Annotated in this window: 57 protein-coding genes and 1 tRNA gene (2 of these 58 only partly in view); 34 read left to right on the top strand and 24 right to left on the bottom strand. The window is 35.8% G+C overall.

The features are described 5' to 3' along the window. Both DRF59_RS09755 and DRF59_RS09750 read right to left on the bottom strand, forming a co-directional pair. A protein-coding gene (locus DRF59_RS09755) for a TonB-dependent receptor plug domain-containing protein (protein WP_115959141.1) crosses the window boundary here: on the bottom strand, positions 1-121 show its beginning. 2,624 nt of this gene lie to the left of the window's left edge; only the first 121 of its 2,745 coding nucleotides appear in the window; it begins with the start codon at positions 119-121; its stop codon lies beyond the left edge, outside the window. 215 nt (positions 122-336) lie between these two features. Next, complete coding sequence (locus DRF59_RS09750; protein ID WP_115959139.1) at positions 337-2,667, bottom strand: ATP-dependent helicase; 2,331 nt, start codon at positions 2,665-2,667, stop codon at positions 337-339. 249 nt (positions 2,668-2,916) lie between these two features. On the opposite strand from DRF59_RS09750, the gene DRF59_RS09745 reads away from it, so the two are divergent. From DRF59_RS09745 to secG, 3 genes are all read left to right on the top strand, one after another. Continuing rightward, complete coding sequence (locus DRF59_RS09745; protein WP_115959137.1) at positions 2,917-4,230, top strand: M16 family metallopeptidase; 1,314 nt, start codon at positions 2,917-2,919, stop codon at positions 4,228-4,230. A 7-nt stretch (positions 4,231-4,237) separates the two neighbouring features. Beyond that, entirely contained in the window at positions 4,238-6,268 is a 2,031-nt protein-coding gene (locus tag DRF59_RS09740; RefSeq protein ID WP_115959297.1) for a M16 family metallopeptidase, read from the top strand. A gap of 267 nt (positions 6,269-6,535) precedes the next feature. After that, positions 6,536-6,889, top strand: coding sequence for a preprotein translocase subunit SecG (secG, locus tag DRF59_RS09735; RefSeq protein WP_115959135.1), 354 nt, complete (start codon positions 6,536-6,538; stop codon positions 6,887-6,889). Positions 6,890-6,940: 51 nt separating this feature from the next. On the opposite strand, the gene DRF59_RS09730 is transcribed toward secG, so the two are convergent. Next, positions 6,941-7,780: a glycosyltransferase family 2 protein gene (locus DRF59_RS09730; protein WP_115959133.1), complete on the bottom strand. Its 840-nt coding sequence runs from the start codon at positions 7,778-7,780 to the stop codon at positions 6,941-6,943. Next, complete coding sequence (recR, locus tag DRF59_RS09725; protein ID WP_115959131.1) at positions 7,776-8,387, bottom strand: recombination mediator RecR; 612 nt, start codon at positions 8,385-8,387, stop codon at positions 7,776-7,778. Before recR ends, DRF59_RS09730 begins: the two co-directional genes overlap by 5 nt. 230 nt (positions 8,388-8,617) lie before the next feature. Here recR and DRF59_RS09720 point away from each other — a divergent pair, with 230 nt between their 5' ends. From DRF59_RS09720 to DRF59_RS09700, 5 genes are all read left to right on the top strand, one after another. Beyond that, complete coding sequence (locus tag DRF59_RS09720) at positions 8,618-9,223, top strand: LURP-one-related/scramblase family protein (RefSeq protein ID WP_115959129.1); 606 nt, start codon at positions 8,618-8,620, stop codon at positions 9,221-9,223. Between the two features lie 22 nt (positions 9,224-9,245). Then, the gene (locus DRF59_RS09715) at positions 9,246-9,737 is read left to right on the top strand and encodes a hypothetical protein (protein ID WP_115959127.1); all 492 of its coding nucleotides are present in this window, start codon (positions 9,246-9,248) and stop codon (positions 9,735-9,737) included. A 121-nt stretch (positions 9,738-9,858) separates the two neighbouring features. Beyond that, positions 9,859-11,301: an aminoacyl-histidine dipeptidase gene (locus DRF59_RS09710; RefSeq protein ID WP_115959125.1), complete on the top strand. Its 1,443-nt coding sequence runs from the start codon at positions 9,859-9,861 to the stop codon at positions 11,299-11,301. A gap of 114 nt (positions 11,302-11,415) precedes the next feature. Beyond that, positions 11,416-11,997, top strand: coding sequence for an LOG family protein (locus DRF59_RS09705; RefSeq protein ID WP_115959123.1), 582 nt, complete (start codon positions 11,416-11,418; stop codon positions 11,995-11,997). A 155-nt stretch (positions 11,998-12,152) separates the two neighbouring features. After that, positions 12,153-13,283 carry a serine hydrolase domain-containing protein gene (locus DRF59_RS09700; RefSeq protein WP_115959121.1) on the top strand — a complete coding sequence of 377 codons (1,131 nt, stop codon included), beginning with the start codon at positions 12,153-12,155 and terminating at the stop codon, positions 13,281-13,283. 59 nt (positions 13,284-13,342) lie between these two features. On the opposite strand, the gene DRF59_RS09695 is transcribed toward DRF59_RS09700, so the two are convergent. Both DRF59_RS09695 and DRF59_RS09690 read right to left on the bottom strand, forming a co-directional pair. Next, positions 13,343-13,672, bottom strand: a complete 330-nt coding sequence (locus DRF59_RS09695; protein ID WP_002984379.1) for a 2Fe-2S iron-sulfur cluster-binding family protein — start codon at positions 13,670-13,672, stop codon at positions 13,343-13,345. Positions 13,673-13,684: 12 nt separating this feature from the next. After that, the gene (locus tag DRF59_RS09690) at positions 13,685-14,740 is read right to left on the bottom strand and encodes an NAD(P)/FAD-dependent oxidoreductase (RefSeq protein WP_115959119.1); all 1,056 of its coding nucleotides are present in this window, start codon (positions 14,738-14,740) and stop codon (positions 13,685-13,687) included. A gap of 152 nt (positions 14,741-14,892) precedes the next feature. Between DRF59_RS09690 and DRF59_RS09685 the strand changes: the two genes are divergently transcribed. Beyond that, entirely contained in the window at positions 14,893-15,663 is a 771-nt protein-coding gene (locus tag DRF59_RS09685; protein ID WP_115959117.1) for a DUF3108 domain-containing protein, read from the top strand. 209 nt (positions 15,664-15,872) lie between these two features. Here the strand turns inward: DRF59_RS09685 and pheS are convergent, their stop codons facing one another. Next, complete coding sequence (gene pheS / locus DRF59_RS09680) at positions 15,873-16,883, bottom strand: phenylalanine--tRNA ligase subunit alpha (RefSeq protein ID WP_115959115.1); 1,011 nt, start codon at positions 16,881-16,883, stop codon at positions 15,873-15,875. Positions 16,884-17,011: 128 nt separating this feature from the next. Next, positions 17,012-17,671 carry a YceI family protein gene (locus DRF59_RS09675; RefSeq protein ID WP_115959113.1) on the bottom strand — a complete coding sequence of 220 codons (660 nt, stop codon included), beginning with the start codon at positions 17,669-17,671 and terminating at the stop codon, positions 17,012-17,014. Between the two features lie 75 nt (positions 17,672-17,746). On the opposite strand from DRF59_RS09675, the gene DRF59_RS09670 reads away from it, so the two are divergent. Continuing rightward, positions 17,747-18,682, top strand: coding sequence for a sulfate/molybdate ABC transporter ATP-binding protein (locus DRF59_RS09670; protein WP_115959111.1), 936 nt, complete (start codon positions 17,747-17,749; stop codon positions 18,680-18,682). Positions 18,683-18,999: 317 nt separating this feature from the next. On the opposite strand, the gene DRF59_RS09665 is transcribed toward DRF59_RS09670, so the two are convergent. Then, the gene (locus tag DRF59_RS09665; RefSeq protein ID WP_115959109.1) at positions 19,000-19,344 is read right to left on the bottom strand and encodes a zinc ribbon domain-containing protein YjdM; all 345 of its coding nucleotides are present in this window, start codon (positions 19,342-19,344) and stop codon (positions 19,000-19,002) included. Positions 19,345-19,614: 270 nt separating this feature from the next. On the opposite strand from DRF59_RS09665, the gene DRF59_RS09660 reads away from it, so the two are divergent. The 17 genes from DRF59_RS09660 to DRF59_RS09580 all read left to right on the top strand — a co-directional run bounded on the left by DRF59_RS09660 (position 19,615) and on the right by DRF59_RS09580 (position 36,305). Next, positions 19,615-20,820 carry an RsmB/NOP family class I SAM-dependent RNA methyltransferase gene (locus tag DRF59_RS09660; RefSeq protein ID WP_115959107.1) on the top strand — a complete coding sequence of 402 codons (1,206 nt, stop codon included), beginning with the start codon at positions 19,615-19,617 and terminating at the stop codon, positions 20,818-20,820. Between the two features lie 162 nt (positions 20,821-20,982). Continuing rightward, positions 20,983-22,650 carry a GLPGLI family protein gene (locus tag DRF59_RS09655; RefSeq protein ID WP_115959105.1) on the top strand — a complete coding sequence of 556 codons (1,668 nt, stop codon included), beginning with the start codon at positions 20,983-20,985 and terminating at the stop codon, positions 22,648-22,650. 329 nt (positions 22,651-22,979) lie between these two features. Further along, entirely contained in the window at positions 22,980-24,653 is a 1,674-nt protein-coding gene (gene asnB / locus DRF59_RS09650) for an asparagine synthase B (RefSeq protein ID WP_115959103.1), read from the top strand. Between the two features lie 214 nt (positions 24,654-24,867). Further along, on the top strand, positions 24,868-25,710 hold the full coding sequence (locus DRF59_RS09645) for a hypothetical protein (RefSeq protein WP_241505517.1): 843 nt from the start codon (positions 24,868-24,870) through the stop codon (positions 25,708-25,710). Between the two features lie 140 nt (positions 25,711-25,850). Then, positions 25,851-27,257: an MFS transporter gene (locus tag DRF59_RS09640; protein ID WP_115959099.1), complete on the top strand. Its 1,407-nt coding sequence runs from the start codon at positions 25,851-25,853 to the stop codon at positions 27,255-27,257. 119 nt (positions 27,258-27,376) lie between these two features. Next, on the top strand, positions 27,377-28,252 hold the full coding sequence (locus DRF59_RS09635; RefSeq protein WP_115959097.1) for a pirin family protein: 876 nt from the start codon (positions 27,377-27,379) through the stop codon (positions 28,250-28,252). A 239-nt stretch (positions 28,253-28,491) separates the two neighbouring features. After that, complete coding sequence (locus DRF59_RS09630; protein WP_115959295.1) at positions 28,492-28,803, top strand: GNAT family N-acetyltransferase; 312 nt, start codon at positions 28,492-28,494, stop codon at positions 28,801-28,803. Between the two features lie 52 nt (positions 28,804-28,855). Beyond that, positions 28,856-29,755 (top strand): pirin family protein, encoded by a 900-nt coding sequence (locus DRF59_RS09625; RefSeq protein WP_115959293.1) that lies wholly within the window; start codon positions 28,856-28,858, stop codon positions 29,753-29,755. Positions 29,756-29,777: 22 nt separating this feature from the next. Beyond that, entirely contained in the window at positions 29,778-30,326 is a 549-nt protein-coding gene (locus DRF59_RS09620; RefSeq protein WP_115959095.1) for an NADPH-dependent FMN reductase, read from the top strand. Positions 30,327-30,460: 134 nt separating this feature from the next. After that, positions 30,461-30,679, top strand: coding sequence for a (4Fe-4S)-binding protein (locus DRF59_RS09615; protein ID WP_185144915.1), 219 nt, complete (start codon positions 30,461-30,463; stop codon positions 30,677-30,679). Next, entirely contained in the window at positions 30,679-31,074 is a 396-nt protein-coding gene (locus DRF59_RS09610) for an OsmC family protein (RefSeq protein ID WP_115959091.1), read from the top strand. Before DRF59_RS09615 ends, DRF59_RS09610 begins: the two co-directional genes overlap by 1 nt. 1 nt (position 31,075) lies before the next feature. Then, positions 31,076-31,363 carry a GNAT family N-acetyltransferase gene (locus DRF59_RS09605; protein WP_185144914.1) on the top strand — a complete coding sequence of 96 codons (288 nt, stop codon included), beginning with the start codon at positions 31,076-31,078 and terminating at the stop codon, positions 31,361-31,363. A gap of 186 nt (positions 31,364-31,549) precedes the next feature. Then, positions 31,550-33,109: a sodium:solute symporter gene (locus DRF59_RS09600; RefSeq protein ID WP_115959289.1), complete on the top strand. Its 1,560-nt coding sequence runs from the start codon at positions 31,550-31,552 to the stop codon at positions 33,107-33,109. A 24-nt stretch (positions 33,110-33,133) separates the two neighbouring features. Continuing rightward, entirely contained in the window at positions 33,134-33,823 is a 690-nt protein-coding gene (locus DRF59_RS09595; RefSeq protein ID WP_115959089.1) for an SGNH/GDSL hydrolase family protein, read from the top strand. 35 nt (positions 33,824-33,858) lie between these two features. Beyond that, a complete protein-coding gene (locus DRF59_RS09590) occupies positions 33,859-34,377 on the top strand; it encodes a hypothetical protein (RefSeq protein ID WP_115959087.1) in 519 nt (172 codons plus the stop codon). Between the two features lie 66 nt (positions 34,378-34,443). After that, positions 34,444-35,328, top strand: a complete 885-nt coding sequence (locus DRF59_RS09585) for a transketolase (RefSeq protein ID WP_262510618.1) — start codon at positions 34,444-34,446, stop codon at positions 35,326-35,328. A 29-nt stretch (positions 35,329-35,357) separates the two neighbouring features. Beyond that, complete coding sequence (locus tag DRF59_RS09580) at positions 35,358-36,305, top strand: transketolase family protein (RefSeq protein WP_065396745.1); 948 nt, start codon at positions 35,358-35,360, stop codon at positions 36,303-36,305. A 197-nt stretch (positions 36,306-36,502) separates the two neighbouring features. On the opposite strand, the gene DRF59_RS09575 is transcribed toward DRF59_RS09580, so the two are convergent. From DRF59_RS09575 to DRF59_RS21185, 6 genes are all read right to left on the bottom strand, one after another. Then, entirely contained in the window at positions 36,503-37,021 is a 519-nt protein-coding gene (locus tag DRF59_RS09575) for a hypothetical protein (RefSeq protein ID WP_241505516.1), read from the bottom strand. After that, complete coding sequence (locus DRF59_RS09570; protein ID WP_115959083.1) at positions 36,999-37,478, bottom strand: hypothetical protein; 480 nt, start codon at positions 37,476-37,478, stop codon at positions 36,999-37,001. Before DRF59_RS09570 ends, DRF59_RS09575 begins: the two co-directional genes overlap by 23 nt. Positions 37,479-37,606: 128 nt before the next feature. Further along, positions 37,607-37,798 carry a DMP19 family protein gene (locus tag DRF59_RS21320; protein WP_456151696.1) on the bottom strand — a complete coding sequence of 64 codons (192 nt, stop codon included), beginning with the start codon at positions 37,796-37,798 and terminating at the stop codon, positions 37,607-37,609. Continuing rightward, the gene (locus tag DRF59_RS09565; RefSeq protein ID WP_115959081.1) at positions 37,764-38,717 is read right to left on the bottom strand and encodes a DUF3829 domain-containing protein; all 954 of its coding nucleotides are present in this window, start codon (positions 38,715-38,717) and stop codon (positions 37,764-37,766) included. Before DRF59_RS09565 ends, DRF59_RS21320 begins: the two co-directional genes overlap by 35 nt. Before the next feature lie 48 nt (positions 38,718-38,765). Continuing rightward, positions 38,766-38,915, bottom strand: a complete 150-nt coding sequence (locus tag DRF59_RS21090) for a hypothetical protein (protein WP_241505515.1) — start codon at positions 38,913-38,915, stop codon at positions 38,766-38,768. Positions 38,916-38,959: 44 nt separating this feature from the next. Next, complete coding sequence (locus DRF59_RS21185) at positions 38,960-39,085, bottom strand: hypothetical protein (protein WP_262510612.1); 126 nt, start codon at positions 39,083-39,085, stop codon at positions 38,960-38,962. 237 nt (positions 39,086-39,322) lie between these two features. Here DRF59_RS21185 and DRF59_RS09555 point away from each other — a divergent pair, with 237 nt between their 5' ends. Further along, complete coding sequence (locus DRF59_RS09555; RefSeq protein ID WP_115959079.1) at positions 39,323-41,173, top strand: tetratricopeptide repeat protein; 1,851 nt, start codon at positions 39,323-39,325, stop codon at positions 41,171-41,173. Between the two features lie 50 nt (positions 41,174-41,223). On the opposite strand, the gene DRF59_RS09550 is transcribed toward DRF59_RS09555, so the two are convergent. From DRF59_RS09550 to DRF59_RS09540, 3 genes are all read right to left on the bottom strand, one after another. After that, positions 41,224-41,601 carry a hypothetical protein gene (locus DRF59_RS09550; RefSeq protein WP_115959077.1) on the bottom strand — a complete coding sequence of 126 codons (378 nt, stop codon included), beginning with the start codon at positions 41,599-41,601 and terminating at the stop codon, positions 41,224-41,226. A 69-nt stretch (positions 41,602-41,670) separates the two neighbouring features. Beyond that, positions 41,671-42,141, bottom strand: coding sequence for an Lrp/AsnC family transcriptional regulator (locus tag DRF59_RS09545; protein WP_034682046.1), 471 nt, complete (start codon positions 42,139-42,141; stop codon positions 41,671-41,673). Positions 42,142-42,275: 134 nt separating this feature from the next. Beyond that, positions 42,276-47,066 carry a translocation/assembly module TamB domain-containing protein gene (locus DRF59_RS09540; protein WP_115959075.1) on the bottom strand — a complete coding sequence of 1,597 codons (4,791 nt, stop codon included), beginning with the start codon at positions 47,064-47,066 and terminating at the stop codon, positions 42,276-42,278. A 4-nt stretch (positions 47,067-47,070) separates the two neighbouring features. Between DRF59_RS09540 and tsaD the strand changes: the two genes are divergently transcribed. Beyond that, the gene (tsaD, locus tag DRF59_RS09535; RefSeq protein ID WP_115959074.1) at positions 47,071-48,087 is read left to right on the top strand and encodes a tRNA (adenosine(37)-N6)-threonylcarbamoyltransferase complex transferase subunit TsaD; all 1,017 of its coding nucleotides are present in this window, start codon (positions 47,071-47,073) and stop codon (positions 48,085-48,087) included. A 119-nt stretch (positions 48,088-48,206) separates the two neighbouring features. Next, positions 48,207-48,902 (top strand): RsmE family RNA methyltransferase, encoded by a 696-nt coding sequence (locus tag DRF59_RS09530; RefSeq protein WP_115959072.1) that lies wholly within the window; start codon positions 48,207-48,209, stop codon positions 48,900-48,902. Here the strand turns inward: DRF59_RS09530 and DRF59_RS09525 are convergent. Genes DRF59_RS09525 through DRF59_RS09515 form a run of 3 tightly spaced genes read right to left on the bottom strand, consistent with a single transcriptional unit; the run spans position 48,899 to position 50,858 of the window. After that, the gene (locus tag DRF59_RS09525) at positions 48,899-49,753 is read right to left on the bottom strand and encodes a hypothetical protein (RefSeq protein ID WP_115959070.1); all 855 of its coding nucleotides are present in this window, start codon (positions 49,751-49,753) and stop codon (positions 48,899-48,901) included. The two genes, DRF59_RS09530 and DRF59_RS09525, sit on opposite strands and share 4 nt — an antisense overlap. After that, complete coding sequence (locus tag DRF59_RS09520; RefSeq protein WP_115959068.1) at positions 49,753-50,142, bottom strand: hypothetical protein; 390 nt, start codon at positions 50,140-50,142, stop codon at positions 49,753-49,755. The genes DRF59_RS09525 and DRF59_RS09520 overlap by 1 nt, the downstream gene beginning before the upstream one ends. A gap of 38 nt (positions 50,143-50,180) precedes the next feature. Further along, positions 50,181-50,858 (bottom strand): TrmH family RNA methyltransferase, encoded by a 678-nt coding sequence (locus DRF59_RS09515; RefSeq protein ID WP_115959286.1) that lies wholly within the window; start codon positions 50,856-50,858, stop codon positions 50,181-50,183. An 80-nt stretch (positions 50,859-50,938) separates the two neighbouring features. On the opposite strand from DRF59_RS09515, the gene DRF59_RS09510 reads away from it, so the two are divergent. The 3 genes from DRF59_RS09510 to DRF59_RS09500 all read left to right on the top strand — a co-directional run bounded on the left by DRF59_RS09510 (position 50,939) and on the right by DRF59_RS09500 (position 53,299). Next, positions 50,939-51,955, top strand: coding sequence for an asparaginase (locus DRF59_RS09510; RefSeq protein ID WP_115959066.1), 1,017 nt, complete (start codon positions 50,939-50,941; stop codon positions 51,953-51,955). A 55-nt stretch (positions 51,956-52,010) separates the two neighbouring features. Then, positions 52,011-52,097: transfer RNA gene (locus DRF59_RS09505), tRNA-Ser, on the top strand. Between the two features lie 398 nt (positions 52,098-52,495). After that, positions 52,496-53,299: a DUF2490 domain-containing protein gene (locus DRF59_RS09500; protein ID WP_115959064.1), complete on the top strand. Its 804-nt coding sequence runs from the start codon at positions 52,496-52,498 to the stop codon at positions 53,297-53,299. A gap of 93 nt (positions 53,300-53,392) precedes the next feature. On the opposite strand, the gene DRF59_RS09495 is transcribed toward DRF59_RS09500, so the two are convergent. The 3 genes from DRF59_RS09495 to DRF59_RS09485 form a co-directional block, all read right to left on the bottom strand. Then, entirely contained in the window at positions 53,393-54,088 is a 696-nt protein-coding gene (locus tag DRF59_RS09495) for a hypothetical protein (protein WP_115959062.1), read from the bottom strand. A gap of 119 nt (positions 54,089-54,207) precedes the next feature. Continuing rightward, positions 54,208-55,743 (bottom strand): M20/M25/M40 family metallo-hydrolase, encoded by a 1,536-nt coding sequence (locus DRF59_RS09490; RefSeq protein WP_115959060.1) that lies wholly within the window; start codon positions 55,741-55,743, stop codon positions 54,208-54,210. A gap of 225 nt (positions 55,744-55,968) precedes the next feature. Further along, positions 55,969-56,229, bottom strand: coding sequence for a hypothetical protein (locus DRF59_RS09485; protein WP_115959058.1), 261 nt, complete (start codon positions 56,227-56,229; stop codon positions 55,969-55,971). Positions 56,230-56,493: 264 nt separating this feature from the next. On the opposite strand from DRF59_RS09485, the gene DRF59_RS09480 reads away from it, so the two are divergent. After that, positions 56,494-57,671 carry the 5' portion of a response regulator transcription factor gene (locus DRF59_RS09480; protein ID WP_157967447.1) on the top strand. It continues 577 nt past the right edge of the window, so only the first 1,178 of its 1,755 coding nucleotides appear in the window; its start codon is at positions 56,494-56,496; its stop codon lies off the right edge, out of view.

Genomic DNA, 57,671 nt, shown 5'->3' with positions numbered 1-57,671 from the left:
CAACGTTGTTGGTTTTTATACTGTCTTTATTTGCTTTTATGCTGTCTTTTTCCTGTCCGTAAGTAAATACACCAAGGAAAAATAAAACAGAGGCCGAAAGGATAGTTTTCTTATTTTTCATAGTTTAGAATTTGATTTACATTTATGTTTTTACAAGGTGCAAATGTAGAATATAATTATTAGTCTACAAAAAAAGTAGACTTTGATTTTCTAAAAAATATTTATAGTTTGTTTCTATCCCTTATTAAAAATACAAATTTTAAAATTGTTTTACAGATATTGTAATAAAAAAACGGGCTCAAAATTTGAGCCCGTTTACAGTATTCTATTATTTATTTAAATCTTGGTCAGCTTAGCATATTTCAGGATCAGGTTCTTCTCACCTTCATGCATAAAAACAACCTTTGCTTTGATGTTCTGAGGATCTGTACCATCCAGGAAAGTCACTTCTCCAATTCCGAAACGGTCATGTCTCACTTTATCACCTACTTCAATATCCTGAGAAGAAGCTCCGCTTGGATTGATAATTTTAGCAGTGCTTACCGGCTTAAGTTTTCTTACTTCCGGTGCTGGTTTTGAAGTATCACCTCTGTCAATCGTCTTTTTCTCAACCTTTTTGAAAGATTTTATTTCGGATGGATGTTCATCAAAAATATTGGATTTTATTCCTGAATGGTTAATGAATCGTTTTTCCATAGCAGGGTTAAGGAACTCAATATATTCATCATCAATTTCACTCAAAAATCTTGAAGGTTCAGCATCTGTTATTTTCCCCCACTGGAACCGTGAAACAGCATATGAAAAGAAAGCTTGTTTCTCCGCTCTTGTTAATGCCACATAGAATAGTCTTCTTTCTTCTTCCAGATCTTCCCGGGTAGCAGAACTCATAAAGCTTGGAAAAAGATTTTCTTCAAGACCTACCAGATGTACCACTGGGAATTCAAGACCCTTGGACAGGTGAATGGTCATTAATGAAACCATATCGTCTTCAAGATCTTTATCCTGTGTGTCGGCAGAAAGGGCTATATTTTCAAGGAAGTTGGAAAGGCTCGGATCACCATCTTCCAGCTGCATCTGCTCTTCAATAAATCCTTGCATAGAATTCATTAATTCCTGAACGTTTTCTACTCTTGAGATCCCTTCAGGTGTCTGGTCATCCTTAAGGAATTTGATCAGTCCGCTTCGTTTTGCCACCTCCATGGCAACACTGTAAGCTGTTTCAGTTTTCAGCAGCACCTGAAATGCTTTGATCATCGACCAGAAATCATTCAATTTATTAAGTACTCCGTTATTTAAGCCCAGCTGAGGGGCATATGCCGGAAGGTTGTCCAATACTTTTGAAACAGAAATATTTTGTGCATCAGCAAAAACAATCAGCTTATTCTGAGTTGTTTCTCCAATTCCCCTGGCAGGATAATTAATAATCCTCATCAGGGCCTCAGAATCATTTTCATTGATCAGGAGACGGAGATAACCAATCAAATCCTTAACTTCCTTTCTCTGATAGAAAGACAAACCTCCATATACCTTATATGGAATATTCTTACGTCTTAAAGCATCTTCAAACGCTCTGGTTTGGGAATTGGTTCTGTAAAGAATGGCAAAATCACTGTACTTTCTCTGATCACGGTTACGAAGCTCCCAGATATTCCCTGCCACAAAATTGGCTTCATCAGCATCGGAAAGGGAACGGTATATTTTTATCTTATCGCCTTCTTCATTATCACTGAAAACATTTTTCTTAAACTGCTGCAGATTCTTTGCAATAACTACATTGGCAGCATTTACAATATTCTGTGTAGACCGATAATTCTGTTCAAGGGAAACGGTTTTCGCATCCGGATAGTCCTTTTTGAAGTTCAGAATGTTATAAATATTGGCTCCCCTGAAAGAATAAATAGATTGTGCATCATCCCCTACCACACAAATATTTTCAAATTTTGAAGCCAGTGCTTTTACAATAAGGTACTGGGAATGGTTGGTATCCTGATACTCATCCACCATAATATACCTGAATCTGTCCTGATATTTTGCCAGTATCTCCGGGAAACGGGTTAACAGTTCGTTTGTTTTTAAAAGCAGATCATCAAAGTCCATTGAACCGTTTCTGAAGCATTGTTCAACATATTTCTGATAAATTTGACCGATGAACTTCATATTGGCCTTCTCATCCGCTTCTATCAGTTCGGGATTATTAAAATAAGCTTTTACAGTAATCAGGTTATTCTTATACGTAGAAATTCTTGCCTGAACTTTCTTCGGTTTATAAAGATCAGCATCGATGTTCATATCTTTTAAAACCTTTTTGATCACATTCAGTGCATCCTGCTGATCATAAATTGTAAAGTTGGAAGGATATCCCAGATAATGTGCTTCAATTCTTAGAATCCTTGCAAAAACCGAGTGAAAAGTTCCCATCCAGAGACTTCTTGCATTGCTTTCCCCTACAACTTTTGCGATACGGTCTTTCATTTCACGTGCTGCTTTATTGGTAAAGGTCAGTGCAAGGATATTGAAAGGGTCTATTCCGTTATGTATTAAGTGGGCAATACGCATCGTAAGTACACGTGTTTTCCCGGAACCAGCTCCGGCCAGCACCATCAAAGGCCCTTGTAAAGAGGTAACCGCTTCATATTGTGATTCATTGAGTCCTTTCAAATAGTCCATACTGCAAAAAATTTTGGGAACACAAAATTAACGTATTCAAAGCAGAATTCAAATTTTGATTGAAGAAGTTAGAAATCAAAAAACAGATATCAATAGATCAGAGGTTACAATTACGATATTTTTTTAATGTTTTAAACAAATAAATTTCTCTTTTCACAAAACTACTTCTGCATTTTCTGTTTTGAACCTTACTTACTCCTGTAACATTTAATTCACTTTTACTACTTATTAGAAAACAATTTCTAACTTATGAAAAAGCGACTTCTTTCTGTTGCCGCAGTAGCTTTCTTCGGAATGATGCTGAGTGCACAGCAAATCAAATTCGAAGAGTATGATCTGCCAAATGGTCTTCATGTAATTCTTCATCAGGATAATTCTGCCCCGGTAGTTACAACGGGGGTAATGTATCACGTAGGTGCAAAGGATGAAGTAAAAGGAAGAACCGGTTTTGCACATTTCTTTGAACATCTTTTATTTGAAGGAACTCCCAATATCAAAAGGGGGGACTGGTTTAAAATCGTATCTTCAAACGGCGGACAGAATAATGCCAATACCACAAACGACAGAACTTATTATTACGAAACTTTTCCATCGAACAACGAACAGCTTGGTTTGTGGATGGAAGCAGAAAGAATGCGCCATGCTGTCATCAATCAAGTTGGTGTAGATACGCAAAGAGAAGTTGTAAAGGAAGAAAAAAGACTGAGAATGGACAACCAGCCTTATGGTAATCTTTTCCCGACTATTCAGAAAAATTTATTTACGAACCATCCGTATAACTGGCCTACAATTGGTTCTATGGAAGATCTTAATGCTGCAAAACTGGAAGAGTTCCAGGCATTTTACAAAAAATTCTATGTTCCGAACAATGCTACTCTGGTAGTTGCAGGAGATATTAAACCAGAACAGACCAAAAAGTGGATTGAAGAATATTACGGAGGTATTCCTAAAGGAACTGTGTATCCGAAGGATTTTCCGAAAGAAACCCCGATTACGCAGGAAAAAGAAGTTACAGCAACAGATCCTAACATTCAGCTTCCGGCCTATGTTTTTGCGTACAGAACACCTGCAAACAAAGAAAAAGACGCATATGTATTAGACATGCTTTCTTCATATTTAAGCAATGGTAAATCTTCCGTCCTTTACAAAAAACTGGTGGATCAGGAGAAAAAAGCTCTTCAGGTAGCGGCATTCAATCAGGGGCTTGAAGATTACAGCATCTTTGCTTTCTTCGCAATTCCAATGGGACAGACGACCAAGCAGACATTACAGACAGACATTGATGCTGAAATCAAAAAACTTCAGACAACCCTGATTTCTGAAGAGGATTATCAAAAACTTCAGAATCAGTTTGAAAATCAGTTTGTCAATCAGAACTCAAGTATTCAGGGAATCGCTGCATCTCTGGCAACCAATCATGTATTGATGGGAAACACCAATCTTATCAATAAGGAAATTGATATTTACAGATCAATCAGCAGACAGGATCTGCAAAATGCAGCAAAAAAATATCTGAATCCCAATCAGAGAGTGATTATTAACTATGTTCCTGAGAAAAAATAAATTACCCATGAAAAAGCAATTCACTTATATAGCGGCCGCATTTTTATTTGCAGGAATGCTGACCGCACAAAAAACAGATCTTAATGCAATGCCAAAACCGGGACCTACTCCTGCGATCAATATTGCCCAACCCAAAACATTCCAGCTCAGCAACGGACTTACCGTAATGGTCGTTGAAAACAATAAACTTCCAAGAGTAAATGCTACTCTTTCTATGGACAGACCTCCCTATTATGAGGGAAATGTAGCAGGAGTCAGCCAGATCATGGCAGAACAGCTTGAAAATGGAACTACAAATCTGAGTAAGGATGATTTTAATAAGAAAGTAGATTTTCTGGGTGCAAATCTAAACTTTACATCCAATGGGGCTTCTGCAAACTCGCTTTCAAAATATTTCCCGGAGGTATTACATCTGATGGCCGATGCTATCGTAAATCCAAAGTTCTCTGCTGAAGAGATTCAAAACTCAAAAGAAAGAACGATTGAAGGACTGAAAGCTGATGAAAAGAATGCGTCTTCTATTGCGGCAAGGGTTTCTAATGCCTTGATGTACGGAAAAAATACTTCCAGAGGAGAATTCGAAACTGTAGAATCCATCACAAAAATCCAACTAGCAGATGTTCAGAATATTTACAACAAATACTATACTCCGGATAACGCCTATCTGGTCATTGTAGGAGATGTTAAATCTGATCAGATAAAACCTTTAATTGAAAAGGCTTTCGGAGGCTGGAAAAAGTCAAATACAAAATATGCAGCATTAGAACCGGCAACCAATCTTTCCAAAACAGAAATCAATGTAGTAGATGTTCCTTCCGCTGTACAGTCTGTTGTCTCAGTAAGCAACCTGAATACTCTTAAAATGAAGGATCCTGGGTATTTCCCTGCTACAATCGCCAATTATATTTTAGGAGGTGGCGGTGAAGCCAGGCTTTTCATGAACCTCAGAGAAAAAAACGGATTTACCTATGGGGCTTATTCAGACATGACTGCAAGCAAATATTCTCCTGAATTTTCTGCTGAAACCAGTGTAAGAAATGAAGTGACTGATAAAGCAGTTAAAGAATTAATGAATGAGCTGAATGCGATTTCTACCGTAAAACCTGAAGAGCTTGAAAATGCCAAGGCAAAACTGAAAGGGGCTTTTATTATGTCCCTTGAAAAACCGGAAACCATTGCTCGATTTGCCCTAAACCAAAAGGTTCAGGATCTTCCTTCTGATTTTTATACCAACTATTTAAAATCAATCGACAAGGTTACTGCAACAGATGTTTCCAATGCTGTAAAAGCAACCATCCTTCCGAACCAAAGCAGAATTTTCATTGCCGGTAAAGCATCAGATATCTCTGAAGGGCTTGAAAAGCTGGGCTATCCGGTAAAATATTTTGATAAAGAGGCAAATCCTGTGGCAAAACCAACGGTCCAGAAAGTTGATGCAAATATAACGATCTCTTCAATTGCAGATAAATACATCAATGCCATCGGAGGTTTGTCAGCCGTTCAGAAAGTAACCTCCATTACCACTGACGCAACCACCAAAGTGCAGGGAATGGATATGACCATGAAACTGATTCAGGCAAAAGGCGGAAAAATGGCAATGGACATGAAAATGATGGGAAACACCATTCAAAAAATTATTTTCGATGGTAAAGACGGCTATATCGAAGCGCAGGGTAAAAAAATGCCTTTAAGTGACAAACAGAAAGCTTCTATGGCAGAGCCGGAACTTTTTCCTGAATTAACCTTCGCAAAATCTGCTGATTTTAAACTAGCCGGGATTGAAAAATATAATAATGAGGACTCTTATGTAGTAAAAGGAGCCAAGCAGACTTATTATTACAGTGTAAAAACCGGGTTAAAAACCGGAGAACTGAAAACGGGTGAAGGAGGGGTTATCCCTACAAGCTTTGCTGATTATAAAGATGTTTCAGGAGTAAAACTTCCATTTACGATTATTCAGAACATGGGAGGAATGGAAATCAATATGACTGTACAGTCTTATCTCCTTAACCAGGCCAAAGATTCTGATTTCAAATAGTAGTAACCACTATCCATATCAAGAAACGACAGCTGAGTTGGCTGTCGTTTTTTGTTTCTATAATTAAATTGTCATAACCTCAGCAGCGAGAAATAAGAAAAAATAAAATTTCCACATATTCTCATTACCATAAACCAGAGTCTGTTTTAAGCCTCAATTATTATCTGATTCAGAAACTTTTGTATTTCATTTATATTTACCGGCATCTTTTTTTGTCATTCGGTAAAAAAAAGTTAAATTTGCCCATTCAAAAAGATATCAGAATAAATGGATACTATATTTATACTATTAATGGTTCTTATTATGATTGCCAGTGTTTTATTGGTAATTATCGTTATGGCTCAAAATCCAAAAGGAGGAGGTCTTTCCAGTACATTCGGGGGAGCATCTTCTGCTCAGTTTGGGGTACAGAGAACCAATGATTTCATGGAAAAAGCTACATGGACACTAGGTGGAACAATCATTGTACTTATTCTTTTAAGTGTTGTGATTACAGGTAAGCCTTCACAGGCAGCTCCGGTTCAGCAGCAGCCTGCTAAAAAGGAAGCTCCTGCCAAACAGTCAACACCAGCTTCATCTACAACTACAGCTCCGGTTCAGACACCTACACCGGCTAAATAAAAAAGACTATTATTTTTAGATAAAAAAAGCAACTCGGTTCGAGTTGCTTTTTTATTTTAACCTGATCTTTTCAATCTGGTGGCGGAGCTTTAATCCAGCCTTTAAAAATGAATATTGCAAAGGCTTTTCTTCCTTATAATATTTATCAATAAAGATTTGCATTGCTCCGTAAAACCGGTTAAGATATACATCATCTTTAATGGTACTTTCTCCTTTATGATGAAGAATTGAAGCTTTACCGTAATAATAGTTTGTATAGCCATTTTTCAGCAGTGTATAGCATAGGTCGATATCTTCCCCATACATAAAATAAGATTCATCCAAACCGCCAACATTTTCATAAACCTCTTTTTTTATCAGTAAAAAAGCTCCCGTAATAACATCTACCTGCCGGATATCAGTTTCCCTAATATCATTTCTGTAATAAGATTTTGAGTTGTTTTTCTTAAAATTAACAAACAACTTTTCAAAAGAGTTAAACATATCCGGTACCGAGCGCTTACTTTCCGGTAAAAAACAGCCACGGGCATCATGCATCCGAACTCCCATACATCCGAAATCAGCATGTGAATCTGAAAAATCCAGCAGATCTTTCATATAATTACCCTCCAGCTCTGTATCAGGATTCAGAAGTAGAATATACTGTCCGGCAGCGGTTTTTACAGCCTGATTATTTGCTTTGGAAAAGCCTCCATTAACTTCAGAAGAGAGAAAACGTACAGCCGGAAATTCCGGGATAAGATTTCTCCATGAAGTATCCGTAGAAGCATTATCCATCACAATTACTTCATACTCTACTTCTTTTATATACCTCTGTATAGATAAAAGACAGTTTTTAAGCAATTGGGTGACATTATAATTAACAATAATAACGGACAGCTTCATATTAATCTCTTTCGTTGTATGGCAATCTGTTAATAATAGATCTTCCTAAAGAAATTTCATCGGCATATTCCAATTCATCCCCTACTGAAATTCCTCGTGCAATACTTGAAAACTTTATATTGAAATTTTTAAATTTCTTATAGATATAATAGGCTGTTGTATCTCCTTCCATCGTGGCACTTAAAGCAAATATGAATTCTTTTACTTTTCCTTCATTCAGTTTTTTTTCAATACTGGGAATATTCAGCTGACCCGGTCCCACTCCCTCCATAGGAGAGATTTTACCTCCAAGTATCAGGTATTTACCTGTATATTTACCCGTATTTTCTATGGCAATAACATCCCTTACATCCTCTACAATGCAAACCAGCTCACTATTTCTTTTCTCATTACTGCATATCTCGCAAATATCAAAGTCAGAAAAATTGTGACACTCTTTACAATATTTAATTTCGTTAACAAGATTAATCAGGGAATTTCCCAGGCTCAATGCTCTGGAATTAGGTTGTCTCAATAAATGTAATGCTAATCTTAAAGCTGTTTTTCGTCCGATTCCCGGTAATCCCGAAATCTCATCCACAGCCTTTGCCAAAACTTTACTTGGGTAGTCCATAAATACAAAAATAAGGATTAAAGTTGATAATTTATAGTGAATTATCAATTCACTTCGGTTGTGAATTTTTACACAATAATCATTGACTATTGACTTTGCGTAGCAAAAAATTGGCTATTGACCATCAGAGCAATGTCCCATTATGAGATTTTAAGTTTATCCTCCTATCTCAGAACTCTAAAAAATCCTCTATATTTGCGGCTGAATTAAATATGAAAAAATAAACTGACATGGTACTTAACAATCTTAATTATCCTCTGGATTTCAAATTCAAAATCACTACATTAGCAAGTGATTTCAACATTACCGATAAAAATGGGAATTATGTAGCGTATGTGCGCCAGAAAATGTTCAAATTAAAGGAAGATGTTGTTGTATTCAATGATGAAACCAAATCCAGGGAACTTTTCAGGATCAGAGCAAATAAATGGATTGATTTTAATGCTTCATATTCTTTGAATGACCTTATAGATAATAAAAATTTCGGCAGACTGGCAAGAAAAGGAATGCGTTCTATCTGGAAGGCAAGCTATGATATTCTGGATGCCAATGATCAACCGAAATTTAAGGTTCAGGAAGACAGCGCATGGGTAAGATTCTGGGACAGTTTCGTTGGGGAACTTCCAATCATAGGAATGTTTACCGGATACTTCCTTAATCCATCTTATACAGTAACAGGTATTGATGGCAAAGCTTATTTTAAACTGAAAAAGATGCCGTCATTCTTTGGAAGAAGATTTCAGTTAGATAGACTGATTGATATTGATGATGAGGAAGAGAGTTTAGTGATCCTTTCCTTATTAATGATGACTCTTCTGGAAAGAGCAAGAGGCTAAAAAATAGAAAAACCACAAACAAATGAAATACTTAATCATTATCTTTTCTGCATTTCTTTTAATCGCCTGTAAAAAGGAAAAAGAAACAGTTGTAAGTTCCGATCCTTCAGATTCTTTACAGATTGTTAAAGATTCTGCTGATACACCCATTTCTTCAGGAAAAATTTTAGTTGAAACTATTCCGTTTCCAAAAGAAATTAAAGAATGTTCATGTTATTTTGCCACAAGCAAAGCTGATTTTGAGACCGAAAAATATATCTATGCTGATGACGCCGGAAAAACAGCCTATATGAAGCTTGATGGTAAAAGGCTGGCTTTAAATCTTATTTCTTCGAGCGATATGGAAGTAGATGAGGAGCTGACAAAAGAGATAGAGAATAATGATTACAAAATTTCTGTAAAAGGAAAGAAAATAAAAAATGAAGAAGCCCTTCTATTTGAAGGTACACTTACTATTGAAAAGCCGGATGGGACTGTCTTTACTACTCCGGTCTATGGAGAATGCGGATGCTAATAAAAAAAGTGTAAAATGTAAAGTAGACCCTGTATTCTTTATCTTTTTACTATTCATAAAAAATGCTTCTGTACCCTACAGAAGCATTTTTATTTCGTAAATTTGAGAAAAATAAATTTCAATGGAATTATCTAATATAGAACCGCAAATAATCTGGAAAAATTTTTCCAAACTAAATGCAGTTCCGAGACCATCAAAAAAGGAAGAAAAAGTAATTGCTTTCATCAAAGAATTTGGTGAAAATCTGGGACTGGCAACCAGCGTGGATGAGGTAGGAAATGTCATTATTAAGAAACCAGCCACGGAAGGAATGGAAAACCGTAAATCTATTGTTTTACAATCCCATCTGGATATGGTTTGCCAGAAAAACAATGATGTCAATTTTGATTTTGAAACAGAAGGGATCAAAATGGAAGTGGATGGTGACTGGGTAAAAGCGAAAGGAACAACCCTGGGGGCCGACAATGGCTTAGGAGTTGCCACGATTATGTCTATTCTTGAGAGTTCAGATATTCCACATCCTGCTTTAGAAGCATTATTCACCATTGATGAAGAGACCGGAATGACAGGTGCTTTAGGATTAAAACCAGGACAGCTGACAGGAGATATTTTATTAAACCTTGATACTGAAGAAGACGATGAGATTGATATAGGATGCGCAGGAGGTGTGGATGTTACAATCACTCAAAATTATACAATTGAGCCCCCAAAAGGTCAAATAGTCAGAATTGAAGTAAAAGGATTGCAGGGTGGACATTCTGGTATGGATATCCATAAAGGATTCGGAAACTCAAATATTATTTTGGGAAGGCTTCTTTACAATGGATTGGAAAACCAAAATATTGAATTGATCTCTATAGACGGAGGCGGCCTAAGAAATGCTATCCCGAGGGAAGCTGTAGCAGTTATCTCCGTAAGGAATGCTCAGGAATTTATAGAAAATGCAACTGTTCTTAAAAAAGAAATTTTAGAAGAGTTTACTTCTGTAGAACCTGGCATCCAGATCAGCATTGAAAGCTCTACAGCATCAGAAAAAGCAGTTTCAGAAACAGATTCGAGAAAAATAATCCTTACGCTTAAATCTCTTCATAACGGCGTATACAGAATGAGCCCTGATGTTGCAAACCTTGTGGAAGCATCCAATAACGTGGCAAGGGTTGAATTAAAATCTGGAGAACTTAAAATTTTAAACCTTACAAGATCATCCGTAGAATCTTCAAAATATTCTGTTGCTGAACAACTTAAATCTGTAGCAGAGCTGGCTGGAATGAATGTTGAATTCAGTGGTTCTTACCCGGGATGGAAGCCGAAGCCAGGTTCCGAGATTGTGCAGCTGATGGAAAAGATTTATACTGAAAAATTCAGTGAAAAACCCCATGTAGTAGCTTGTCATGCGGGATTAGAATGTGGTATTATCGGAGCTAATTATCCTGATATGGAAATGGTAAGCTTCGGGCCAACCATCAGAGGCGCACACTCTCCTGATGAAAAAGCAAATATTCCGTCTGCACAGAAATTCTGGAGCTTCCTGAAAGATATTTTAGCGAATATTCCCCAGAAGTAAAAGATTAAAAATAATTATATTTAATATCCAAAGTCATATGATTTTGGATATTTTTAGTTTATTTGATTTTTAAAAGCTACTTAGTCAGAGTAAGAATCTTCTATTTTATATAATATGAAAAGTATAACGGTATTTTGCGGCTCAAGTTTCGGTTCGCAGGACATTTACAAAGAACAGGCATTTCTCCTTGGACAGACATTAGCTAAACAGGATATACAACTCATTTATGGAGGGGCAGATGTTGGCCTGATGGGAACCATAGCAGACGGTGCATTGGCTGAAGGAGGTAAGGTCATTGGTGTCCTTCCCTACTTTTTACAATCCAAAGAAATAGCCCATAAAAATCTTACTGAGCTTATCCTTGTGGAAACCATGCATGAGAGAAAAACCAAAATGAATGATCTCTGCAATGGTGTTATTGTTCTTCCCGGCGGTTACGGTACATTGGAAGAATTTTTCGAGATGATTACATGGGCACAGCTTGGACTTCATAAAAAGCCCATCGGAGTGCTGAATATTGACGGATTTTATGATGATCTGATTAAGCTGGTTCAGACCATGGTGGATAAAGGGTTTTTAAAACAGGTAAACAGAGATATGCTGCTGATCAGCAATACCATTGAAGAGCTGTTGGAAAAAATGAAAAATTATCAAGCACCTACGGTTGGAAAGTGGATTTCTAAGGAAAAGATTTAATCAGAAAAGAGGTATTCAAATATCTCTTTTTTTTATGGGAAAAACCCGGATAAAAGAGTAATTTTATCTGATATTCAATACCATAGCAGATAATAACATTGAATACCAGAAAAGACGTTTTAAAATCCATCGAAAGCATCACAATAACCCAATATATGAAAACAATTACAAACTTTTTTTGTCTGCCATTATTTCTCAGCTTCTTTTGGAGCTTCTCACAGCATCAAAATCTCACACCAGCCGTAAATATTAAAACAGATAATCCTCTAAAAACAGAACTTGATCTGGAAATAGAAAAATATGTAAAAAAATACTACGAAGATCCCAAAGCTGTAGGCCTTTCTATTGGAATTACAGTAAGAGGTAAAGATTATTATTATAATTACGGACAATTGGAATACGGAAAGCAAATTCTCCCCAATAATAAAACTATTTATGAAATAGGTTCTATAACCAAAACTTTTACAGGAATTCTCACCGCTCAGGCTATTGTAGATAAGAAAATAGGCATTGAAGACGATATCCGGAAGTATTTGTCTGATAATTATCCTAATTTACAATATAACAGTAAACCTATTAAAATAGTAAACCTGGCCAATCATACTTCAAGAATTACAAGAATTTTTCCTAATCTTTATGAGAGACAGGAGTATATAGAACTTAACCCATTCAGCAATTATTCTAAAAAAATGTTCTACGAAGGATTGAAAAATATGAAAATGGACACGCTGCCAGGAGTAAAATACACATATTCTAATATGGCAGTCAATTTATTAGGCTATATTCTTGAGGATGTCTACCATGAAAGCTATTTTTCACTGGTCAGAAAATATATTCTGAAGCCCCTCCAAATGAACAACACAACGGTAAGTCTTGCAAATGCTGACAAAAATAATATTGCCAAAGCTCATAACAGCAACAGAGAGGTAACACCTTATTGGGATTTCCCGGAATTGGTAGGCACGGGAGAATTAAGGTCGAATACCAGTGACATGATTAAATACATCAAAGGGAATATTGCCGAAGACCAATTGAATATTTCCTTATCCCATAAATATACATTTGAAGGTGAAGAAGGCTCTCTTGGACTTAATTGGTTCTTTCATACCACTAAAAACGGAAATACAATGTACGAACATACCGGTGGAACAGGTGGGTCTAGAAGCTCTCTGGAATTTTTCCCGGAACTTCAATCAGGATTTATTATATTGACCAACAGTCTTGCTAACAGAAAAATTTTAGAAAAAGAACTGTCTGCACTTGTTGAAAAAATATCTTCAAAATAAAAACAAAACCCGTTCAAATAGCTCGAACGGGTTTCTTATTAAGATTAAAAAATATTTTTCTAAGGATAAGGAGCAATTTCCACCTCAAGTCCCTCCATCTCGTCTGCGATATGTAACTGGCATCCTAAACGACTGTTATCTTTCACATGGAAAGCTTCTGCAAGCATGGCATCTTCTTCATCACCCATGGGCTCAAGACCAGGATCATTGATCACATATACCTGACATGAAGCACACATGGCCATTCCTCCACATACTCCAATAGTTCCTTCCTCAGCCAATTCATATGAACGAATAATTTCCATAAGGTTCATGGACATATCCGTAGGCGCTACAACATCGTGGGTTACCCCTTCTCTGTCGGTGATTTTAATATTAATATCTGACATAATTCTGCAAAATTAGTCAATTTTTTTCACAACGGCCTTCTCTGCTTCTTTACGGCTTCCGTCAAACCCGTCTACCCCACTTACCGTAGTATATTTCAATACGAATTTTTTACCCGGATTCAGTCTGTTGTAAACGCTTTGGCACATCAGGGTAGCCTCGTGGAAACCACAAAGAATTAATTTCAGCTTTCCCGGATAAGTATTAATATCTCCAATAGCATATACTCCATCAATATTTGTCTGATAATCAAGAGCATTGTTTACAACAATTGCGTTCTTCTCAATTTCAAGCCCCCAGTTTCCGATATCCCCTAATTTTGGTGTCAGCCCAAATAAAGGGATGAAGTAATCTGTTTCAATATCATAAGCTTCTTCACCATCTTTTTCTACCGTAATCGCTTCTACTTTTCCGTCACCTTTAATTGCTGTAACTTCAGCTGGAGTAATTAACTTGATTTTTCCCTGATTTTTCAGATCCTGAACCTTTTCTACAGAATCCAAAGCTCCTCTGAATTCATTTCTTCTGTGGATCAAAGTAACTTCACTTGCTACATTGGCAAGGAAAATACTCCAGTCCAGTGCAGAATCTCCTCCTCCGGCAATTACCACTCTTTTGTTTCTGAAATGCTCAGGTTCTTTTACAAAATATTCAAGACCTTTCTCTTCATAGTCTGCAATATTTTCAATAGTTGGTTTTCTTGGCTCAAAAGTTCCGAGTCCTCCTGCAATAGCAACTGCTTTTGCCCTGTGAACAGTCCCTTTATTGGTAATTACCTCAAACCATTCATCATCTACTTTATTTAAAGTAACTGCAGTTTCACCTAAGGTAAACCCGGGCTGGAACTGTTTAATCTGTTCCATTAAATTATCAACCAGTTCCCCAGCATTCACTGAAGGGTAACCCGGAATATCGAAAATAGGTTTTTTAGGATAAAGTTCAGCCAATTGCCCTCCCGGCTGCGGAAGTGCATCAATAATATGGCACTTCATTTTCAATAGACCTGCTTCAAAAACTGCAAAAAGGCCTGTAGGTCCTGCTCCTATGATCAATATATCTGTGGTTATCATAATGTTTAGATAATTTAATTATACTTGTAACTGCAAATTTACTAATTTTAATGCGAAGCATATTTAATTGATTCTAAATAAAAACCTGAGATTTGTCAAATATCTAACTTTTAAGATTTTAAATTTGGCAATATATTTGTAAATGTCATACCATGAAGAAAATTTTAATCATTTTTGCAGTATTCCTGTTCTCTCTAGGGTCAGCTCAAATCAGCAATATTGCAGATGGTGAATCAATCACTTTCAGGATCCATTATGGCTTTCTGAATGCGGGCACCGCCAATCTTACCACTCAAAAAACCAATTATAAAGGTGTACCTCACCTGTATGCAAAAGGTACCGGACAAACTACGGGAGCGGTAAAAGCCTTTTTTAAAGTTGAAGATTTATACGAAAGCTTCATTAGTACAGAAACGGGTCTTCCCAGCTTTTATGTAAGGAATGTCCGTGAAGGAAGCTATCGCCAGCACTTTGAAACCGTTTTCAATCATGACAATAATACCTTAATACTAACTGATAAAAAGACTCCTGCAAATGGTTCCAAAGTTTTAAAATCAGTAAAAGGGGTTCAGGATATGCTTTCATGCTTCTACTATTTAAGAAGCAAATCACCTGACGAATTAAAAGTAGGAACCATCATTAATATGAATGTATGGATTGATGACGAAATGTTTCCTTTTCAGCTCAGAGTTGCCGGAACAGAAAACCTGAAAACCAAGTTCGGAACAATCAACTGCCTGAAAATCATCCCTTCTGTAAAAAGCGGACGGGTATTTAAAGAAAAAGAAGGTGTAACCATGTGGGTATCGAATGATGCCAACCATATTCCGATGCTGTTAAAAGCCGAGCTTGCTGTGGGTTCATTGAAAGCCAGCATTGATAGTTATAAGAATGTCAAATATCCTTTAAAGTTTACGAAATAACTTGTATTCGTATTCTAAACATAGTCATAATGCCTGTAGTATTCCTACAGGCATCTTTTTATGAATGTAATACATACTGGATTTAAATTGTCTTTATTATAGTACCGGAAAAGACACGTGTAAATTTCAATAATCAGTTTTTAATTACGTTTTGTTTCTTAGGTCAGTAATTAAAAACAAAACCTCCGGGAAATCCGGAGGTTTATTTTTTATAAAGATTTAAATTGTTCTAGTGTTCTGATGTCGTTTTCAAAGAACATTCTGATATCACTCATCTGGTAAAGGAGCATTGTAATTCTTTCAATTCCCATTCCGAACGCATATCCTGAATATTTTTCAGCATCAATATTTACGTTTTTAAGCACCGCAGGGTCTACCATTCCACAACCCATAATTTCCAGCCAGCCTGTTCCTTTTGTGATTCTGTAATCTGTTTCAGAGTTTAATCCCCAATATACATCAATCTCAGCGCTTGGCTCAGTGAATGGGAAATAAGACGGTCTCATTCTGATCTTAGATTTGCCAAATAATTCTGTTGTAAAGAACTGAATAGTCTGCTTTAAATCAGCAAAACTTACATTCTCATCAATGTATAATCCTTCAATCTGGTGGAAAATACAATGAGAACGTGAAGAAATAGCCTCATTTCTGAATACTCTGCCGGGAGATAATATTCTGATCGGCGGTTGATTTTCTTCCATATAACGTGTCTGCACGGAAGAAGTATGTGTTCTTAAAAGAATATCCGGATTTTGCTCAATGAAGAAAGTATCCTGCATGTCTCTTGCCGGATGATATTCCGGGAGGTTCAATGCCGTAAAATTATGCCAGTCATCTTCAATCTCGGGACCATCTGCTACGGCAAAGCCAATAGATTTGAAAATGTCAATAATCCTGTTCTTTACCAGATTAATCGGGTGTCTTGAGCCTAATTCCAGTGGAAAAGCAGGTCTTGTAAGATCTTCTTTTTCTATAACAACAGAAGATTCAGAAGCATTTTTCAAATCTTCTAATTTTACAGCAACAGCCTGCTTCAAAGAGTTAATTTTCTGCCCGAACTCTTTCTTCTGGTCATTAGGAACTTCTTTAAATTTTTCAAAAAAATCATTCAGAACCCCTTTCTTACCGTTGTATTTAATCCGGAAGTTTTCTATCTCTTCTTTCGATGTAGTATTAAAGCTGTTTACTTCAATCAGTAGTTCTTCTATCTTTTCTATCATTATTTTACCCTTTCAAAATGTTTTGCAAAAATACGGTTTTTAAGTTTAATAATTAATTGATAGATAAAAAAATCTGCCTCTTTTTCGGGAGGCAGACTTCAATCACTTATTTCACTTAAATAAAAAAATTATTTCTTTTCTAAAGCTTTAACGCTGATCTGAAGAGTAACCTCATCTTTAATCACCCCATTTTCAGCAGGAGCCTGGAACTTCACTCCAAACTCTTCTCTCTTAATATCTTTTGGCTCAGTTGCAACACTTACCTCCCCTTCTTTCACCGATACATTGGCTTTAAACTGGACAGGCTTCGTAATACCTTTGATGGTTAAATTTCCATCTAAAAGCGTATTGTAGTCGCCTTCTGTTGCAGGGGTAACTTTTGTAATTTCGTACGAAGCAGTAGGGAATTTTTCTACTTCAAAGAAATCACCACTCTTAAGGTGGCCATTTAATTTTGCTAAATCTTCCGGACTGTCTTTCAGGTCTTCAGAGGTCAGAGAGTTCATATCAGCAACGAATTTACCGCTTTCAAGTTTTCCGTCTTTTACTGTAACATCACCACTTTCAAATCTAATGGTCCCGAAATGGCTTGTATTCTCAGTTTTAAATACCTTATATCCTTTCCATTCAACTTTACTGTTTAGTGTATCCAAAGTATACTGACTTCCCTCTTTGGTAGTTGTTACTTCATTACTTTCACTGGTAAGCGGTTTGTCTTTTTTACAAGAAATGACAACAGCAGCAGCAAATAAAGCAGGAATAGCTAACGAAAACAGTTTTTTTCTCATTTTTGATATATTTTTATTACTCCTGCTAATATAATAAAAAAAATTGTGTTTTCATAAAAACCTTACATTTGTAATATGCTACTAGAAATAAACAACCTATTTTTTTCTCATACCAAGGATAAACCTTTGTTTCAAAACCTTAATTTAAAATTTGAGGCTAATAAAATCATTGCTCTTGCAGGGGAAAGCGGATGCGGAAAATCAACACTCCTAAGTTTGATCTACGGACTGCTCGATTGGGAAAGCGGCGAGATTATATTTAATAAAACAGCACTTCTGGGACCCAAAGGGAATCTTGTTCCCGGAGAATCTGACATGAAATTTGTAGCTCAGAATTTTGATCTGATGCCCTACGCTACAGTTGCTGAAAATGTGGGAAAATTTATTTCCAATATCAATTTAAAAGAAAAGAAAGAAACGGTAATGGAACTTCTGGAAGTAGTAGGACTTCAGGAATTTGCCCATATACTTCCCAAATATTTAAGTGGCGGACAACAGCAGAGAGTTGCCATAGCCAGAGCTCTTTCTGTATTGCCTAAACTTCTTATCCTGGATGAGCCGTTCAGCAACCTTGATTTTCCAAGAAAAATAGAACTTCGCGAAAGGCTGTTCCGGTATGTAAAACAACAGGGTATATCTTTAATTATTTCTACTCATGAACTTCAGGATGTCATGCCCTGGCTGGATCAGATTATTATTTTACAAGACGGAAGACTGATTCAGAACGATAGTCCGGAAGAAACTTACCGCCGGCCTTACAATCCTTATGTAGCCAGATTGTTTGGAGAGGTTACTATTTTCAGTGAAACAGAAACTGCTGAATTCGGTTTGTCAAAATTTGCCTGTTATCCTAACGAAATAAAAGTTTCAGAAAGTGGCATTAATGCAGAAGTTTTAGAAAGCAGATTTGCCGGAAGCTATTATTGGAATAAGATTAAGGCAAAAAGTAAAGAAATGATAATGTATACTGATAAAAAACTCGAAGGTTCTGTTGTGATTTCATTTATTTAGACAAACCATAAAGAAAAGAGGAATCTACCGAATAACCTTTTAATAGTTTTATTTTTACTGTTTCATTCATAAAAAATATAACTAATACATTTTCTTATACTTATCAACAATTTGTGGATAAAAAAAATACAAACATAAGAAGCCGTTATAAAACTTTTTCTTACATTTGTATCTCCACAGCATAAGGAAATTTTTGGTTAATTCTCTTTCTGCCTTCCGGACGGACATTAGCGATCCCGCAATTAAGTCTTATGAAAGATTACACTGTCCAATTTTTTCCTTTTTTTATTTCCGGATGATAAAGATCATCTCTTACATTATGCTTTCTTAACGAATTCTGACTTTAATGCCATTGCCCCAAAACCATCTATTTTGCAATCAATATTATGATCACTTCCCGGTCTTAAACGGATATTTTTTACTTTAGTACCTGCTTTCACCGGCTTTGGCGCTCCTTTAACAGGAAGATCTTTAATAACAACCACTGAGTCTCCGTCCTGGAGCTCATTGCCGTTAGAATCCAAAATCTTTCCCTCGTTAGCCACTTCTGCAGCAGCTTCTTCAGGGTTCCATTCGTAGAAACACTGGGAACATACCATCATATTATCACTTGGATAGGTAAACTCCGAACTGCATTTCGGACAAAGTATTGTATCACTCATATTTTATTTTTTGCAAAGGTAGAGCTTTTTAAGATATAGAACCAAGTATCTGAAAGAGAATGGTGAATTATTCCGGATAAAATATCGGAATAAACCCGGTCTAAAGTCATTATTATCAGCTCCGAATGGTGAATAATTATACACCTGCTGAATGATTAATAAATTAACTGCAATTCCTCCTCATTCATTCTGTTCTTAAACCGCCGGCCCTTAACAACAAACTCTCAACTATAATTCGTATTTTTGCAGATTCAAACAGCAGAAGCAATTATGGAACTTATTCACAGAAACTTAGCGATCGGAATTCACGATGCTTTACAAGAAACATTTTTCGAGAAAAATAAATACGCTGATAAAGTAATCGAAAGACTTTTAAAAGCTAATAAAAAATGGGGAAGCCAGGACAGAGCAGTTGTTTCTGAGATTTTCTACAATATTATCCGTTGGAAGAAACGCCTTGAGTATTATATGGGCGAAGGTGTAAAACCCAACAATATTTATAAACTGATCATAGCATACCTCCTTTGGAGCAAAACCAACTATAAAAAATTTGAAGAGTTTGACGGAATCAAAATTGCCGATATTCTGACCAAACTAAAAAAAAATACAGTTCCGACGAAAGCCATTGAACATTCTATTCCTGACTGGCTGGCTGAAACACTGGAAAAAGAACTGGGAGCCAACTGGGAAAAAGAAATGACCGCTTTAAATGAGCAGGCTCCTACCGTACTGAGAACAAACACCTTAAAAACAACAACTAAAGAACTTATTTCTGATCTTTCTGATGAAGGTGTGGTTTCGTTTCCTATCAAAAACTACCCGGATGCGGTACAGTTGGAAGAAAAAAAGAATGTTTTCCTTACAACAGCTTTCAAAGAAGGCTTATTTGAAGTTCAGGACGCTTCTTCACAAAAAATAGGATATTTCCTTGATGTAAAAGAAGGACAGCGGGTTGTGGATGCATGTGCCGGCGCAGGTGGAAAAACCCTTCATCTGGCAGCATTGATGAAAAACAAAGGTCAGATTGTGGCATTGGATATTTTTGACTGGAAACTGGCAGAATTGAAACGCCGGGCTAAAAGAGCCGGAGCCCATAATATTGAAACGCGTATGATCTCTGATAATAAAGTCATCAAACGTCTTCATGAAAAGGCAGACCGGTTATTAATTGATGCCCCTTGCTCCGGTTTAGGTGTTCTAAAAAGAAACCCTGACAGTAAATGGAAAATCGACCAGGAATTCATTGACAGAATAAAAAAAGAACAACAGCAAATTCTTCAGGACTATTCCAAAATGCTGAAAAAAGGAGGAAAAATGGTCTATGCAACCTGTTCCATCCTTCCGTCTGAAAACAATGGGCAGGTGGAAGAATTTTTAAAGAATAACCCGGGATTCAAATTGATTAAAGATGAAAAAGTAATGCCAAGCGAAGGCTATGACGGATTCTATATGGCTTTAATTGAGAGAGTCTCTTAATCTTCCCGGAATATAAGTATAAAACTACTCTTTCAGAGTAGTTTTTTTTATTACCCCGGTTTATCTATTCCTGTAACAAGCCGGAACTATTATTTCTATAAGATTAAACTGTTTTGATGCTGTGGAAAGTTTAGAATAACTTTGCAACAAAATTACCTCTATATGTATACAAGAATTATTTTCTGCTTTCTGTCTGTTTTTCTCTTTTGCGCCGTACCTGCACAGACCTATGAAATCCGGTATGTCAGTTCTTATAACGGTAAGGTACAGACAGATCAGCCTTCTCCCGTAATATGGGTCAATGAAAAAGAGAATTTTATCCTGAATACTACTATTAAAGAGCAAAAAAGCACTTATCCTTTTGAAATCATTAAAATTGAAAAGCCTTCCAATACGGTTATTTCCTATGCTTTTTTAAAACCTGAAAACATTATTTCAAGCTCTGACCCTCAATCTGTAGGAAAACAGGCTTTTGAACTGACTGATGAAACTAAGAAAATACTTGGATACAGCTGCAAAAAGGCGATTACCAAAGTTAATTCAAATACAATTGAAATCTGGTATACACAAGACCTGAAATTAAAAGGAGGACCTTCTGTATTAGGTCAGGATTTAGGATTGGTTTTAGAAGTAGAAAGAAATAAAAACTCATTAATCACAGCTGCTTCCATAAAAAAAATAAAAAATACAGGAATTGATAAGATCATCAATGCACCGGTACAATCTACCGACCAGCTTGGATATAAAGATCTTCTCTGGAAAAGCAGATTCACAACATTGAATGTTTTTGATCAGGAAATCATCAATTTTTCTGATACATCCAGATCTGATGCAACAATAAAGAGATATGCAAACGGCACCATCATATTAAAAAAGATCAGTTTTCCGGCTATTACAGAGGGTGAAAATATTTTTGCAGAACTTAAACAACAATCAAATGGCGACGCTTACGACAGGACCGGAACAGTGTTCTTTATTCCGCAGGACAAAACATTATCCTTCTTTGACGGTTTGGAAAAGGGGGCAAAAGTGCTTCCTGCTTTTGACAACGGAAACGGAAAATTATATTACGGAGTAACCGCAACAGACCATTATAGTCCGGCTGTAGAAATGATGAGATTTTTCACACCATTCGGGATTCAGCATTTTAATCATATACAATTAAAAAATAAAAACTGGCATACGGTGAACCCATACCGGCAGGATATTACAGAGTTAAAACCGTTCTTATCCGGTAAGGAACTCTGGATAGGAGCTTTTATTGGTAATTATGATAAAGGAGGACATAAAATCAGCCTTGAAATAACAATTCATAAAAGCGATCAGGCAGTTCACAAAAATAATATGGCAGTCCCTTTATTCAACACCCTGAATATTATGGAAATGGCAGGACAGGATTACTCTACAATGTTTAACCGGGAAAACGGGCTTTGGGTTGACTTTACGGTAAAAAAAGATATAAAGAACGCCCGGCTCAGATATATCACTACGGGCCATGGCGGCTGGGAAAACGGGGATGAATTTGTTCCGAAAATTAATTCTGTTTCTTTAGATGGGAAAGCCATATTCTCTTTTATTCCATGGCGGACCGATTGCGGATCTTATCGTTTATATAATCCGGCTTCGGGAAATTTTCAGGACGGCCTTTCTTCTTCTGACCTCAGCAGGTCAAACTGGTGTCCCGGCACTGTTACCAATCCTGATTTCATTCCTCTCGGAGATCTGAAAGCAGGAAAGCATACCATTCAGATAAAAATTCCTCTCGCCCCTACAGAAGGAACAAGCTTCAGCTCATGGAATGTTTCAGGAGTTTTATTAGGTACTGAATAAAAACAAAACCTTCTTGCATGAGAATTGCAAGAAGGTAAAAACACAAATGATGAAAAAAAATTATTTCGAGCCACAAAGTAAAGACTAAAATTCATATAATTAATTACCATATATTAATAAATATGTCATTTTAATTTTGTATAGAGGTAAGGTGGCTTTTATACAAGATTGAAACAGTGAAAAAAATCAATATAAAGCAGTTAATTTTACACTGATAGTTAAAATTTTTAACCAAAATAAATAAATTGATTAAAAATTTTAACTTTTAAATATTTTTTATTGTTATTTATAAACAGCTATTCTACTTTTGCTTCATAAATAATAAGAATATGTGTGGAATTGTATGTCTATTTGACGCAAAACAAAAAACTGAAATATTAAGACCCCAGGTTTTGGAGATGTCAAAAAAAATCCGTCACAGAGGACCGGACTGGAGTGGAGTTTTTCAAGATGATAAAGTAGTCTTTTCTCATGAAAGGCTTGCGATCGTGGATCCCACTTCAGGAAAACAACCTTTATTTACCAAAGATGGAAAAATAGTATTAGCCGTAAACGGCGAAATCTACAACCATAGAGAATTAAAACAGGAATTCCCCGATTATGAATTTCAAACCCAATCTGACTGTGAAGTCATTTTAGCACTTTACAGAAAGTATGGAAAAGACTTCGTTGAAAAGCTGAACGGAATTTTTGCTTTTGCATTATATGATACAGAGAATGAAGTTTATCTCATTGCCCGTGATCATATGGGGATTTGCCCTCTTTATCAGGGATGGGATAAAAACGGTAATTACTATGTTGCTTCCGAGCTGAAAGCTTTGGAGGGAGTATGTAAGACAATAGAAACATTTTTACCCGGACATCTTGTTTACAGCAAAGATGGAAGCGGGCTTCAACAATGGTATAAAAGAGATTGGGAACGCTATGATCATGTTAAAGATAAGGAAACCGATATTAACCGACTGAGAAAAGGGCTTGAAGATGCAGTTCACAGGCAATTGATGAGTGATGTTCCTTATGGCGTTCTTCTTTCCGGAGGGTTGGACTCATCTGTGATCTCTGCTATTACAGCAAAATTTGCGAGACAGAGGATTGAAAGTGGTGATACGCAGGAAGCATGGTACCCGAGACTTCACAGTTTTGCGGTAGGTCTTGTAGGATCACCCGATTTGGCAGCTGCCCAAAAAGCGGCAGAGCATATCGGATCTGTTCATCATGAGGTAAACTTTACCGTTCAGGAAGGGCTTGATGCTGTCCGTGATGTAATTTATCATCTGGAAACCTATGACGTAACAACCATCAGGGCATCTACTCCCATGTATCTTTTAGCAAGGGTTATCAAGTCTATGGGAATAAAGATGGTTCTTTCCGGAGAAGGCTCTGATGAGCTGTTTGGCGGATATTTATACTTCCATAAAGCTCCTGATGCCAAAGAATTTCATGATGAAACCGTAAGAAAGCTAAACAAACTTCATTTATATGATTGTTTAAGAGCAAATAAAGCATTAATGAGCTGGGGAATAGAAGGCAGGGTTCCCTTTCTTGATAAAGAGTTTATGGATATTGCAATGACCCTTAACCCAAAAGATAAAATGGTTGATACAGCAGAAGGAAAGATTGAAAAATGGGTGCTAAGAAAAGCATTTGAAGATATTCTTCCGGAATCCATCGTATGGAGACAGAAAGAACAATTCTCTGATGGCGTAGGATATTCATGGATCGATACTTTAAAAGAAGTTGCTGAAAGAGAAGTTACTGATGAAATGATGGCCAATGCAAGGTTCAGATTCCCGCTAAACACCCCTCAAAATAAAGAGGAATACCGATACAGAACAATATTTGAGGAACATTTCCCAAGTGAAACTGCTGCTGCTACAGTCCCATCCGTTCCGTCCGTTGCCTGCTCTACTCCTATTGCTTTGGAATGGGATGAAGCTTTTAAAAAAATGAATGATCCAAGCGGAAGAGCAGTGAAGGTACATGAAACGTCATATGAGTTATGAGTTATGAGTTGCGAGTTATAAATTATGGGTTATGGGTTATGAGTAGTTTTATGATGAATAATTAATTTGTTATACCTTCTCAAACTTCAGATTTGAAATCTAAATCATATTTTATCAATCCTGTAGCAATACAGGATTTTCTTTTGAATTAACGGCAATAATATTGACAGAATTTAACTGACAATCAAAAATAATATCTAATAAATAATTATATTTGGAAAACGAAAATATCAATTATAAAAAAATGAGAAGAAACCTTACTGTTTTATTTGCCTTATTATTCATAAGTTTCGCTTTTGGGCAAGGAAAATATGGCAAATATCTTAATTCAAAAAAGCTTGCTCTGGCTTATAAGAGCGTAAAAGATGCTGACAAGGAGGACTATTATCAACAATTCTACTGGCTTGTAAAAGCTGAGCAGCTTAAAACGTATCCTCACCTTAAAGATGTAAAACCTGTTGTTTTATATGAATTTGTAAAAAAAGTAAACCCTCAGAATCCCACTAAAAAACTGGATGACAGAGGTAAAGAATTGAGAGCAACTGCAGAATTATCTTTAAATCAATATTTTAAAAACAAAAAATTTGAAAATAATTCCGTTTTAATGTATAACCTTGAAACCTATGTAGATCCTTCAAAAGGTCAGTATTATACGAAAGTGGATCCTGAAAAAATCAAGGAGCTGGTTCCAAAAGAATTGTTTGCATTTAACTCATACAACAGAAACATCGGAGAAGAAAAAACTTATTATCTGTGGATTGATAAGAAAAAGGATGATTTTAATATTGTAGACATTATTCCTGATGAAAAAGAGGATAAAGCTTTTTATACAAGATTAAGACAATATCTTCCCCATTATAAATTTTCAAAATATGTTCCTTCTGTTAAAAAAGGAAATAAATCAGACAAAACCGATATAGATTACTATTATATAATGCCGTTTGAACAGAATACAGATAACATTGAATACAAAACAAAAGATTTCAAAACATACATACTAAGTCAGTACAGAAAAGCTGGTGACGAATGGAAAGGAGTAGAAAAGCCAAGAAAATAAATCAAAAAGTCCTGTGATATTTCGCAGGACTTTTTTAATTTTATATAGATTTCCTCATCTAAAGATCAAACTGCTTAAAGCAAGCAGTCTTTTCAATTAAATAAGTCTGAAAGTTTATTAAACATTTCAGCCTACATAAAATGACAGAAACAACAACTCCACAACAGGCCTCAATAAAGAAAATCCTTCCACTGATTCTGGCTACGGCTATTTTTATGCAAATGCTGGATTCAACTATCCTGAATACGTCCCTGCCTTCGATCGCAAAAGATCTTCAAGAATCTCCGCTTAATATGCAGAATGCCATCATCAGTTATGTACTGACATTAGCCGTTTTCATGCCGGCAAGTGGCTTTCTGGCAGACAGATTCGGAACAAAAAAAATATTTATATTTTCTTTAATATTATTCAGTCTGGGTTCTCTGTTCTGCTCTTTATCTCAAAATCTTACTCACCTGGTAATATCAAGAGTAATTCAGGGAGTCGGAGGAAGCCTTATGACACCTGTCGGGAAATTAGCCCTGATTAAAACATTTGATAAAAACGAGCTGCTTAAAGCAATGAACTTTGCAATCATTCCCGCACTTATTGGTCCTGTTCTGGGTCCGTTGGTAGGAGGGTATATGGTAGATTATCTTTCATGGCACTGGATCTTTCTGATCAATATCCCGATTGGTATTCTGGGAATTCTTTTAGGATTAAAATTTATGCCCAATTACAAATCTGATGATGTAGATTTCGACCTTAAAGGTTTTTTAATTTTTGCAGCAGCTTCTCTTCTTCTTTCCGTTTCACTCGAACTTTTTGGGGATATTCAGAATATTACCCCCGTTCTTCTGGTATTCATTTTAGGCTTTCTATTCCTTTATTATTATTACAAGCATGCGAGAAGAGAAGGAAATCCTATTTTCCCGTTAAGCTTATTTCAGGTTAGAACTTTCCGTGTCGGAATTATAGGAAATCTGGCTACAAGACTAGGAATCAGCTCTGTCCCGTTGCTTCTTCCACTGATGATCCAGATTGCTTATAAACAGTCAGCAGTTACTTCCGGATGGATTATAGCGCCCATGGCACTAACTGCAATCTTCGGGAAATCCTCTGTTATAAAAATCCTTGATAAATACGGGTATCGGCAGACATTGATGGTAAATACCTTCATTATCGGAACCTTGATCTGCATGCTGGCTATTCCGGATATCCATACTTCTTTATACTGGTTTGTTCCTATTATTGCCGTCTTAGGATTTTTTAACTCCATTCAGTTTACTTCAATGAATACAATTTCCATTGCTGATCTCCGGAATTTTCAGACCAGCAGCGGTAACTCATTGTTATCGGTCAATCAGCAGCTCGCTATCGGTTTTGGAATTGCTTTCGGATTAATTGTTTTAAAGGTATTTGAAAATACAGATCTGATTAAAGGTGAAATTCACAATGCTTTCAGGTATACTTTTCTTACAGTAGGAGTATTAACAATTTTATCCGGACTCGTTTTCAGAAGACTTCATATTTCCGACGGGAAGAATATGAAATCGAAAGAAGATTAAGTCTGTTGATTCTATTATCCAGATTACCTCTCTGCTTTTTCTTTCCTACGAACTTATCACAGATCAATGTATTTTGTTTTTAGGGGTAATATTTTTGTATCTATAAAATCAACAATATTATGGCAACTAAAAAAACAGAAATGGTAGTATCACCAAAACCTGCTCATTTTGTAGGTGATGGTTTTAGAGTTCATAATTTTATTCCAGGCGTACATGGATTAGACATGAAACGAATGGACCCGTTCATTATGCTGGATTACAATTCAAAGTTTCATTTCAACGGTTCAGAAACCCCCAGAGGTGTCGGTGTCCATCCGCACAGAGGATTCGAAACTGTAACAATAGCTTATAGTGGTAAAGTAGAACATCATGACAGTGCTGGCGGCGGAGGTATTATCGGAGAGGGTGATGTACAATGGATGACAGCTGCAAAAGGTATCCTTCATAAAGAATATCATGAAACGGAATGGTCAAAAAAAGGAGGCATTTTTCAAATGGTCCAGCTTTGGGTGAATCTTCCGGCAAAGGATAAAATGAGTACTCCGAAATATCAGGCTATTGAAAATTCAAAAATGGAAAGAGTGGACTTAGGTGAAAATGGAGTTATAGAAATTATCGCAGGAGAATATAACGGACATAAGGGCCCGGCTTCTACTTTTACACCTGTTCATATGATGAATGCAAAGCTTAAGGCAGGCGGAAAGGCAGAATTTAATTTCCCTGCCCGTTTTAATACTCTGGCACTGGTTATTGAAGGGAATATTATTATCAACAAAGAAGAGAAAGTAAAAACAGATCATCTGGCTTTATTCAAAAATGAAGGTGAGACCTTCACTATTGAAGCCGGCGAAGATTCAGTTGTTCTGATCCTCAGCGGAGAACCAATCAATGAACCCATTTATCCTCACGGTCCGTTTGTTATGAATTCAAGAGAGGAAATCATGCAGGCATTTGAGGACTTTAACACCGGGAAATTTGGTTATCTTGAAGATTGATAGAATTAAGTTTATCTTAATCTTTAATTGCTTCTTTTTTCTTAACTTTATATATTATAAACTAAATAAATTAACTCATAAACTTGATATTTATTGCATTTTTTTCGGCAGTAAAATATCATAATAATTATACAAATTGTCATTCCCTGAGAGTTCAGGCCAAGCAGAGATCTCAGGGAATGATGATTATACCTACTAATCGCTGCCCTTTTGAAGTGCATCAATTTAATATAAGAATTATGAAACCCGAATTTGAAAACATCCCCCTTGTAAAAACAGACAAAAGATTTGAAATAAATATCAACGGACATTACGCATTTATAGATTACCGTGAGACCACTCACCAGATTGCGTTAATACATACTGAAGCAGAACCGGAACTGGCAGGAACAGGAGCTGCAGCAGCAGTGGTAGAAAAAACTTTACATTATATTGAAGAAAGTGGTAAAAAGCTGTTACCATTCTGTCCTTATGTTTTTGCTTATCTTAAAAAACATCCGGAATGGAAACGTATCGTTGATGAAAAATTTGAAGGTTATCATCAACTTTAACCCCTTACCAAACATTTTATTTACAAACAATCTTAAAACGCATCAGTTTATTATGTCAAATATTGGACTTATCATAGAAGAAAAAGCTGCAGATATAGGAAATTTTTTAGTGGGAAGACTTTTGCCTTTCCGTGAAAAAAGAGCAGTTGGACCATTTGTTTTTATTGATCATATGGGACCTTCCGAACTGAAAGATTACCAGAATCTTGATGTTCCACCTCATCCACATATCGGATTATCAACATTAACCTATCTGCTTGAAGGTTCTATTTTTCACAGAGACAGTATAGGAAGTGCAATCGAAATCAAGCCAGGTGCTGTTAACTGGATGACTGCAGGAAAAGGGGTCGTACACTCAGAAAGAACTCCGGAATATTTAAGGCACAGCGATAAAAGGCTTCACGGATTTCAGATCTGGGTAGGTCTTCCCAAACACCTTGAGCAGTCTGAGCCTACTTTTCACCACATTGAAGCTGATGAAATTCCTGTTTGGGAAGAGGATGGAATCCAATATAAACTTATTGCAGGTGAAGCTTTCGGAAAAACATCACCAGTACCTGTACACAGTAAATTGTTTTTCATTGAAATCAAAACCAGGGAACCAAAGAAAATCAGCATCGGAAAGGATCTTTACGGAGAAGCGGCTATGTACGTCCTGGATGGAACCGTCACCACTGACGGAAATTCTTACGGTTCAAAACAGCTGATGATCGCCAAAGACACCACACTTTGTGAATTTGATATGAGCGAAAATGGTACAGTATATCTTTTTGGTGGCGAACCTTTTGATGAGGAACGTTTCATATTCTGGAACTTTGTAAATTCCGACAAAGAACTGATTGAACAGGCTAAAGTAAACTGGAACGATCAAAATCATAAAGCTTTTCCTCTGGTTCCCGGGGATGAGCAGGAATATGTTCCTCTGCCAAAAGCAATTTTAAACAGAAAATGATAAGTTTCACAATTATAAGGCCATGAAAATACTAGCATTTGCAGGAAGTACTTCTTCCACATCAATCAACAGAGAACTGGTAAAGTTTGTTCTAAAGGATTTTAAAGATGAAGAAATCAACTTAATTGATCTTAATGACTTTAGCATGCCTGTTTTTTCCGTAGACCTTGAAAAAAAAGGATTTCCGGATCAAGCACACCAGTTTTTAAAGGCTATTGAAGACTGTGATGTTATTATTTGTTCTCTGGCGGAACATAACAGATCTTATAGTGCTGCATTTAAAAACACCTTCGACTGGGCTTCAAGAATCAATGTAAAAGTCTTTCAAAACAAGCCTATGCTGTTGATGAGTACATCTCCAGGCGGGTATGGTGGCGGAAATGTCATGAATACGGCTAAAACATTTTTTCCACAGTTTGCCGCTGATATCAGAGACACTTTTTCATTACCAAAATTTTACGAAAATTTTGACTTTGAGAGCGGAGTAATTAACCCTGATATGCTAAATGAACTGAAAAGCAAAATTGCTAATTTTAAAAATCAGGTTATGAATACAAAATCTCAGAATTGAAACAGACAAAAATCCTGATAAACCATTATATTTAACGTTCCCGGAATGGCTACTTCATTTTTTTATCCTTATATTGCCTCTCACATAGCTGATTCCGGATATCATATAATCAAAAATCATTTAAAGAAATTAATATGGAAATACACGAATATCTCAATGGTGACATTACTGTCATCTGGCAACCACAAAAGTGTATCCACTCAGCTGTTTGTGTAAAGATGCTTCCCAAAGTCTATAATCCAAAAGAAAGGCCTTGGATTAAAGCTGAAAATGCGACACCTGAAGAACTAAAGAAACAGATCGATCAATGCCCGTCAGGAGCATTAAGTTATAAATTCAACAGACAAAAATAATGGCAGTAACGGTAAAAGCAAGTTTAGGAAAAACAAAATATTATACAGAGGTAACAGCCGGTGACAATAAGATCATTACTGATGAACCTACAGATAAAGGGGGACAAAATAAAGGCTTTAATCCTTTGGAAATACTGGCCACTTCACTGGCAAGCTGTACAGCTGCTACTTTGAGAATGTATATTGAAAGAAAAGAATGGAATGTGGAAAATATCAATGTAGAAGTTGAGCTTGAGAACTTCCCGCTTACCAAAAGAGCCGTTTTCAAAAGAGCCATCAGCTTTGAAGGAGTTCTGGATAATGAACAGATGAAGAGGTTACACACTATTGCTGACGCCTGCCCTGTTCATAAAATATTAACCAACGACATAGAAATACTAACTAAATTCTCATAATATGATCGAAGTAAAACAAAACAACGACGAAAAACACGGAAGTTTTGAAGCTTTCATAGATGGAAAACGTGCAGGAATGATGACCTACACATGGGCCGGAGAAGAAAGATTTATTATAGACCACACTGAGGTGGAAGAAGCCTACAATGGAAAAGGTGTAGGAAAAGAAATGCTTTTGGCTGCAGTAGATTTTGCAAGGAAGAATGAGAAAAAGATCATTCCTCTCTGCCCTTTTGCTAAAGCAAGTTTCCAAAAGAGTCAGGAACTGCAGGATGTTTTGGTAAATTGACCCTGATTCCACCCTTACAATATAACCTTCCTGAATATTCCGGAAGGTTTTTTTCTTTCCTTCTATAACTTCCGTTTTCCTGCATCAGGACATGCCTTTTATTCCATCATATTATTGATGATTTTTGGAACACAGAGGTTTCAGCAGAAGAGAAAAAAACTATATTTGCTAAAATTTAATTTAAGCATGAATTCAGGAACGATCCTTTTGCTGTTTGTTTTTATTTATTTCATTGGTCTTTTGGTAATTTCTTATTTTACCAGCCGGAATTCCGACAATCAGTCATTCTTTATTGGTAACAAAAAAAGTAAATGGTGGCTTGTTGCATTCGGAATGATCGGAACCAGCTTAAGTGGAGTTACATTTATTTCAGTGCCCGGAACGGTCGGGAAGATGACCGGTACGGAATATATTTATGGCGGATTCGAATATTATATGATGGTGATCGGATTTTTCATTGGATATTTTATTGTAGCTGCTATATTGCTTCCTTTGTACTATAAGATGAACCTGACTTCCATTTATACCTATCTGGGAAAAAGATTCAATGTGGAAGCACATAAGATCGGGTCCATATTCTTTATTATTTCAAGAGCGATCGGGGCAACAGCAAGGTTATACCTGGTGGTGAATGTCTTACAGATTTTCCTTCTCGAAGGATTAGGGGTTCCGTTTTGGGTAACTTCTATGGTACTTTTACTGATGGTACTTCTCTATACTTTTGAGGGCGGAGTGAAAACGATTGTGATTACAGATACTTTACAGACTTCCTTCATGATTATCAGTCTGGTAGCCTGTATTGTTTATATTTTATCCAATCTTAATATGTCTTTTGGTGAAGCATATACAATTCTGGAACAGAAAAATTATACCCACTTCATCAATTTCGATCCTAATTCCAAGACATTTTTCCTTAAAACCATTCTGGGTGGAATATTCATTACGATTGCCATGACCGGGCTGGATCAGGAAATGATGCAGAAAAATATTTCTGTAGATAATCTTAAAAATTCAAAGAAAAACATGTTGACTTTCGCTGGAACTCTTCTGCTGGTTAATCTTGCCTTCTTATTTTTAGGTGGTTTACTTTATCTTTTTGCTTTGCAACATGGAGCAGAATATGGAACAACAGGCACAGACCCTGTAAGCAATATCTTCGGTTTCAGAGATGCATCAGGAAACATAACGAATATTATGGGTGATGATCTTTTTCCTGCGTTATCTCTTAACGGCCATTTCCCAATGATGATCTCAGTTATTTTCATCATTGGATTAATATCAGCATTATTCCCTTCTGCAGATGGGGCTTTAACGGCAGTAACAAGCTCGTATTGTGTAGATTTATTAAATCTTAATGAAGACAAGACCAAAACTGAAAAAGAGAAGAAAAGCCTGCGTATGAAAGTACATTTAACTTTCACTGTTATGTTCTTTATCCTGATCATGGTGTTCAAAGCTCTGAATGACAAATCTATTGTCTACCTGATCATGGAAATTGCCGGATATACGTATGGACCATTATTAGGACTTTTTGCTTTCGGAATCTTCACCAAGTTCAAAATTTCCAAAAAATATTCAATCCTTAAGGTAACTATTTTAGCACCTATCATCACTTATTTAATCAATTTTGCAGTAACCTCTTATACAGACTACAGAATTGGTGTTGAGCTGATTGTTCTTAATGGATTATTGACATTCATCGGCCTATGGCTGGTGAAGGATAAACAGTTTTTAAAAATCGTTTAATCTAAAGTAACCAAAATATCAGTAATGAAATTATTCGTTTTTCTATCCTGTTGCCTGTTTGCCGGTATATTTGTAAATGCACAGAGTGCTGTTGATTTTGCCAATCTTACAAAATATAAAGATGACAACGCGGGTATTTTAAGCTCAAAGAAAAAAGTGGATGTTGTCTTTATGGGTAATTCCATTACAGAAGGCTGGGTAAAGAGCCATCCTGAATTTTTTTCTGAAAACAATTATACAGGCAGAGGAATCAGCGGACAAACCACATCACAGATGTTGCTTCGTTTTCAGAGCGATGTTATCGCTTTAAAGCCGAAGCTGGTCGTCATTAATGCCGGAACCAATGACATTGCTCAGAATACAGGCATTTATGACCCTGATTTCACTTTTAACAACATCAAAGCTATGGCTGATATTGCTCAAAATAATGGGATAAAAGTAATCATTGCTTCTGTTTTACCCGCAGCAGCATTTCCATGGCGTAAAGAAATAACCGAAGTATCTCAAAAAGTAGACGCCTTGAATAACAGATTAAAGCAGTATGCAGGCAGCAACAAATTCATATTTGTAGATTATAATACGGCAATGCGTGATGCAAAAGGTGGAATGCGCGAAGGTCTTTCAAAGGATGGCATCCATCCGGTTCCTGCAGGATATGCAATTATGGAACCTATGATTAAAAATGCAATCAATAAAACACTAGGAAAAAAATAAGAGTTTAAAAATTTTAAAAAAATATTTTATTAACTATGAAAAAAATTATTTCGCTTTTCATCTTTGTAATAACATTTGGATGCGTAGCTGCCCAGGAGAATTTTGAGGTATCTACTTTAAGAATAGGGCCATTCAAGATTTTTATGGAAAAAAGTGAGGCAGAAAAAATTGCCGGTACTAAACTGAAAATTTCTGATGGAGAGCAAAAGAATGGAGTAAAATACAATGGAGAGCTTATCAATATTGAAGTTTTCCAGGGTTATGGCGGAGAAGCAAAACCAGACGCTGTTACGATTACAGGAATGACCACCACCAGTAAAAAATTCAGAACAAAAAGCGGAATGGGTGTTGGAAGTACCCGGGATGAACTTATCAATACCTACAAAAATTATCCCATATTCAGTGTTCGTCCGGAAGTGGATGATAAAGGCAAACGTATTAAAGATGCAGGATATTTCAATATTGAGGACTATGATGCCGGAACGCAGTTAACATTTAAATTTATTAATAATATTGTCACAGAAATTACAGTTTACCTTAATGAAGGCTGTTAATTACATAATCTAATAGCTTAAATCCGGGTACAAAATCCGGATTTTTGCATTTCCATAAGCCAAAAAATTGTAAATTCGCAAGCAAATAAATCAGATATAATGAGTAAAAGTATTGAAGAGTTAAAATCTCTTACTACGCAGATCAGAAGAGACATTTTAAGAATGGTTCATGCTGTTAATTCAGGACACCCTGGTGGAAGCTTAGGCTGTACAGAATTTTTTACAGCACTTTACGGAAAGGTGATGAACTACCATCTTCCTTTTACCATGGAAGGCAGGAATGAAGATCACTTTTATTTGTCAAACGGACACATTTCACCGGTATTCTACTCTACCCTGGCAAGATTTGGTTTCTTTCCGGTAGATGAACTGAGAACATTCAGAAAGCTGGATTCAAGATTACAGGGACACCCTACTACCCACGAAGGATTACCTGGTATCAGAATCGCTTCAGGATCTCTTGGACAGGGGCTTTCTGTGGCTCTTGGCGTAGCTGAAGGTAAAAAATTAGACGGAGATAAATCTCTTGTATACACTCTTCACGGAGATGGTGAGCTTCAGGAAGGTCAGATCTGGGAAGCTTTGATGTATGCTGCAGCTAAAAAGGTAGACAATATCATTTCTACAATTGATTACAATGGTCGTCAGATTGATGGGGATACAGATGATGTTTTAAGCCTGGGAAATCTTCATGCTAAACTTGAGGCATTCGGATGGATTGTTTTAGAAGAAAAGAATGGTAATGATCTTGAGGCAGTGATCGGTATCCTTGAAAGAGCAAAAGCTGAAACAGGTAAAGAAAAGCCGGTAGCAATCATCCTTCATACAGAAATGGGTTATGGTGTGGATTATATGATGGGAAGTCATGCATGGCATGGTAAGGCTCCTAATGACGAACAATTGGAAACAGCCTTCAAACAATTATACCTTGAAGCTCCTGCAGATTACTAATATCTTAAATCTCGATTAAAAAAATAAAAATGAAATATACATATACAGAAAAAAAGGATACGCGTTCAGGATTTGGAGCAGGGCTGGCTGAATTAGCAGACAAAAACCCTAATGTAGTAGCACTTTGTGCAGATCTTATCGGTTCTTTAAAAATGGAAAAATTCATTGAAAAAGCTCCGGAAAGATTCTTCCAGGTAGGTATTGCAGAAGCTAATATGATGGGATTGGCTGCTGGTCTTAGCATCACAGGAAAAATTCCTTTTACAGGTACTTTTGCCAACTTCTCTACTTCAAGGGTATACGACCAGATCCGTCAATCTATTGCCTATTCAGGGAAAAATGTAAAAATCTGTGCATCTCATGCAGGTCTTACATTAGGGGAAGATGGGGCTACGCATCAGGTATTGGAAGACATCGGTATGATGAAGATGCTTCCGGGAATGACTGTGATCAATCCTTGTGATTATAACCAGACAAAGGCTGCTACTATCGCTATCGCAGAACATGAAGGTCCTGTATATTTAAGATTTGGAAGACCTACTGTTCCTGTTTTCATTCCGGAAGATATGCCTTTCGAAATTGGAAAAGGGATTATGTTACAGGAAGGAACTGATGTAACAATTGTTGCAACAGGACACCTGGTATGGGAATCTCTTGTAGCTGCTGATGAGCTTGAAAAAGAAGGAATTTCCTGTGAAGTAATCAACATTCATACAATCAAACCTTTAGATGAGGAAATTATTTTAAAGTCTGTTGAAAAAACAGGTAAAATTGTTACTGCTGAGGAACACAACTACCTTGGTGGGTTAGGAGAATCTGTTGCCGGAATGCTTGCAAGGAGAAGACCTACAAGACAGGAATTTGTAGCTGTAAATGATACGTTCGGAGAATCTGCAACTCCTGCTGAATTAATGAAGAAATATAAAATTGATGCTGCAGCAGTGAAAGAAGCTGTAAAGAGAATCTTAGCTAATTAAGAAGCAGCAATTATATAATATAACCCGGCTGGTTTATATTAACCAGCCGGGATTTTTGTTGGAATCAATATTGATTGTTGTTCTGTTTTATAACGACTCTGTCAAAAATTGTTTAATGTTTTACCACACTCCAGAAAGAGAGCGATTGTACCTATAGTTGTCATGTTTATTAGCTCTACCCTTCTTTTCGCTATCTATTATCGTTCACCCTCATTAACAGGAAATCCAACAGCAATTAAAACGGGATATAAGATTTCTTTTATATACTCATCTTCCCTTCTGCCAGATGCTTTTGACCCTGAAAAATAATTACTGATTCTGTAGTTTTTCACAAATTGATTTCTCTTTTTCCCTATTGAATAATAATATCCGCATCTTTCATCATTTACAAAATAGGTCATCTCATCAAAGCTCATTAGTTTTCTCGAAAGTAATAGTTTTCTGTAAATACATTTCTCCGACTTATTAAAAATATATTTTACAGGAATTCTGAAAAAAAGATCAAACAGGAAGTAAATCATATAAACTATCCATAATCCCATTGTTATCTTAAACTGGTCTCCTGACATTTTATCCAGGAAATAGTAAATAATAACAGGAAGAGTGACTACTCCCAGTATCAGCCACCATATCAAAGTATGCAGAAAACTATAATCAGGCATAAAGCTTATCTCACTACCATTTTCTTCAAACTTATAGCGGTCGATTATATTCATGATTTAATCCGTTACTATTCATAATATCTTCTGTTTCATTCACCATTTTCTGTATTCCTTTGTGGGTCAGTGATTGCCCTATCGTAAGCTGCTTCTCTTTGCCATCAACTTCAAAATACATAGACAACATAACATTTGTGGTGATAAAACCCATATATTTGGTCGCAAGAACATGGAAGTGTCTGAAATTCTCAATGGGATATGTTCTTGCTGAAACAAAAATTGTATGTTTTCCGGTAATAGTCTTCCGGTCCGTATCAATAATGAATTTTTTGGTAAAGAAATTGATCATAATGAGTGCTACCACAGCAATAATAACATAGCTGACAATTCTTGTATTATTAAAAATGAGTCCCGCAACGGTCAGGAGAAGAATACACAACACAGTTATAAAGACCGGCTGATTTTTAAAAATATACCGGTTTCCTTCTTGTTTATAATGTTGATACTTTTTCATATTAATGTAATTTATTTAATAGTTATTTTATCTTTCAATTTCTTTAGTAGCACGAAACCCTCACTAAAAAAAGTTTTCATCTCATTTTTTTCAGGCTTTCCACTTTTAAGCATTGTTCCAGAAGCAATTCAAGATGCTTTTGTGTATTGATTTTTTTTTCCTTCTTTAATAATACCCTTTAATTCTGCTGACCATCCCGAATTCCGGACAAACTGAGAAAAATTTCCGTTTCGATATTGGCTGGTATAGTAATCAAGGTAATAACTGATCTTCAATTTTTCTCTGTTAATCCACAAAAGTATTATAACGATCAAGGACATATCCTGCTTCTCTTTCCAGGTTATCAAGATCCCGGTTGAGTTCCTGATTATTTTCATTCAGACTTCGTTGTACGATTCTCATTTTACCCAGAAAATCATTTATGGAACTGTTGAATGCCCGATAACTTCTTTCCTTTTGCTCCTCTGAGGACGGTATCTTTTCGTTGATATTTCTTTTATATAATTTTTCCATCTGCTGATACTGGCTGGAAAATATATCTTTATAAACATTGATATCAGTCACATTATAAGACTCATCTACTATCTTCTGAGCCAGCTCCATGGTTTCTCTGGAATAGATAATTTGTGTTTTAAGCGGGTGATCCTTAAGCACCTCTATTTCAGCTTTATCTGCTCTGGGGGAAAGTTTGGTAAATAAATCATTCGCTGCAGTACGGTTTTCTTTGATAAGTATTGCAGCTTTTTCTTTAATATCAGCAATTTTCTTTCCCTTATCATCCTTCCAGTCTTCTGCCAGTTTGTAAGTTTCCAGTTCTTTTTTTAATATTTCCAGGTGAGTCATTGTATCTTTCATTTTATCAACAAGTCTCTGAAAATCTTTCCCTAATATATCCGGAGCCTTTAATTCCTGATGGGAGTATATCATTATTCCGGGAGTGAAAATCGGTGCAACTCCTGAAAACTGTGGATTTACTGTTACACTTTTCACATACTCTTCCATTTCTGCTAATGAATTCTGAAAATTTTCAACAAAGTCTGAATGTTCATCATCCATTTTTACTACTTTGTTATTAAAAGAAATAATATCTCTGTTTGTATCTCCTGAATTAGCATTGAAAGGATTTACCTGTTCTGTATTATTTTTTGAAAACCTTTCTTTTATTTTCTCCAGTTTATTACATGATACAATAGATATGCTCAAAACGAGTATTCCTATGATCAACATTGATCTTTTCATAATTCTATATTAATTGTTAAATAGGTGTTTGTACTCAAGACTTAGATATTATCTGATAAAAGAGAATTTATCTTCAAAGATTTTTCCGATCAATGGCAAGGGTCTTTCAACATTATTGGCAGCATTTATAATTCCAATAATCATCAGTATCAAAGGAATGAAACCCAATAGCCCGAGAATTCCAACTTTGGTAACCATTAATATAATATTGAGAATGATGGATAATGCAATAGAAAAAAGGATTAATCCAGGGACTGTTTAAGATGGTATTTTAAAAGGCTGTTTGCTTTTTCTTTTCCTATGACGAAAGAAATTAACCATCCGAAAAGAGTGATGTAAGAAATAATTGATAATGTTTTGTTGTCCATAACCGTAAAATTTAAATTAATATTCTATAATTTTTTCTGACCCAAAATTGCATCAGAAAAACAGTTTTACGTTTTTTTCTGCAACTACAAAACATCTTCAACTCAAATTACAGGCGACTACAAAACGTCTACAAAAACAATTAAAACATTAATTTACAACTATTTAACAATAACATCTGTTTCTGCTTTTTCGGACAGAAAATTGATAGGTGTCTACAATTTTTGTACTTTCACCCTATGAACCTGAAGTACTCACTTTTATATTGCATACTTTTTATCTGTGCCTTATATCCTGCACAGAATACCTTTATTGGTGATCTTAAAAATAAATTGAGCAAAGAACCTGTTTCTTCTGCAGAAAAATTTAAAATATACAATGAACTTAGCGAATATTACAGAGTTAGTGACCAATACCCTACAGCCGAAAAATATGTTCAGAAACAAATTGAACTTGCTAAAAAGGAGCAAAATTATACTGAAGAAGTAAAAGCTCTTACCCAAAAAGGGATTATTAAACTTAATCAGTCTGAATATGATAAAGTTCCTCCAATCATAGATGCAGCAAATGCTATTGTTCAAAAAAGAAATGATAAAACAGCAGCATTGTATGCCAGTTATCTGAATATCTATTACAGAAATGCACTTGGCGAACCTGAAAATACAATCAAACTGATTCAAAAAGTTCTTCCACTTGTTGAAAAACAGCCTTCTGAAATCTTATTAAATGCAAAGCTCAATTATCTTCTCTACGGAATATATACAGAATGGAATGACGCTGAAAATGCCACAAAATATGCTAAAAAGTCCATAGAGCTAACTGAAAAGACAGAAAATAAAAATCTGCTCAGTTCCGCTTATTCAGCTCTGGCTGTTTGCTATTCCTTTCGGTATGAAAAAAGCGGAGATTTAAAAGATCTGAAACCAGTTATAGAGATGTGCAGAAAGGCTGTTGGGTTATATCATCAGTTTCCTGGCCATGTTTCAGCCCATGTGCATGCAATGGCATTGCTGAATCTTATTAACTATTATTTGAGTTATCCGGATATTACTCCTGAAATCCGTAAGGAGATCCAGAATAATGCCAACGAAATATTAGTTCTTACCCAGCATACAACTCTTAACCAGAGTATACAGGCAGGTGCACTTGGCGTTCTGAGTAATCTGGCCTCACGGGATCGTAATGATGCTTTATCAGAACAATATCTTTTAAAAGCAGAGCAGATTTTGCTGACACAGCATCCGGTATATTACCATGTCATGATCAATGTGGTAAAAGATCTTGCCCGGTTGTATGCCAAACAAAACAATTTTCAAAAAGCCTATGAATATGAGTCAAAAGTAACAGAATACAGCAATCTGCTCTTTGATGAAGGACAGGCTGAAACAGCAAAAAGACTGGAAGCCCAATTTCAATCCCGGAAAAAAGAATCCGAACTCAGATCCCTTACAGAAAAAACAGCCAGTCTTAAAAAAGAAAAACTGCTATACATCGGTTTGGGAATCATCGGTTTGATTGGAGCTTTCTTTATGTTTCTTTCCTATCATTTCAAACTTCGGTATTCTATAGAAAGAGAAAATAAGCTTGACACAGAAAAGCACGAGGCAGAAATGCAGATTAAATTTCAGAAGGAAGAACAGGCAAGATTAAGGGCTGAACAGGAGCTCCTTACACTTCAACAGCAAAAACTTCAAAGCGAAGTACTTGCCAGTCACTTACATATTCAGCATAAGAATAAAGTCCTTCAGCAGCTTCAAACCCAACTTTCTGATACGGACATTAATATTCATCAGGTAGTAAAAGCACAAAACCTTGTAGATAATGACTTTGAAAAAACCAAATTCAGGATTCAGGAGTTGCATCCTGATTTTTTCAAGAGCATCAATGAAAAAGCTATGCAGAAACTAACATCGCTGGATTTAAAATACTGTGCTTATATTTACCTTGGATTGGATACCAAACAGATCGCCAATCTTCTCAACGTAGAACCTAAAAGTGTAAGAATGACCAAGTATCGATTAAAAAAGAAATTCGGACTGGATAAGAATACAGCACTGGATTCCTTTTTTCAAAAAGTATTCACGGAATAATACAGCTTTAAATATCTTTACTATCTATTAAATCCTTTCAATCCAAAAGATTATTTAAAGAACTTCCACTTCGGAATAATGGCCAGCATTCCAAACCCAGTAAAAAGAAAAAGATTGGTAACATCTGTGTACAAAAATGTAGAAAGATAATAATTGTGCATAAAAAAATGCAATACCAACAGTGTCGGAAACATAAAAATTCCAATTTTCCTGTAGAAGAACATCAGTATCAGCCCGATCATCATCAGCACATCAATGGAAAAGATGATATAAAAATACCATCTGGGTATTTCAAGGTATTCATGCTGTAAATATTCATCAACATCAATCCCCAGCCCCATGACAGTAAACAACATCAAAGCGGCAAAAGCCAGTATAAATCCCCATCCTTTTTTAGGATCTTCATCAAAATAGCTATATTCTTCCATAGGTACAAAAATAAAGAACTTATGAGAGATTTCATAAGTTCTTTTATAATAATTCGTTTAAAATTTGAACTAGATAGAGATAGCGTTAATCAGTCTGTTTTTGTCACTCAAGTACTCTTCCATAGAAATCATACTTTCTGTTCTCATTACATCCTGAATATCATCTATCTGATAAATAATTCTTTTAGCATCATCTGTATTCTTAGCTCTTACTTTACAGAAAATGTTATATTTCCCTGAAATGACGCTGGCTTCAATTACGTTAGGAATAGTTGACAATTCTTTCAGTACTTCCTGAGTACGGTTTGATTTTGTCAAAAGGATTCCTATGAAAGCTGTAAAGTGATAATCCAGCTTACCATAATCGATATTAAGAGATGATCCCAAAATAATACCTGCATCTTCCATCTTTTTCACTCTTACGTGAATTGTTCCAGCAGAAACATCCATCTGCTTTGCAATTTCTGTAAAAGGCATTCTTGTGTTTTCTACTAAGAAATCAAGAATCTTCTTGTCTATTTCGTCCAGTTGATAGTTCATATTAGTTAAATTACAATTTTTTTAAAAAATCTATGTATTTTTTGCAAATTTATAAAAAATAATTTAACTAAAAAAATTATATCAAATATTAACAATAATTAACACGGATGATAAAAATCATTAAAATATTCTAATTATTTACTAGTCGATTTTATAGAATCTGTTTTTATTTCAGCTTTCTCTTCTGAAACTTTTTTATCTTTTTTCTTCTTTTTAAATAAAGAATTAAAGCTTTTGCTCCACATAACTCCCATTCCATAGGCCTGATTTGCAGAACCGTTTGTGCTGACCATTCCTATATTAGTAGGCTTTGAATATCCTCTGAGGATTAAGCTGCCGTCATTTTTCTTAGAAAGATCATACTCAACAGATCCTTCTCCTGAAAGGTAATTATTTTGTGTGCTTTCTGTTTTTGTTAACGGAATTCCCAGACCTGTTTTAATATTGACCCTTGGAGAAAGGGCCACACTCACCCCGGCATTTGCCCGGTCTCCGATATTAGCATTCTGATCCCCTTTTACATAGTTCAGGTCAATCTGAAATTCGTTACTCATCGTATTAAGAACTGATCCCAATTGTTTAAGGAGCATATTATATCCTGATGATTCCGCCACATTTCCTACATTCACGTCCACACCTCCTGTATTGGAAACATTAAATGTACTCAGAAGCAATACGGAACCAAACTGGAGCACCTTCTCTCCTTCCTGGCTCATTTTAGCAGCTAAAGTTTCTCTTACCTGGCTGGAAACATCCAGCGCCGTTACATTAAGATCTACTTTGGGATCAACAAGAGACCTTGTAATATTAGCCTGTAATAAAATACTGATAGGCTGGAGTTTTCCCATACTCAGATATTCTCCGGCATTAGAAACCATTCTTACATAATTGGCAGTAATATCCAATGCTGGTTTCATTGCATCTCCATCCCATCTGATGCTGCTGTTCTTTTCAATCTGGAATGTTTTATTAAGAATAGCTTTGGAAACAAATGTTCCGTTATCTACTTTATATGTCCCGTTCATTGCAATGTTCCCCTGTCTGTTCATCTGGAATTTCAGGGGATCAGCAATACCTTTGACCGTAATATTTCCCACATCATCACCAATAAGGACATTTACCGTTGTTCCTTTATCTACAGCCAGATTAAAGTCAATATTCATATTTGCCCCGGATTTTTTTTTCTCTTCCAGGGTAATAAGTCCGTCTTTTCCTTCCTTCAGGAATCTCAGCATTTTAAACTCTTCAACGTTTGAAGTTGATCCTGAATTAAAGGTAAAAGTACTTCCGTTCAGTGCTTTCATATTAGGAGTAGTAATACTTAGTCCCGAAACCGGACCATCAACGTAAAGGTCTCCTTGTCCGTATACTCTTCCCCAGAACAAATCAAAATCTTTCTGAGTAGTATTTAGTACCAATAAGTTATCTGCTCTCATTACCAGGTTAACCCCCATTGAAGAAAGTGTTTCAAACTGAATCGCTCCCGATATATTCCCTTTGGAATTAGATCTTCCGTCATGTACTTCGATATTGTTGAGGATTGCAAGACCTCTTGATAACTGAATCACAGTATCATCAAATGAATAGTCTACTCCTGTGAATAGTAATTTTAACCCAAAGTCTTTTAATGCAATATCTCCACTATAATCCAGATCATTAAGCTTGCCGTTAATTTTAAGGTCTCCGGTTGCTTTTCCCCGCATGTTGGCAAAAACAGTCTGTACAAACTGCTGTGTAAATGAAAGGTCAAAATCACGCATTTCCGCAGTAAGATCAATAACGGGTGTAGCTGTATTATTATTAACAGTACCTGTCAGATTCAGGCTATTATTACCAAGCACTCCCGCTGAATTTACTTTTACATCAATATCATATACATTCAATGAAAATCCGTTTGTCGCAGAAATGGTAATATCTCCCATATCGTTACCATTCATTTTGATATCATCAATCGTAAGATCTACCAATGGCTGCAGGGTACTTTTATCCATTCTGATTTTCACACTTCCGTTGGCAAGCCCTTTAATATCCATCCCATTTCCACCGGATTGCATCTCAAGAAGTTTTTCTATTGCAAAATCATCAATATCAGCATCTACATAAAAGTCTTTAGCCGATTTAAATTGTGCCTCTTTAATAAATAATGCACTTTTATCTGAATAAATCCTCAGGTTTCTGACATCAAAATCTCCGGTTTTCTTCCTGTAGGTAATAGAATGATTTAATTCCGGACTGGTATCTATTGCCCATGTAACCTCATTGAATTTAACTTCTGTAGGTTCAAACCTGAAAACATAATCACCTGCAGCGTCTGTTGTCTGATCCACATTGATCGCATATTCCTTCAGCCTGTCTTCAACTTCATCTTCCGGGCTTCCATGTTTAAATACAGTAGATAAATGTAAGGTATTATTGTTTTCATTATTCCCTTTAAGCTCGAAGTCTTTAATTATATTTTTATTATAGAGTAAACGGCTTACTTTTGCATACAGCTGCCGGTTAAGATCTCCTGTATTAATTCTCACCTGAACACTATCTACCAGGGCACTATCCCTGCTGACGCTCTTCCTGTCATTGATTTTATAGTCAGGATTGGCTGCTGCCAAAGCTTTATCAGCATCTGTAATCTCTTCTTCCTTGGACATGATATATTTTAAAGATGCAGCATCAATATTCAGAATCAGATTATTTGAATTTCCATCATACTCACCTTCTACTTTAGCACCATTAGGTATTTTAAGGTCTGGTAAAAAATAATTCACAAGTCCCTGCTGTACATCAAAATTGAGTGCAAAATTCTGTCCGCGGTACAATTTCCTTGGTGGTGGCCCAACCAATATTCTGCCTACTCCATTTTCTACCATTCCGGCCAGATCTGCAAGACTGTACCTTCCTGAAATTTTACCGGTAGCTGCTCCCGGAGCATCCACATCAATAACACGACCTCCGGCATCAATGAATGTTTTTAATTTGGCTGCAGGAATAGCATATTTTTGGGTAGCCGTGGCAAATTGCAGATCCGTGGCATTCACATCTAACGTAAGGTCATTAATTGATGACATCGACATTTTACCATCAACCTTACCGCTTACAATCTGATTCCCAGGCTTATTGGTAAAATAATTCATATTAAGATATCCAACATCAGCATTGACATCCATCGCCACTTTTGCTGTGCTGAAATCAATAAGTCCTTTAATGGTAGCTTTTGCCTGTTCATCATTTACAGTTATAAGCCCGTTATATTTTTTATGGTCAAGTAATCCATCCAGATACAGATTTCTGATCACCTTATCCATAATTTCAATACTTGTAACCTGTGATTTTGTTGTAAGACGCATCGTATTAACATCAAAACTTTGTCCATTAAGATCAAATTTACCAGAAATTAATCCTACGGTTTTATTCTTGGTTATTACAGATGTATTAAGATCTTTTACCTCAAGATTCCCCGAATATTTAGGCATAGAAGTACTGTAACCCGTCAGTGAAAGCTTTGATATTTTAGCCTGCCCGATACCGGTTAATAAATTCCCATTTTCAACAAATACCAGATCCGGGGTCACCTTTGCTGTTCCATTATATTTCAATTTACCGAAATCATCAGCAAAATTCTTCATTTTTTTAGAAATAAATGATGGCATCATTGCTTTTAAATCCTTATAGGTAAAGTCGGTAGAAAGATTTTTAGTTTCAATCAAAAAATGTCCATTCAGTAAGTTATCTACTTTCATGGTCTTTGTTGCAATATTAACATCCGGATTTCTGATCAGAAAATTTTCAAGGTAAAACTTATTTAACGGGCCTGTCATTTTTCCTGCAATATTGAAAGGCTTAATATTGTCCCAGCTGGTTACAAAATAACTGATGTCATAACCACTTACCTGGCTACCCTGTTTAATATTCATATCCCAGCGAACCTTATCTGCAAAATCTGCCCAGGAACCATCATGAAGATTAAACTTAATATCTCCCTGAAGTAAAGTATGATCTGTATTGAGAGTAAGATCTTTTAATGATAAAAATTGTTTGGTCAGAGAAAGTTCCGTTGAAAATGTATCTACAAAATGAGATTTACCCCATCTTGAGGTAACAAATGACATATTATTGATCAGTGCAGATATATTAGGACCGTTAACTTTTACATTAGGTGCTTTTAAATTAAAGTTTGTTGCAGTTAACCATTTTCCAGGCTCACCAGGAGAATTCAGGTTGACAATAGAAACTTTAGAATCCAGAATCTGAACTCTGGAATTCAGCTCGAAAGGAGGTTTTTTGGGATCTCTTTTTTTTCCACTGTCGAAAAGTTCGGTAAACCTGATAAAATTAGAAATACTGTCCCCTTTATAGGTAATCACTTTTATATCAGCATTCACCAAGGTTAGAGAATTAAAACTCAGAGAATTACTTTTACCTGATATTGCATTAACGGCAAGTGACATCCAGTCTGAGTCAGCGCGGAACTCACGGGCTTTTATAAACTCAAGGCCTTTATAATCTTTAACCTTCAGACCTTTTATGGTTACATCCCCAAAATAGTTTACATCCACACTTTCTGTGGACATTTCAGCCTTAAAATCTTTGTTGACAATCTGAAGAGCCTGATCTGCAGCCCATTGCTTTGTTACCGGAAGATTAATGGCAATGAGTACTCCTCCTATCAGAATAATTCCAAGCCAAAAAAGAATTAAAAGAAGTTTTGCCCACCAGGAGTAACTGGTTACATCTTTCACAGCCTGTTTTCCAAATTCTTCTGCCGTTTCTACAGGATGATGAATAGCATCCGAAGCAAGCTCAGAAGCCTCCTTCACTGTTTCACGCACTTTTTCCTCTACATTTTCAACAGTTTTCTGTACCTGATCCCCTAGGTTTTCAGCTACTGATTTTTTATTCTCATTCTCGTTATTATTCTCTAACTTTGCCATTATTATGAGCGACTCTATAATTTTAGGTATTGAATCGTCTTGCGACGACACCTCAGCAGCTATCATCAAGGGGAATTCTATTCTTTCAAACATCGCTGCAAATCAGGCCATCCATAAAGAATATGGTGGTGTAGTTCCTGAATTGGCTTCACGAGCTCATCAGCAAAATATTATCCCCGTTGTTGAAAAATCTTTTACTAAAGCAAATATACAACAAAATGCAATTTCAGCTATAGGATTTACACGCGGCCCCGGACTTTTGGGATCACTTCTTGTAGGAACATCATTTGCTAAGTCTTTGGCAATGAGCCTAAATGTCCCTTTAATTGAAGTTAATCATCTCCAAGCCCACATTTTAGCCCATTTTATTGAAGATGCAAATCCTGTGCCGCCAACCTTTCCTTTTTTATGTCTTACTGTAAGCGGTGGACACACCATGATCGTGCTGGTAAAAGACTATTTTGACATGGAAATTATTGGAAAAACAACCGACGATGCAGCAGGTGAAGCTTTTGATAAGATCGGCAAAATTTTCGATCTTGATTATCCCGCCGGTCCTATTATTGACAAACTTGCCAGAGAAGGAAATCCGGATGCTTTTAAATTCAATAAGCCTAAACTAGAAAACTATGACTATTCCTTCAGCGGCATCAAAACATCCGTTTTGTATTTCATCCAGAAGGAAATTAGAAAAAATCCTGAATTTATTAAAGAGAACCTTAATGACTTATGTGCTTCTGTACAAAAAGCCATTATTGAAATTTTAATGAACAAACTTGAAAAAGCCGCCAAAGACCTCAACATCAAAGAAGTAGCTATTGCGGGAGGTGTTTCTGCCAATTCTGCTCTAAGAAAAGCTATGGAGGATAATAAAGAAAAATTAGGCTGGAATATTTATATCCCAAAATTTGAATATACTACCGATAATGCTGCAATGATTGCTATGGTAGCTAAATTGAAATTTGAAAGAGGAGAATTTACTGATCTGAGGACTACGGCAACAGCAAAGTATGATCTGTAAGAAAAGAATGATCAGCTTTGAAAAATCTCATCTGCCATTTTACATTCAATAAATAAACTTTAAAAATAACTGGCAGTATTTTGTATCTACTGCCTCTTGATTCCAGCAACAATTAAGCTATGAAATTATTCTACGGAAATATAGAAAACAATCTGGTCACGATCAATGATGATGAACAACAGCATATTATAAAAGTCCTCCGTATGAAGGAAGGGGAAGAAATTCACGTAACAGACGGAAAAGGGAATCTTGCCTCCGGAAAACTGATGATAGAGGGTAAAAAAGCGGGAATAGATGTTACCGAAATTAAAAATAATCTCCCGGAATTTGCTCCTAAACTGCATATAGCAATTGCTCCGACAAAAAATATTGACAGAATAGAATTTTTTGTGGAAAAGGCTGTGGAAATGGGAGTATCGGAAATCAGTATTATCATCACGGAAAAAACAGAACGTAAGAATATCAATATTGATAAAATAAGAAAGCAGAGCATAGCGGCATCCAAACAAAGTTTAAGATTTCATTTTCCGGTCATTCATGATGTTGCAAAATTAAGTGACTTCCTGAAAAATACTGATCCCGAACATACTTTTGTTGCTCATTGTCATGAAAACCTGGAAAGAGTTCAGCTTAACACAATCCCATCATCAGACAAATACATTTTCCTTATCGGGCCGGAAGGTGACTTTTCCGAAAAAGAAATCGGATACTTATCCGATAACAAAATAAAAGCAGTTTCTTTGGGCAGCCAAAGGTTAAGGACAGAGACTGCAGGAGTTTTTGTAGCTGCATGGAACTACAATAAGATGATTTAACGGTTCACGGCACCGGCTTCGTTTCTTTTGAAAAAGGGAAGCAAAAAGTGGTACGGAAAAAAAACAACAATCAAAAGATAATTGGTATTTTCAAAATCCGCAAGGACAAATTTTGCGGTATATGTATGGAATATATAAAGAAATACCATGAAAAAAGTAAGCAGCCTTCTGTTAAAAGCTCCCAAAAAACAAAAAAACTGAAGGGCAATTCCAATGACCGTTAGGACCACCCAAAAATTCTCGTAAGAATAAATTTCCGACATCCATTCGGGTATTGCCGCATCTGCTGTCCAATAATTATCATAAGTATTCAGCTTTGCTGCATTTTTATCCAGCCAGGTAAGTTTATCAGTATGTTTAATAATATTCTTGGCTGTTCCCAGAAACTTTCCCATTCCAGCTAATGAATAGGTCATTAAAATTCCCAGGTAAAAATACTGAACAGATCTATAATCTTTATCTTCTAATTTTTCGGGAAGTAGAAAAATACTTAAAAAATATGTCAGTATCATCACATGATTATCGTGATGAACCCCAAAATTTGCTGATAACGGAAGGTTGATAACAGCTATTAATAAAAATATTAAAATATTCAGCCAATAAGAGGGTTTAAGAATAGAAGCTATAATACATACTACACCGGTAATAATAAGTCCGGTCACCAGGAATATCCCCGGAAATTCAGGAAATAAAACTTTTTCAAACCAAAAAACCGGTTCATATATTTCTCTGGACCTGTTCTCCAGCTCAATAAACTTTAAATACTGAACAGCCAGCCAATATAAACTGAATATTCTTAAAGCATAGTAAACGATCTTATAATTAAATACAGTAAGCTGAGGATATTTCATTAAAGTTTAGTAATATTTTTTTTCTTGATATCCATTCTTTTGCTTCCTATTTGCTGTGGCTTGTAAATTTCTTTATACAGCAGATATTCCTGAAATTCAGGTCTTATATCTTTAGCGAAGATCATGAGTTTTTTTATATAGATATCTCGGTTTTTATGAGACTCAATCATGTTTCCGTAAGTATTAACGATGAGCTCTTCATCATTTGCATCATAGCCTTGTCTGCTGATGTTTACAATTCTTATGGTATCCCCCTGTTTGATACCATACAGCTTATATCTTTCTCCCAAAGACTCTCCTCCACTGGGAACAGTGAATAATTTCCAGCTTGCAAAAGGGTATATTTCATTATAGCCTTTTTCTTTTATGGCAAGACTTGTTAAAGACATGATTAAGGAAAAAAAGAATAAGTATCTGGTATATTTTATCATCTGGCCTGGGATACTTGATGGTCTTTTTGATATTTAGCCAGAATTTCCTTACCACTCCGGATAGAATTTACTGCCCAACGGATTTTCATTTCCAACAGTTTATGCTCATCCAGTTTATAATCAATATCTGATCTGATTAATTTTTGTTTCAGTTCGTACATACAGATTCCGGCGGCAACTGAAACATTATAACTTTTTGTAAACCCGTACATGGGAATGGCAAGGGTTGCATCTGCAAAATCGATAACTTCTTCAGAAACTCCCTCCAGTTCTGTACCGAAAACAAGGGCAATTGGTTCTGTTACTTCGTACTCAGGAAGCATTACAGCATCTTTTTCGAGCGAAACTGCCAGAATTTTGTACCCTCTTTCCTTAATCTTCTGTAAGGAAGCTATATTCTTTGGCATCTTTTCCACCTCCACCCATGTTTCAGCTCCTTTGGTTACCGTTAGATTAGGATTGAAAACATTTTCTTCTTCCATGGCAACGACTTTGTGAAAACCGCAGGCTTCTACTGATCTTATAATGGCTGCGGCATTTCTGAACTGGTATACATCATCCATTACAGGAAGAACAAAATCAGAACTTTCCCGGGAAAAGTGTTCAATTTTTGCAAGCCTTTCCTCGGTTAAGAATTGTTTTAGATATTCGAAAGTTTGTGCTAAATTTTCCATCATTCTTAAATCTTTGCAAAATTAACGTAATTTTGGGGATGAATCATAATTACCCCCTAAATTCTTAATTAAAATATTACATGAAGCGAAAAGTCCTGTTAATCTATACCGGAGGAACAATTGGTATGGAAAAAGATTATGAAACCGGAAGTCTCCGTGCCTTTGATTTTGGAAACATATTTGAAAAGATGCCTGAGATGAAACTCATGGAATGTGAGGTTTTTGTACACCCGTTTGCAAAACCGCTGGATTCTTCAGATATGGGACCTGAAGAATGGAAAATAATAGCAAACTATATTTTCAAAAATTATAATGAATATGACGGCTTTCTGATCTTACACGGTACTGACACAATGTCTTATACCGCTTCAGCATTAAGTTTTATGTTAAAAGGATTAAGAAAACCCGTGATCATGACCGGTTCACAGCTACCAATTGGTGATCTCCGGACAGATGCTAAAGAAAATCTTTTGACAAGCCTATATTATGCCAGCCTATATGAGAATGATGAAGCTGTTATACAGGAAGTAGCAATTTATTTTGAATATAAATTATTAAGAGGGAACAGAACACTGAAATATTCGGCAGAATACTTTGACGCCTATGCCAGCCCCAATTATCCTATCCTTGGGCAGTCAGGAGTGCATTTAAATATTATAAAAGACAATCTGTTCCGTTGTGATCCACAGGTGGAATTTCATGTTGACGACCATATTTCTGAAGATATTTTATTCTGGAGAATATTCCCAGGGATGCACTTGAGCCATTTCAGGGAGATTCCAAAAATGAAAGTACTTATTTTACAGGTTTTTGGTTCAGGAACTATATTCAGTAGCGAAAAAACACAGGAAACTCTTCAGGAAATCAGAAATAACGGTACTGAAATTGTAGTAGTAAGCCAATGCATATCAGGAGGAATCTCGTTTGGAAAATATGAAAACAGTAATATATTCTCCAGAATAGGTGCAATAAGCGGCAGAGATATGACGGCTGAGACAGCCATTACCAAAGCAATGCACCTGATAGGCAATCCTAAGTATTCCGGAAGTTTTGCAGATAACTTTACCAAGAGCCTTTGCGGAGAAATTACAGATTAAATTGCAATAATAATTTGGATATTCCAGAAAATACCTTATTTTTGCAATCTCAAAAAGAAAGGTGTCCGAGTGGTTGAAGGAGCTACCCTGGAAAGGTAGTATACGGGTAACTGTATCGAGGGTTCGAATCCCTTCCTTTCTGCATTACAAGTCTTAAGCTTTATGCTTAGGACTTTTTATTTTATAACTTCATTATTATTAAGCAGTTATATTTTTTTGTACCCTTAATGATAATTTTCTTATGCTTTTCTTATCTGACAAAAGCCCATTTATAAAAAGCAGGAATTTATTTAAGAGTGTCAACAAATCATGAGTTGTTGACTTTTCTATATATTATCCACAAGTTATCCACATTCCTTTGCAGGAAAATTTATTAATATCAGCCATTACAATTCCTAACTTCTTCCTAAATCTTTATTCTATTTTGCCATGTTTTAGAAACTCATAATAAGATGTATAATGATTTTTTAATTCAACACATCTTTGTTTAATCAGTAACCATATTCTGATTCATTTAAATTAATATTGAAGTTGTTATCCATGAGGTTTAGTATAAAGAAATTATTCATAGGGTTATTTACGATTGGCATTATAACCAATACCCTCAAAGCGCAAATAAGCCCTCCCGGATTAGGAGATACCAATGCAGCATTCTGGACTGCCTTTGGAATTAAATATCAACTTGATCCTACAGGAAAAACACAGGCTTTAAGCTATATTGCAACAGGCCGAAAAAGCAGCCCAGCTAATAATAATCCACTTTCCCAACAGGCAATTTTTGTATTAAATCATGAAGTCTACCATTCCTTTACCCCTCATCATCAGTACAGTTATGCAATCAGTTATCGGCGTCAGCCAAAATATGAAAGTAATAGTCCTTATAAAAAAGAAGGTGTCGAACAGGAATTCAGAGTTTATGGGAGATACTGCTATACATTTAATCTGGGGAAAAGATGGAAACTGAAAAACACTGCCCGGCAAGAGTTCAGAAAATTCTTCAGTCCTGATTTCAGGAATACAGAAGAAGACTTTCAATTGAGGACGCGTTTTAAAAGCCAGCTAATCTATAATATCTCTGCAAAAAACAATCAAAAGTTAACACTGAGTACAGAAGCATTATTTTCAATAAGCCATTTAAACGAATCAGGTTCTCACTGGAATTCATTTGGTTACAGGGAAATGCGTATTGCCACCTATTATATATTTACAATTCCACATTCTCCTTTTACTGTAGATGTAGGCTATATGAATGATCTTATCAGAGATAGCAAAAGTATCCATCAGGGAGGTGTTCATTATCTGGCTGCAGATATCATCTGGAATATTCCTGATAAAAAAAATTGAAACATCATAAAAATCCCAATCATTTCTGATCGGGATTTTTTGGAAACCCTTGAGTTTCTGCAATATAATTAGTATGAATGTTTGGTGTAATTTCTAGTTACATAAAGTCAGGAACTGACGGCTCATCTGAACTTTAAATTTCGCTTCTGCCCTGGATTGAAAATAGATAGAATATTCAAATGCTTTGACTGTTTTTAGTTTTTGATCAATAAATTCAGCAATTTCAACTATGGAAAAAATAAAATCCCTGTATAAAGCCATATTTACAGTTTGTCCGAAGTATGGAAGGTAGGCTTTTAAAAAAGGCAATACCTTTTGATGGCGATTATAACTGATACAGTAACCAACCCCCTCCACGGATGTAATAATATCATGATTGTTAATATAATCCAGAATGCTCTTGTTTCCGTCCAAAGCATGAACATTTTTTGAACAGTGCTTATTAATTTTATCCAGAATATGTTGCGCATATTCCATCATTGAAATATTTTTAAATTCAAATACCTGGTTCAGCCCTTTTTTAGATGATATTCCATGCTCGCATCCTGTACAAAAAGAAATCCCGATCTTTTCATGATAAGGAAAAAAACAATCCTTTACCTCTATGGAAGCATCAGCCTGTATCCTGTCTTCGGTAAAATTATAATACAGATAAGGAGAATACAGATCTGCAAGAGCTCTCAGATAATCTATTTCGCTGGTAGTATGATATTGTTCAAACCATTTTTCAAGGTTTTCATAATAGTTACTTTCAAAGTCTTTAAAATTTAAGTAAAATGGCAATTCCATAGCTTTGTAATTTTGATGAAGCAAAGCTATTATGGTAATACGTCAAAACTTGACGTAATATTATTTTTTTTAAAAAAGAAAAAAATCTATAAGTAAAAACAGAATAATTATTCTGTCATTCAGCGATCATAGTTCTTCATTAAATATTCAAAGTAATGTATCATCTTCATATAGTTTTCTATACTTAGATATTCATTGGTACTGTGAATACTTTGTTTTTCAGCATTATTAATTTTAACAGGCATGAACCGATAAACATTCTTACTAACGATTTCATACTTGGCAGCATCAGTACCCGCCATCGTAAGATACGGTGTAACAACAGCTTCCGGATAAATTTCTTTAACGCCAGCCTGTATCAGTCTGAAAGACCTGGTATTTGTAGGAGATACCGCAGAAGCTTCCCTTGTATTATCAATTTCTTCAATCTCGACATCAAACCCTTCAGTGGCTTTTGCTATATGGTTTTTAACATCTTTGACTGTATTTCCAGGCAGGATTCTGAAATTAACTACAAATTCAACTTCAGGAGCAAGAACATTCGTACCATCACTGCCTTTCATCATTGTTAATGCTGTAGTAGTTCGCACCAATGCATTGGTCGTATGATTTTTTGTAAGCTGTGACAGTAATAATGGTTTTAAAAGCCATTGATTTGCAATAGCCAGCCTGCTCGTAAATGGCATCGCTCCACCGATATTATCAAAAAAATTTTTAATTAAAGGGGTAATTTCAGGCTTCATCTGATGATCTTCAAGTCGCTGCATAATAATAGCCGCCTTCCCTATAGCACTTTCCATAGGCGGCATAGAAGAATGTCCTCCCAGCCCCTTAACTTTTATTCTGGCAGAAAGAAAACCTTTTTCAGCACAGCCTATCACTGCAACATCTGAGTCAATTCCTGCTACACTTCCTTTTTGCATAATTAATCCACCTTCATCATATACGGCATCAAAACTCAATCCTTTTTTTTTAAAATATTCGGCAATCTGAAGAGCTCCTTTTTGCCCGCCTACTTCTTCATCATGTCCAAAAGCAAGGTAGATATCACGCCGGGGTATCTGCTGATTTTTAATTAAATTATTAATAGCTTCCATCAGTGAGAAAAGCATTCCTTTCATATCTATTGCTCCTCTTCCATAAATTCTTCCATTAGCAACCGCTCCAGAAAAGGGAGAGTAATCCCAATCATCTGCCACCTGGGATACAGCAGGCAATGGTTTATCATCCGGATGAAAAACATTTTCTTCTTTATTTTTCACATCAGCATCTCCCGGAGGAACAACATCTATATGCGAAAGAAACAAAATTGGTAAAAGATCCGGATCAGTCCCTTTAAATCTGAATATTAGGCCATATTTGTTAACCTCTGAATTTTCTGTATTCTGATATACTAATGGATATGACTTTCTCAGATACTCTTTAAACTGATCAAACGGGACATAGTTAAATGTGCCTAAGCTCCCCGTAGAAACAGTAGCGATTTTTATTCCACCAGAAAGTCTCTGTACCGCAGAATCATTTCTTATTACCTTCCACCCTGTTCCGGACTCATCAGGAGTCTGTTTTGGGAACGGATAGGTGTAGGTTCTAATAAGCAGTATTGCACTCAGTATAATAAGAATACCTAAAATAGTCAGGAGCCCTTTTTTCATAGTATATTTATTTATAGAGTTGGTTCTATAAATATAAAAACTCTTTTATTAAAAACCTAAGCGATTGATAATTTGACAGTTAAATAAATCAAACCTTTTATTGTGAAGAATAAAACTATTATGAATGAACAATTTATTATAATCCAAGTATAGAAATAAAAAAAACAGCCACCTTTAACTGAAAAGGCAGGAATAAAGATAATATTGGTTATTAGTTCAAGAAATTTATTGAGCTTTTATTGGAGGAATTGGCGGTGACTTTGGCCCTCCTTCATGGGTTGTCTCCAATAGCTCTTCCCGATTAAGTTGTATAGTATCACTTACCATCCTGTCTTCCTGTTTTTCTAATTTCTGAAAATTAGTCACAGATTCTGGTCTTGCCGTTTGCCCGGACATTTCCAGGTCATCATCCTGCCTGCACGAAACAAATAAAAATGCAATAGCAGATCCGCATAAAATGCTTAATAAAAAAGTCTTTTTTGTCATAACAGTTTTTCTTACAATAAATATACGTATTGCAACGGGCCGAAGCTACAAATTAAATAATCAATAACATTCATTTCTTAAAAAAAATACGTTAAAACATAAAAAAAAAACAACCAATTCAAATTAAATATTTATATATCAATAGTTTATGTTTTTTCATTTTTAAAATATTAATCACTATTTTTGTTATAGATTTTTTTGTGGTTTTTGTAATTCTCTGAAATGAAAAAAAAATATTTTCTACCCTTTTTTCAATTGTGCTTAATGTTAAGTTTTTTTTGCTTTTCAGTAAACGGACAGCAAAAAACCGAAAAACCAAAAGCCTCCTTAAGCGATGATGAGAAATGGAAGCAGATTTCACTTAATATTAATAATTACAAGAAAACAAAAAATCTTAAAAAGCTTTACTATGCCTATGAAGATGCTGCTCTGATGGGTGAGAAAAAACAGAAAAATTATTTAGACAGTCTTTTAATTACGGCCAAAAAATTAAATGATGATAAGCTCATAGGTGAAGCTTATATGTGGTTGGGAATGAATGGTGAAAGTATGGAAAATTATCCTGCTGCTTTGGATAATTATATCAATGCATATAGTATGCTCTTAAAGACCAACAACCAGCTGGCTATCAACAAATCAATTATATTTCTGGCAAGGGTTAAATTATACATGGGAGATTACGATGGTGCCTACAACTTACTGAAGCCAGCACTAAAAGAGCTTAAATCAATAGAAAATGAGGAAGCCTATCTGTATTATACCTATGGACAGCTTGCTCTGATCGAAACGAACTGGTACCTGAAAAGAGATGATAATAGTGCTCTGGTAAAAGAAGGAATGGACTTTATCAGAAAAAATAATTTATCAGAATATTATCCATATTTTCTGGCAACAGAAGGTGTTAATGAGTACTATAATAAAAATTACAGAGAATCCATCAGAAAAATCACTTCTGCAGATAAGCTATATACAGACAAATTTCAACATTTAACAGATAAACTGTACCTGGCGTTCAGCTATTGGGAGTTAGGCGAAACCAAGCAAGCTTATTCTTTTTTACAACAGATTGATGATGTGTATGATAAGACAGGAAAGATTGATCCAAAATTCAGATCTGCATTTGAAATGCTGATCAAATATTATGAAAAAACAGGAGATAGAGATAAGGAGCTGGAATATGTAAAGAAACTCTTATCAATTGATGCTAAGTATGAGAAAGACTATAAACTGCTGTTCTCAACCATGCACAAAGAGTTTGACAATAAAAAGCTGATTGAAACCAAAGCATTATTAGAAAACAAGATAAAGAAAGATAAAATAATATATAATGTAAGTATTGCTATTGGAGTCATTCTGATTATATTTCTGATTTTCTTCGTTTATAAAGAAATTGAAAAAAGGAATAAATATCAGAAGTTATATAAAGAGTTTATCAGTATTAA

The organism is Chryseobacterium flavum (assembly GCF_003385595.1).
GTDB lineage: Bacteria > Bacteroidota > Bacteroidia > Flavobacteriales > Weeksellaceae > Chryseobacterium > Chryseobacterium flavum.
The sequence above is the reverse complement of the archived record's forward strand: the minus strand, read 5'-3'. Positions and strand labels throughout refer to the sequence as shown.

Coding starts and splice junctions, on each gene's coding strand:
- DRF59_RS09750 (WP_115959139.1), bottom strand. CDS start 2,667: ATGGACTATTTGAAAGGACTCAATGAATCACAATATGAAGCGGTTACC.
- DRF59_RS09745 (WP_115959137.1), top strand. CDS start 2,917: ATGAAAAAGCGACTTCTTTCTGTTGCCGCAGTAGCTTTCTTCGGAATG.
- DRF59_RS09740 (WP_115959297.1), top strand. CDS start 4,238: ATGAAAAAGCAATTCACTTATATAGCGGCCGCATTTTTATTTGCAGGA.
- secG (WP_115959135.1), top strand. CDS start 6,536: ATGGATACTATATTTATACTATTAATGGTTCTTATTATGATTGCCAGT.
- recR (WP_115959131.1), bottom strand. CDS start 8,387: ATGGACTACCCAAGTAAAGTTTTGGCAAAGGCTGTGGATGAGATTTCG.
- DRF59_RS09720 (WP_115959129.1), top strand. CDS start 8,618: ATGGTACTTAACAATCTTAATTATCCTCTGGATTTCAAATTCAAAATC.
- DRF59_RS09715 (WP_115959127.1), top strand. CDS start 9,246: ATGAAATACTTAATCATTATCTTTTCTGCATTTCTTTTAATCGCCTGT.
- DRF59_RS09710 (WP_115959125.1), top strand. CDS start 9,859: ATGGAATTATCTAATATAGAACCGCAAATAATCTGGAAAAATTTTTCC.
- DRF59_RS09705 (WP_115959123.1), top strand. CDS start 11,416: ATGAAAAGTATAACGGTATTTTGCGGCTCAAGTTTCGGTTCGCAGGAC.
- DRF59_RS09700 (WP_115959121.1), top strand. CDS start 12,153: ATGAAAACAATTACAAACTTTTTTTGTCTGCCATTATTTCTCAGCTTC.
- DRF59_RS09695 (WP_002984379.1), bottom strand. CDS start 13,672: ATGTCAGATATTAATATTAAAATCACCGACAGAGAAGGGGTAACCCAC.
- DRF59_RS09690 (WP_115959119.1), bottom strand. CDS start 14,740: ATGATAACCACAGATATATTGATCATAGGAGCAGGACCTACAGGCCTT.
- DRF59_RS09685 (WP_115959117.1), top strand. CDS start 14,893: ATGAAGAAAATTTTAATCATTTTTGCAGTATTCCTGTTCTCTCTAGGG.
- pheS (WP_115959115.1), bottom strand. CDS start 16,883: ATGATAGAAAAGATAGAAGAACTACTGATTGAAGTAAACAGCTTTAAT.
- DRF59_RS09675 (WP_115959113.1), bottom strand. CDS start 17,671: ATGAGAAAAAAACTGTTTTCGTTAGCTATTCCTGCTTTATTTGCTGCT.
- DRF59_RS09670 (WP_115959111.1), top strand. CDS start 17,747: ATGCTACTAGAAATAAACAACCTATTTTTTTCTCATACCAAGGATAAA.
- DRF59_RS09665 (WP_115959109.1), bottom strand. CDS start 19,344: ATGAGTGATACAATACTTTGTCCGAAATGCAGTTCGGAGTTTACCTAT.
- DRF59_RS09660 (WP_115959107.1), top strand. CDS start 19,615: ATGGAACTTATTCACAGAAACTTAGCGATCGGAATTCACGATGCTTTA.
- DRF59_RS09655 (WP_115959105.1), top strand. CDS start 20,983: ATGTATACAAGAATTATTTTCTGCTTTCTGTCTGTTTTTCTCTTTTGC.
- asnB (WP_115959103.1), top strand. CDS start 22,980: ATGTGTGGAATTGTATGTCTATTTGACGCAAAACAAAAAACTGAAATA.
- DRF59_RS09640 (WP_115959099.1), top strand. CDS start 25,851: ATGACAGAAACAACAACTCCACAACAGGCCTCAATAAAGAAAATCCTT.
- DRF59_RS09635 (WP_115959097.1), top strand. CDS start 27,377: ATGGCAACTAAAAAAACAGAAATGGTAGTATCACCAAAACCTGCTCAT.
- DRF59_RS09630 (WP_115959295.1), top strand. CDS start 28,492: ATGAAACCCGAATTTGAAAACATCCCCCTTGTAAAAACAGACAAAAGA.
- DRF59_RS09625 (WP_115959293.1), top strand. CDS start 28,856: ATGTCAAATATTGGACTTATCATAGAAGAAAAAGCTGCAGATATAGGA.
- DRF59_RS09620 (WP_115959095.1), top strand. CDS start 29,778: ATGAAAATACTAGCATTTGCAGGAAGTACTTCTTCCACATCAATCAAC.
- DRF59_RS09615 (WP_185144915.1), top strand. CDS start 30,461: ATGGAAATACACGAATATCTCAATGGTGACATTACTGTCATCTGGCAA.
- DRF59_RS09610 (WP_115959091.1), top strand. CDS start 30,679: ATGGCAGTAACGGTAAAAGCAAGTTTAGGAAAAACAAAATATTATACA.
- DRF59_RS09605 (WP_185144914.1), top strand. CDS start 31,076: ATGATCGAAGTAAAACAAAACAACGACGAAAAACACGGAAGTTTTGAA.
- DRF59_RS09600 (WP_115959289.1), top strand. CDS start 31,550: ATGAATTCAGGAACGATCCTTTTGCTGTTTGTTTTTATTTATTTCATT.
- DRF59_RS09595 (WP_115959089.1), top strand. CDS start 33,134: ATGAAATTATTCGTTTTTCTATCCTGTTGCCTGTTTGCCGGTATATTT.
- DRF59_RS09590 (WP_115959087.1), top strand. CDS start 33,859: ATGAAAAAAATTATTTCGCTTTTCATCTTTGTAATAACATTTGGATGC.
- DRF59_RS09580 (WP_065396745.1), top strand. CDS start 35,358: ATGAAATATACATATACAGAAAAAAAGGATACGCGTTCAGGATTTGGA.
- DRF59_RS09575 (WP_241505516.1), bottom strand. CDS start 37,021: ATGAATATAATCGACCGCTATAAGTTTGAAGAAAATGGTAGTGAGATA.
- DRF59_RS09570 (WP_115959083.1), bottom strand. CDS start 37,478: ATGAAAAAGTATCAACATTATAAACAAGAAGGAAACCGGTATATTTTT.
- DRF59_RS21320 (WP_456151696.1), bottom strand. CDS start 37,798: ATGTCCTTGATCGTTATAATACTTTTGTGGATTAACAGAGAAAAATTG.
- DRF59_RS09565 (WP_115959081.1), bottom strand. CDS start 38,717: ATGAAAAGATCAATGTTGATCATAGGAATACTCGTTTTGAGCATATCT.
- DRF59_RS21090 (WP_241505515.1), bottom strand. CDS start 38,915: ATGGTTACCAAAGTTGGAATTCTCGGGCTATTGGGTTTCATTCCTTTG.
- DRF59_RS21185 (WP_262510612.1), bottom strand. CDS start 39,085: ATGGACAACAAAACATTATCAATTATTTCTTACATCACTCTTTTCGGA.
- DRF59_RS09555 (WP_115959079.1), top strand. CDS start 39,323: ATGAACCTGAAGTACTCACTTTTATATTGCATACTTTTTATCTGTGCC.
- DRF59_RS09550 (WP_115959077.1), bottom strand. CDS start 41,601: ATGGAAGAATATAGCTATTTTGATGAAGATCCTAAAAAAGGATGGGGA.
- DRF59_RS09545 (WP_034682046.1), bottom strand. CDS start 42,141: ATGAACTATCAACTGGACGAAATAGACAAGAAGATTCTTGATTTCTTA.
- DRF59_RS09540 (WP_115959075.1), bottom strand. CDS start 47,066: ATGGCAAAGTTAGAGAATAATAACGAGAATGAGAATAAAAAATCAGTA.
- tsaD (WP_115959074.1), top strand. CDS start 47,071: ATGAGCGACTCTATAATTTTAGGTATTGAATCGTCTTGCGACGACACC.
- DRF59_RS09530 (WP_115959072.1), top strand. CDS start 48,207: ATGAAATTATTCTACGGAAATATAGAAAACAATCTGGTCACGATCAAT.
- DRF59_RS09525 (WP_115959070.1), bottom strand. CDS start 49,753: ATGAAATATCCTCAGCTTACTGTATTTAATTATAAGATCGTTTACTAT.
- DRF59_RS09520 (WP_115959068.1), bottom strand. CDS start 50,142: ATGTCTTTAACAAGTCTTGCCATAAAAGAAAAAGGCTATAATGAAATA.
- DRF59_RS09515 (WP_115959286.1), bottom strand. CDS start 50,858: ATGGAAAATTTAGCACAAACTTTCGAATATCTAAAACAATTCTTAACC.
- DRF59_RS09510 (WP_115959066.1), top strand. CDS start 50,939: ATGAAGCGAAAAGTCCTGTTAATCTATACCGGAGGAACAATTGGTATG.
- DRF59_RS09500 (WP_115959064.1), top strand. CDS start 52,496: ATGAGGTTTAGTATAAAGAAATTATTCATAGGGTTATTTACGATTGGC.
- DRF59_RS09495 (WP_115959062.1), bottom strand. CDS start 54,088: ATGGAATTGCCATTTTACTTAAATTTTAAAGACTTTGAAAGTAACTAT.
- DRF59_RS09490 (WP_115959060.1), bottom strand. CDS start 55,743: ATGAAAAAAGGGCTCCTGACTATTTTAGGTATTCTTATTATACTGAGT.
- DRF59_RS09485 (WP_115959058.1), bottom strand. CDS start 56,229: ATGACAAAAAAGACTTTTTTATTAAGCATTTTATGCGGATCTGCTATT.